Annotated in this window: 47 protein-coding genes and 1 pseudogene (1 of these 48 running past the window's edge); 29 read left to right on the top strand and 19 right to left on the bottom strand. The window is 73.7% G+C overall.

Annotation, left to right across the window (positions count from 1 at the left end):
* From A4V12_RS04075 to A4V12_RS04040, 8 genes are all read left to right on the top strand, one after another.
* Positions 1–682: the 3' portion of a GntR family transcriptional regulator gene (locus tag A4V12_RS04075; protein ID WP_064067781.1), read on the top strand. It extends 89 nt beyond the left edge of the window; the window shows 682 of its 771 coding nt (coding positions 90–771); its start codon lies off the left edge, out of view; it ends in the stop codon at positions 680–682.
* A gap of 42 nt (positions 683–724) precedes the next feature.
* The gene (locus A4V12_RS04070; protein ID WP_064067780.1) at positions 725–952 is read left to right on the top strand and encodes a 4Fe-4S dicluster domain-containing protein; all 228 of its coding nucleotides are present in this window, start codon (positions 725–727) and stop codon (positions 950–952) included.
* A gap of 13 nt (positions 953–965) precedes the next feature.
* Positions 966–2,327, top strand: coding sequence for an ABC transporter substrate-binding protein (locus A4V12_RS04065; RefSeq protein ID WP_064067779.1), 1,362 nt, complete (start codon positions 966–968; stop codon positions 2,325–2,327).
* On the top strand, positions 2,324–3,220 hold the full coding sequence (locus tag A4V12_RS04060) for an ABC transporter permease (RefSeq protein ID WP_064067778.1): 897 nt from the start codon (positions 2,324–2,326) through the stop codon (positions 3,218–3,220). Before A4V12_RS04065 ends, A4V12_RS04060 begins: the two co-directional genes overlap by 4 nt.
* A 266-nt stretch (positions 3,221–3,486) precedes the next feature.
* Positions 3,487–4,191 (top strand): ABC transporter ATP-binding protein, encoded by a 705-nt coding sequence (locus A4V12_RS04055; protein ID WP_064067828.1) that lies wholly within the window; start codon positions 3,487–3,489, stop codon positions 4,189–4,191.
* Between the two features lie 12 nt (positions 4,192–4,203).
* Entirely contained in the window at positions 4,204–6,927 is a 2,724-nt protein-coding gene (locus A4V12_RS04050) for a fumarate reductase/succinate dehydrogenase flavoprotein subunit (protein WP_064067777.1), read from the top strand.
* A gap of 423 nt (positions 6,928–7,350) precedes the next feature.
* A complete protein-coding gene (locus tag A4V12_RS04045; RefSeq protein WP_107415308.1) occupies positions 7,351–8,163 on the top strand; it encodes a DUF2637 domain-containing protein in 813 nt (270 codons plus the stop codon).
* Between the two features lie 81 nt (positions 8,164–8,244).
* On the top strand, positions 8,245–8,667 hold the full coding sequence (locus A4V12_RS04040) for an acyl-CoA thioesterase (protein WP_064067776.1): 423 nt from the start codon (positions 8,245–8,247) through the stop codon (positions 8,665–8,667).
* 84 nt (positions 8,668–8,751) lie between these two features.
* Here the strand turns inward: A4V12_RS04040 and A4V12_RS04035 are convergent, their stop codons facing one another.
* A complete protein-coding gene (locus tag A4V12_RS04035; protein ID WP_064067775.1) occupies positions 8,752–11,247 on the bottom strand; it encodes an ATP-binding protein in 2,496 nt (831 codons plus the stop codon).
* A gap of 187 nt (positions 11,248–11,434) precedes the next feature.
* On the opposite strand from A4V12_RS04035, the gene A4V12_RS04030 reads away from it, so the two are divergent.
* Entirely contained in the window at positions 11,435–11,890 is a 456-nt protein-coding gene (locus A4V12_RS04030) for a carboxymuconolactone decarboxylase family protein (protein ID WP_064067774.1), read from the top strand.
* 114 nt (positions 11,891–12,004) lie between these two features.
* The gene (locus tag A4V12_RS04025) at positions 12,005–12,463 is read left to right on the top strand and encodes an iron chaperone (RefSeq protein ID WP_064067773.1); all 459 of its coding nucleotides are present in this window, start codon (positions 12,005–12,007) and stop codon (positions 12,461–12,463) included.
* A gap of 339 nt (positions 12,464–12,802) precedes the next feature.
* Here A4V12_RS04025 and A4V12_RS04020 read toward each other — a convergent pair whose 3' ends face one another.
* Positions 12,803–13,417: a TetR/AcrR family transcriptional regulator gene (locus A4V12_RS04020; RefSeq protein ID WP_064067772.1), complete on the bottom strand. Its 615-nt coding sequence runs from the start codon at positions 13,415–13,417 to the stop codon at positions 12,803–12,805.
* A 70-nt stretch (positions 13,418–13,487) separates the two neighbouring features.
* Here A4V12_RS04020 and A4V12_RS04015 point away from each other — a divergent pair, with 70 nt between their 5' ends.
* The 6 genes from A4V12_RS04015 to A4V12_RS03990 all read left to right on the top strand — a co-directional run bounded on the left by A4V12_RS04015 (position 13,488) and on the right by A4V12_RS03990 (position 18,984).
* Positions 13,488–14,081 (top strand): peroxiredoxin-like family protein, encoded by a 594-nt coding sequence (locus tag A4V12_RS04015; RefSeq protein ID WP_064067771.1) that lies wholly within the window; start codon positions 13,488–13,490, stop codon positions 14,079–14,081.
* A gap of 133 nt (positions 14,082–14,214) precedes the next feature.
* Positions 14,215–14,700, top strand: a complete 486-nt coding sequence (locus tag A4V12_RS04010) for an ATP-binding protein (protein WP_079136790.1) — start codon at positions 14,215–14,217, stop codon at positions 14,698–14,700.
* An 87-nt stretch (positions 14,701–14,787) separates the two neighbouring features.
* The gene (locus tag A4V12_RS04005) at positions 14,788–15,141 is read left to right on the top strand and encodes an STAS domain-containing protein (protein WP_064067770.1); all 354 of its coding nucleotides are present in this window, start codon (positions 14,788–14,790) and stop codon (positions 15,139–15,141) included.
* 622 nt (positions 15,142–15,763) lie between these two features.
* Positions 15,764–16,975, top strand: coding sequence for a phospholipase D-like domain-containing protein (locus A4V12_RS04000; protein WP_064067769.1), 1,212 nt, complete (start codon positions 15,764–15,766; stop codon positions 16,973–16,975).
* A 119-nt stretch (positions 16,976–17,094) separates the two neighbouring features.
* On the top strand, positions 17,095–17,949 hold the full coding sequence (locus A4V12_RS03995; RefSeq protein ID WP_064067768.1) for an RNA polymerase sigma factor SigF: 855 nt from the start codon (positions 17,095–17,097) through the stop codon (positions 17,947–17,949).
* A gap of 69 nt (positions 17,950–18,018) precedes the next feature.
* Positions 18,019–18,984 (top strand): YihY/virulence factor BrkB family protein, encoded by a 966-nt coding sequence (locus A4V12_RS03990; RefSeq protein ID WP_064067767.1) that lies wholly within the window; start codon positions 18,019–18,021, stop codon positions 18,982–18,984.
* A 38-nt stretch (positions 18,985–19,022) separates the two neighbouring features.
* Here A4V12_RS03990 and A4V12_RS03985 read toward each other — a convergent pair whose 3' ends face one another.
* The 3 genes from A4V12_RS03985 to A4V12_RS03975 all read right to left on the bottom strand — a co-directional run bounded on the left by A4V12_RS03985 (position 19,023) and on the right by A4V12_RS03975 (position 26,980).
* Positions 19,023–19,535 carry a MarR family winged helix-turn-helix transcriptional regulator gene (locus A4V12_RS03985; protein WP_064067825.1) on the bottom strand — a complete coding sequence of 171 codons (513 nt, stop codon included), beginning with the start codon at positions 19,533–19,535 and terminating at the stop codon, positions 19,023–19,025.
* A 180-nt stretch (positions 19,536–19,715) separates the two neighbouring features.
* Complete coding sequence (locus A4V12_RS03980; protein ID WP_064067766.1) at positions 19,716–22,319, bottom strand: GAF domain-containing SpoIIE family protein phosphatase; 2,604 nt, start codon at positions 22,317–22,319, stop codon at positions 19,716–19,718.
* Positions 22,320–22,399: 80 nt separating this feature from the next.
* Positions 22,400–26,980: a HAMP domain-containing protein gene (locus tag A4V12_RS03975; protein WP_107415307.1), complete on the bottom strand. Its 4,581-nt coding sequence runs from the start codon at positions 26,978–26,980 to the stop codon at positions 22,400–22,402.
* 346 nt (positions 26,981–27,326) lie between these two features.
* On the opposite strand from A4V12_RS03975, the gene A4V12_RS03970 reads away from it, so the two are divergent.
* On the top strand, positions 27,327–27,677 hold the full coding sequence (locus A4V12_RS03970; protein WP_064067765.1) for a hypothetical protein: 351 nt from the start codon (positions 27,327–27,329) through the stop codon (positions 27,675–27,677).
* On the opposite strand, the gene A4V12_RS03965 is transcribed toward A4V12_RS03970, so the two are convergent.
* Positions 27,583–28,149 carry a MarR family winged helix-turn-helix transcriptional regulator gene (locus tag A4V12_RS03965; RefSeq protein WP_079136796.1) on the bottom strand — a complete coding sequence of 189 codons (567 nt, stop codon included), beginning with the start codon at positions 28,147–28,149 and terminating at the stop codon, positions 27,583–27,585. The genes A4V12_RS03970 and A4V12_RS03965 overlap by 95 nt on opposite strands.
* Before the next feature lie 137 nt (positions 28,150–28,286).
* Here A4V12_RS03965 and A4V12_RS03960 point away from each other — a divergent pair, with 137 nt between their 5' ends.
* Entirely contained in the window at positions 28,287–29,453 is a 1,167-nt protein-coding gene (locus A4V12_RS03960) for a PP2C family protein-serine/threonine phosphatase (RefSeq protein ID WP_064067763.1), read from the top strand.
* Positions 29,454–29,471: 18 nt separating this feature from the next.
* Here A4V12_RS03960 and A4V12_RS03955 read toward each other — a convergent pair whose 3' ends face one another.
* Positions 29,472–29,909: an ATP-binding protein gene (locus tag A4V12_RS03955; RefSeq protein ID WP_079136789.1), complete on the bottom strand. Its 438-nt coding sequence runs from the start codon at positions 29,907–29,909 to the stop codon at positions 29,472–29,474.
* Between the two features lie 253 nt (positions 29,910–30,162).
* On the opposite strand from A4V12_RS03955, the gene A4V12_RS03950 reads away from it, so the two are divergent.
* Positions 30,163–30,354: a hypothetical protein gene (locus A4V12_RS03950; protein WP_064067762.1), complete on the top strand. Its 192-nt coding sequence runs from the start codon at positions 30,163–30,165 to the stop codon at positions 30,352–30,354.
* A 26-nt stretch (positions 30,355–30,380) separates the two neighbouring features.
* On the opposite strand, the gene A4V12_RS03945 is transcribed toward A4V12_RS03950, so the two are convergent.
* The 4 genes from A4V12_RS03945 to A4V12_RS03930 all read right to left on the bottom strand — a co-directional run bounded on the left by A4V12_RS03945 (position 30,381) and on the right by A4V12_RS03930 (position 36,340).
* Positions 30,381–31,043 carry a DUF5825 family protein gene (locus A4V12_RS03945; protein WP_064067761.1) on the bottom strand — a complete coding sequence of 221 codons (663 nt, stop codon included), beginning with the start codon at positions 31,041–31,043 and terminating at the stop codon, positions 30,381–30,383.
* A 31-nt stretch (positions 31,044–31,074) separates the two neighbouring features.
* Positions 31,075–32,991 carry a RiPP maturation radical SAM C-methyltransferase gene (locus tag A4V12_RS03940; protein ID WP_064067760.1) on the bottom strand — a complete coding sequence of 639 codons (1,917 nt, stop codon included), beginning with the start codon at positions 32,989–32,991 and terminating at the stop codon, positions 31,075–31,077.
* Positions 32,992–33,134: 143 nt separating this feature from the next.
* The gene (locus tag A4V12_RS03935; protein WP_064067759.1) at positions 33,135–35,021 is read right to left on the bottom strand and encodes an alpha/beta hydrolase family protein; all 1,887 of its coding nucleotides are present in this window, start codon (positions 35,019–35,021) and stop codon (positions 33,135–33,137) included.
* The gene (locus tag A4V12_RS03930) at positions 35,018–36,340 is read right to left on the bottom strand and encodes an MFS transporter (protein WP_064067758.1); all 1,323 of its coding nucleotides are present in this window, start codon (positions 36,338–36,340) and stop codon (positions 35,018–35,020) included. Before A4V12_RS03930 ends, A4V12_RS03935 begins: the two co-directional genes overlap by 4 nt.
* An 898-nt stretch (positions 36,341–37,238) precedes the next feature.
* Between A4V12_RS03930 and A4V12_RS38290 the strand changes: the two are divergent.
* A pseudogene (locus A4V12_RS38290) lies at positions 37,239–37,340 on the top strand (IS5 family transposase); the annotation flags it as partial.
* A gap of 30 nt (positions 37,341–37,370) precedes the next feature.
* On the opposite strand, the gene A4V12_RS03925 reads toward A4V12_RS38290, so the two are convergent.
* The gene (locus tag A4V12_RS03925; protein WP_064067757.1) at positions 37,371–38,600 is read right to left on the bottom strand and encodes a serine hydrolase domain-containing protein; all 1,230 of its coding nucleotides are present in this window, start codon (positions 38,598–38,600) and stop codon (positions 37,371–37,373) included.
* 241 nt (positions 38,601–38,841) lie between these two features.
* Here A4V12_RS03925 and A4V12_RS03920 point away from each other — a divergent pair, with 241 nt between their 5' ends.
* Together A4V12_RS03920 and A4V12_RS03915 are read left to right on the top strand one after the other, a co-directional pair.
* Positions 38,842–39,753, top strand: coding sequence for a hypothetical protein (locus tag A4V12_RS03920; RefSeq protein ID WP_064067756.1), 912 nt, complete (start codon positions 38,842–38,844; stop codon positions 39,751–39,753).
* Positions 39,754–40,187: 434 nt separating this feature from the next.
* Positions 40,188–40,925: a S1 family peptidase gene (locus tag A4V12_RS03915; RefSeq protein WP_064067822.1), complete on the top strand. Its 738-nt coding sequence runs from the start codon at positions 40,188–40,190 to the stop codon at positions 40,923–40,925.
* A gap of 267 nt (positions 40,926–41,192) precedes the next feature.
* Here the strand turns inward: A4V12_RS03915 and A4V12_RS03910 are convergent, their stop codons facing one another.
* Together A4V12_RS03910 and A4V12_RS03905 are read right to left on the bottom strand one after the other, a co-directional pair.
* Positions 41,193–41,702: a hypothetical protein gene (locus tag A4V12_RS03910; RefSeq protein WP_107415305.1), complete on the bottom strand. Its 510-nt coding sequence runs from the start codon at positions 41,700–41,702 to the stop codon at positions 41,193–41,195.
* Positions 41,699–42,451: an alpha/beta fold hydrolase gene (locus tag A4V12_RS03905; protein WP_064067755.1), complete on the bottom strand. Its 753-nt coding sequence runs from the start codon at positions 42,449–42,451 to the stop codon at positions 41,699–41,701. The genes A4V12_RS03910 and A4V12_RS03905 overlap by 4 nt, the downstream gene beginning before the upstream one ends.
* 122 nt (positions 42,452–42,573) lie before the next feature.
* Here A4V12_RS03905 and A4V12_RS03900 point away from each other — a divergent pair, with 122 nt between their 5' ends.
* From A4V12_RS03900 to A4V12_RS03885, 4 genes are all read left to right on the top strand, one after another.
* The gene (locus A4V12_RS03900) at positions 42,574–42,942 is read left to right on the top strand and encodes a tetratricopeptide repeat protein (protein WP_079136788.1); all 369 of its coding nucleotides are present in this window, start codon (positions 42,574–42,576) and stop codon (positions 42,940–42,942) included.
* Between the two features lie 145 nt (positions 42,943–43,087).
* Positions 43,088–43,663, top strand: a complete 576-nt coding sequence (locus A4V12_RS03895) for a DUF664 domain-containing protein (protein ID WP_064067819.1) — start codon at positions 43,088–43,090, stop codon at positions 43,661–43,663.
* Positions 43,664–43,757: 94 nt separating this feature from the next.
* Positions 43,758–44,651, top strand: coding sequence for an alpha/beta hydrolase (locus A4V12_RS03890; protein WP_064067754.1), 894 nt, complete (start codon positions 43,758–43,760; stop codon positions 44,649–44,651).
* Positions 44,652–44,780: 129 nt separating this feature from the next.
* Positions 44,781–46,064, top strand: coding sequence for a serine hydrolase domain-containing protein (locus A4V12_RS03885; RefSeq protein ID WP_079136787.1), 1,284 nt, complete (start codon positions 44,781–44,783; stop codon positions 46,062–46,064).
* A gap of 167 nt (positions 46,065–46,231) precedes the next feature.
* On the opposite strand, the gene A4V12_RS03880 is transcribed toward A4V12_RS03885, so the two are convergent.
* A complete protein-coding gene (locus tag A4V12_RS03880; RefSeq protein ID WP_064067753.1) occupies positions 46,232–46,525 on the bottom strand; it encodes a hypothetical protein in 294 nt (97 codons plus the stop codon).
* Between the two features lie 319 nt (positions 46,526–46,844).
* Here A4V12_RS03880 and A4V12_RS03875 point away from each other — a divergent pair, with 319 nt between their 5' ends.
* Together A4V12_RS03875 and A4V12_RS03870 are read left to right on the top strand one after the other, a co-directional pair.
* The gene (locus tag A4V12_RS03875; RefSeq protein WP_234372068.1) at positions 46,845–48,254 is read left to right on the top strand and encodes a serine hydrolase domain-containing protein; all 1,410 of its coding nucleotides are present in this window, start codon (positions 46,845–46,847) and stop codon (positions 48,252–48,254) included.
* Between the two features lie 292 nt (positions 48,255–48,546).
* Complete coding sequence (locus tag A4V12_RS03870; protein ID WP_079136786.1) at positions 48,547–49,752, top strand: spore photoproduct lyase family protein; 1,206 nt, start codon at positions 48,547–48,549, stop codon at positions 49,750–49,752.
* Between the two features lie 107 nt (positions 49,753–49,859).
* On the opposite strand, the gene A4V12_RS03865 is transcribed toward A4V12_RS03870, so the two are convergent.
* The 4 genes from A4V12_RS03865 to A4V12_RS03850 form a co-directional block, all read right to left on the bottom strand.
* Positions 49,860–51,086, bottom strand: coding sequence for an alpha/beta hydrolase family protein (locus tag A4V12_RS03865; RefSeq protein ID WP_064067752.1), 1,227 nt, complete (start codon positions 51,084–51,086; stop codon positions 49,860–49,862).
* Positions 51,087–51,314: 228 nt separating this feature from the next.
* Positions 51,315–51,761 carry a peptidase M23 gene (locus tag A4V12_RS37345; RefSeq protein ID WP_159028813.1) on the bottom strand — a complete coding sequence of 149 codons (447 nt, stop codon included), beginning with the start codon at positions 51,759–51,761 and terminating at the stop codon, positions 51,315–51,317.
* 66 nt (positions 51,762–51,827) lie between these two features.
* Positions 51,828–52,286, bottom strand: coding sequence for a hypothetical protein (locus tag A4V12_RS03855; RefSeq protein ID WP_064067751.1), 459 nt, complete (start codon positions 52,284–52,286; stop codon positions 51,828–51,830).
* A gap of 177 nt (positions 52,287–52,463) precedes the next feature.
* Complete coding sequence (locus tag A4V12_RS03850; RefSeq protein WP_064067750.1) at positions 52,464–55,676, bottom strand: AfsR/SARP family transcriptional regulator; 3,213 nt, start codon at positions 55,674–55,676, stop codon at positions 52,464–52,466.
* A gap of 420 nt (positions 55,677–56,096) precedes the next feature.
* Between A4V12_RS03850 and A4V12_RS03845 the strand changes: the two genes are divergently transcribed.
* Entirely contained in the window at positions 56,097–56,756 is a 660-nt protein-coding gene (locus tag A4V12_RS03845) for a M15 family metallopeptidase (RefSeq protein ID WP_064067749.1), read from the top strand.
* The last annotated feature ends 67 nt before the right edge of the window (positions 56,757–56,823 follow it).

Genomic DNA, 56,823 nt, shown 5'->3' with positions numbered 1-56,823 from the left:
CGACCTGCTGCGGCACCAGGCGCGCACCACCGGCTTCCCCGGCGGCGTCCTGCCGCTGGAGGGCCGGATCGGAGCCGACTACGGCGTGTCCCGCAACACCGTGCGCCAGGCGCTCGACCTGCTCCGCACCGAAGGACTCGTCGAACGGCAGCCGGGCGTCGGGACCGTGCTGGTGGCCGAGAAGTACCCGCACGGTCTCGACCGGCTCCAGGGGCTCGCCGAGACCCTGCACGAGCACGGCGTGGTGACCAACGAGGTGCGGACGGCCGGACCGGTCCCGGCGCCCGTGCCGGTCGCCCGGCGGCTGGCCCTGCCCGAACGCTCCGAGGTCCTGTGCGTCGAGCGGCTGCGCAGGCTGAACGGACTGCCGCTGTCGCTCGACCTGACGTACATCCCGATGGACGTCGGCGCGGGCCTGCTCGACTGCGACCTGGAACACAACGACGTGTTCCGGCTCCTGGAACGACTCACCGGACAGGCCCTCGGATCGGCCGACATCACCCTTGAGGCCGTCAACGCCGACGCCCACTCCGCCGCCGTGCTGGAAGCCCCGCGCGGCGCCGCCGTCCTCATGCTGGAACGCCTCACCCACCTGTGCGACGGGCGGCCCGTGGACCTGGAGTTCATCCGGTTCCGCGGTGACCGCATCACCATGAGCGGGCTGCTGCACCGCTCCCGCTGAACCCTCCCCGCCTCCCCGACCCGCCCCTCCCTGGAGACAGCCATGCCCCTGGCGCCCCAGCGTGCCGACGTGCCCGTGACCATCGACGAGTCGAAGTGCATCGACGGCTGCACCCTCTGCGTCGACATGTGCCCGCTCGACTCGCTCGCGATCAACCCCGACAGCGGCAAGGCCTACATGCACGTCGACGAGTGCTGGTACTGCGGCCCGTGCGCCGCCCGGTGCCCCACCGGCGCCGTCGAGGTCAACATGCCCTACCTGCTCCGCTGAAAGGCCGTCCCCCATGAACCGCACAGGGCTTCCCACCGCCGCCCTCGCCACTCTCCTGACCGCCGCCCTCGTCACCGGATGCGGCGGCGACGCCGACGCCGGCGACTCCCGTACCGTCATCGTCACCGTCGGCTACCAGTCCCGGACCATCAACACCGTCACCGCCGGCACCCTGCTGCGCGAACTGGGCTACTTCGAGCAGGAACTCGCCAAGCGCGGCGCCCGGGACGGCGTCACGTACAAGGTGCGGTGGCAGGACTACGCCACCGGGGCGCCGATCACCGCCCAGATGACCGCCGGCCGGATCGACATCGGCTCCATGGGGGACTTCCCCCTGCTGATCAACGCGGCGCGCGGCGAACAGCTCGACCGGCCCACCCGGCTCGTCTCCGTCACCGGCTACAACCTCCGCGGCGGCCTCAACACCATCGTCACCGCACCGGACTCTCCCCTGCGCAGCCTGCGCGACCTGCGCGGCCGGAAGGTGTCGACGTCCGTGGGCTCGGCGGCCGACGGGACGCTCGTACGGGCCCTCCAGCGGGCCGGCATCGACCCGGAGAAGGACGTCCGCAAGCTCAACCAGCAGCCCTCCGTGGGCGCCTCGGCCCTCCAGGCCGGCAGCGCCGACGCGCTCTCGCAGTTCGTCGCCTGGCCCGGCCTCCTCGCCCACCAGGGCCGCGCGAAGGCCCTGTACGACGGCGCCGAGCTGAACCTGCCCACCTTCCACGGCGTCACCGTGCGCGAGGAGTTCGCCAAGGAGCGGCCCGCCGTGCTGGAGGCGTTCCTGCGGGCCCAGATCCGGGCCACCGACCACCTCCACGACAAGCCCTTGGCGGCGGCCGAATCGGTCGCCCGCGCCACCGGCCTGCCGCCCGAGGTCGTCTACCTCTACAACGGCGCCCACGGCATCGCCACCTTCGACCCCACCCTCAAGCCGGCCCTCGTGGACGCCCTGAAGAAGGACGTACCGGTGCTGAAGTCGGCGAAACTGGTCGGCGACGTCGACGTCGACGCGTTCGTCGACGACCGGTACGTCAAGAAGGCCTACGGCGACGCGTACGCAAAGGCCGTCGCCGCCAAGGCACCCGCCGCCCGCGCCGAGCTGTGGCTGAAGGACGGCGGCACCCGCTCGTTCCGCACCCCGGCCGAACTGCTGGCCGCCGTGAACGCCGCCGGCACCGCCGTGCGCGCCGCGTACGTCCCCGACACCTCGACCGGCACCCTGTGGTTCGCCGACAAGGCGGTGTGGGTGGCGGACGGGCCGCGGCTGCTGCCGTTCGTCACCGCCGCCGGGGCCGCCGCGTACACGGCCGCCCACCCCGGGGCGCGGACCGTTCCGTACGCCCAGGCGCTGGGCCGGCGGGGCGCGTCGTGACCGGGCGCCGTGCGCTGAGGGCGCTGTCCCTGGCCGGCGCGCTGGCCCTGTGGCAGGTGCTGACCACGTACGACGTCAACCTGTGGCTGCGGTTCGAGCAGTTCCCGACCGTGACCGACGTCGCCCGCACCTTCGCGCGGCGGGCCGCCGGCGACGCGTACTGGCAGGACCTCGCCGACAGCCTCACCCGCATCGTCACCGGCTTCCTCCTGGCGGCGGTCGCCGGTGTGGCCGTCGGCACGGCGATCGCCCGCTCCCGGCTCGTGGCCGACCTGGTGGGCCCGGTCCTCGAAGTCCTCCGGCCCATCCCGGCCATCGCCCTGGTGCCGGTGGCGATCCTGCTGTTCCCGAGCAACGAGCAGGGAATCGTCTTCATCACCTTCACGGCGGCGTTCTTCCCCGTCCTGGTGTCCACCCGGCACGCGGTGCGCGCGCTCCCGCCGGTCTGGGAGGAGGCGGTGCGCACCATGGGCGGCGGCCGGTGGCGCGTCCTCGGGTCGGTGGTGCTGCCCGGAGCGCTGCCGGGCGTGCTCGGCGGGCTGTCGGTCGGCATCGGCGTGTCCTGGATCTGCGTGATCTCCGCCGAGATGATCTCCGGCGAGTACGGGGTCGGGTACCGCACGTGGCAGGACTACACGGTCGTGGACTACCCCGGGGTGTTCGTCGGGATGGTGACCATCGGCCTGCTCGGTTGGCTGACCTCGACGGCCGTGGAGGTCCTCGGGCGCCGGCTGACCCGGTGGCTGCCGCGGTCCGCGGTCCACGAGCCGCCGCCCCCCGCCCGGCGGGCCCGCCGGGGCACCGCGCCGGGACCGGACGGCCCCGGACCGCGCGGACGAGCGGCCGGCCCCGCGCCGGCCCGTGTTCCCGTACGAGAGGAAACCGCGTCATGACCGGTACCACGGGCAGCACCGGCACCACGGACACCAACATCACGGGCACCAGCCCCACCGGCACCGGCACCGGCACCGACACCCCAGGCACCGACACCACGGACACCAGCCCCACCAGCACCAGCACCAGCACCAGCACCAACATCGCGGACACCAGCAACACCGGCACCACGGGTTCCGCCACCACCGGCACCACGGTCCCCGCCACCACCACCGGCGGCACCGGCCACCCACCGGCCCGCGGCACCCGCGGCGCCCGCCTCACGCTGCGCGGGGCGGTGCTCGGCCACGCCGGGGCCGCCGTCGTCGACGGCATCGACCTCGACGTCGAACCCGGTGAGATCCTCACCGTCGTCGGCCCCTCCGGATGCGGCAAGTCGACGCTGCTGCGCACGCTCGCCGGGCTGCTCCCCGTCCTGGGCGGCGACGTCACCCAGGACGGGACCCCCGTCACCGGCCCCGGCGCCGACCGGGCGCTGGTGTTCCAGGAGGACGCCCTGCTGCCCTGGCGCACCGTGCGCGCCAACGTCGAACTGCCCCTGGCCGTCCGGGGCGTACGGCGCGCCGAACGGCGGGCGGCCGCCGAGGAGTGGCTGGAGCGCGTCGGCCTCGCCGGGCACGCCCGCGCCCACCCCCACCGCATCTCCGGCGGCCAGCGCCAGCGCGTCCAGCTCGCCCGCGCCCTGGCCGGCGGTCCGCGCGCGGTGCTCATGGACGAGCCGTTCGGCGCCCTCGACGCCCGGACCCGGGCCGAGATGCAGCAGTTGCTCATCGACGTGCTGCGGGGCACCGGAGCGACCGTCGTCTTCGTCACGCACGACGTCGACGAGGCCGTCTTCCTCGGCGACCGGGTCGCGCTGCTCGGCACCGGCCGCGTCCTGCCCGTACCGCGCCCCCGCGAACGCCACGACCCCAGCGAGCCCGCCACCGGTGCCCTGCGCCGCGCGGTCCTCGCATCGCTCAGCACCTGAGAGGCACGCACCATGGACATCCCCTCCCTCACGGCCGCCGAGGAGCTCTCCTGCGACGTCCTCGTCATCGGAGGCGGTACGGCCGGGACGATGGCGGCGCTGACCGCCGCGGAGCACGGCGCGGACGTCCTGCTCCTGGAGAAGGCGCACGTCCGGCACTCCGGTGCGCTCGCCATGGGCATGGACGGTGTCAACAACGCCGTCATCCCGGGACGGGCCGAACCCGACGACTACGTCGCCGAGATCACCCGCGCCAACGACGGCGTCGTCGACCAGTCCACCGTCCGGCAGACCGCCACCCGCGGCTTCGCGATGGTGCGGCGACTGGAGTCGTACGGGGTGAAGTTCGAGAAGGACGAGCACGGCGACTACGCCGTCCGCCAGGTCCACCGCTCCGGCTCCTACGTCCTGCCCATGCCGGAGGGCAAGGACGTCAAGAAGGTCCTCTACCGGCGGCTGCGCCGCCGCGAGATGCGCGAACGCATCCGCATCGAGAACCGGGTGATGCCGGTGCGCGTCCTGACCGGCGACGACGGCCGGGCGATCGGCGCCGCCGGGTTCCACACCCGCACCGGCGCCTTCGTGACCGTACGGGCGGGCGCGGTGATCCTCGCCACCGGGGCGGCCGGCCGGCTCGGGCTGCCCGCGTCCGGCTACCTGTACGGCACGTACGAGAACCCCACCAACGCCGGCGACGGCTACGCCATGGCGTACCACGCGGGCGCCGAGCTCACCGGCATCGAGTGCTTCCAGATCAACCCGCTCATCAAGGACTACAACGGCCCCGCCTGCGCCTACGTCGCCAACCCGTTCGGCGGCTACCAGGTCAACCGGCACGGCGAGCGGTTCGTGGACTCGGACTACTGGTCGGGCGCGATGATGGCCGAGTTCGCCGAGGAGCTCGCCTCCGACCGCGGCCCGGTCTACCTCAAGCTCAGCCACCTCCCCGAGGAGTCGGTGGCCGCCCTCGAAGGCATCCTGCACACCACCGAACGCCCCACCCGGGGAACCTTCCACGCGAACCGCGGCCACGACTACCGCACCCACGACATCGAGATGCACATCTCCGAAATCGGCCTGTGCGGCGGCCACTCCGCCTCCGGCGTCCGCGTCGACGACCACGCCCGCACCACCGTCCCCCGGCTGTACGCCGCCGGGGACCTGGCCTGCGTCCCGCACAACTACATGATCGGCGCCTTCGTCTTCGGGGACCTGGCCGGCGAGGACGCCTCGCGGTACCGGGCGTACGAGGGCGAACTCCCGGCCGCGCAACTGCGCGAGGCCCACGAGCTGATCTACCGGCCGCTGCGCAACCCCGACGGCCCGCCGCAGCCTCAGGTCGAGTACAAGCTGCGCCGGTTCGTGAACGACTACGTGGCCCCGCCCAAGTCCGGGGCCCGGCTGTCGCTCGCCGTCGAGCACTTCGAGCGGATGCGCGGCGAGATCGCCGGCATGGGCGCGACCACCCCGCACGAGCTGATGCGCTGCGCCGAGGTGACCTTCATCCGGGACTGCGCCGAGATGGCGGCCCGCGCGTCGCTGGCCAGGACCGAGTCGCGCTGGGGCCTGTACCACGAGCGCACCGACCACCCCCGGCGCGACGACGAGACCTGGCTGCACCACCTGGACCTGCGCAAGTCGGCGTCCGGCGCCATGGAGTTCACCGCCCGGCCGGTCGCGCCCTACCTGGTGCCGGTCGACGAGTACGCCCCGGTCGGCGGGCCCTCCCGGCACTTGGGCGAGGTGGCGCTGGAACAGGTCGCGACCGCCGGGCCGCGCGAGGCCGCGCCGGCCGTCGCCCGGGGCGCCGCGCCCGTACGCGACCGTGCCCGGGCCGCGACCGCGTCCCCGCGCATCCTGGAGCTGCTGGCCCTGGCCGAGGACACCCCGGGCCTCGCCCCGCTCCTGCCCTACCTGGCGGACCCGGACCCGGCCGTGCGCCGTGCCGCCGTGGCCACGCTCACCGAGACCACGCCGGACGGTACGGGCGCCGCGCTCGCCCGGGCGCTCGCGGACGACGACGCGGGCGTCCGGGCCGCTGCCGCGGACTCGCTGCGCGAACTGGTCGAGACCCTGCCTCCTGACCCGGAGCTGCGCGACGGCCTGGTCGCCGCGCTCTCCTCGGCCGACCCCGTGGTCCGCGCGGCCGCACCGGCCCTCCTGCGCGCACTGCGCCTGGGCGACGCCGACCTGTTCGCCCCCCGGCTCGCCGACCCGGACCGGGCCGTACGCGTGGAGACGGTCCGTGCCCTGGTCTCGGTCGACGCCGTCGGGGCCCTGGCCACGGCCGCCCGCGACGCCGACCGCGAGGTGCGCGTCGCCACCGCGAAGGGCCTCGCCGCGGTGGCGGCACCCCCTGGGGACGGCGCCCTCCTGCTCGACACACTGGCACTGCTGGTGGCCGACGCCGACCCCCTCGTGCGGGGGGCCGCCTTCGAGGCGCTGGGCACGACCGGCTGCCCGGCCGGGCCGGCGCGGACGGCACTCGCCGCCCTCACCGACGGGGCCTGGCGCGCCCGGGCCGGCGCCGCGACCGCCCTCGGCGCGGCCGACCCCGCCGTGGCGGTCCCGGCCCTGGCCGAGGCGCTCGACGACACCCACGCCGATGTGCGCAAGGCCGCGGTCCTCGCCCTGCTGCGGCACCGTACGGACGAGCGGGCCCGCAGCGCACTGGCGGGTGCCACGGACGACACGGACGCCGACGTCCGCGCGTACGCGGCCCGCGGCGGCGCCTGAGCGGTTCCTTTCCTTTCTCCGCCGGAGTTCGGTATTTCCTCTTGCGCACGAGGGGAAAGGGAAGGAGTCACTGCGATGTCTCCTACACGCCATATGAGCGATAAACCGCCCGCGGGACACCCGAATGCCCCAGTGTTGTCACCCTGATGATGCGCATCTGGACCAAGATCCGTTGCGTTAAGGGGAATATGACCACCGTACAGGGGAGTGTCTCGCCGCCCCGTGATCCGGCCGGGCACGGCGGGTGCGACCCCGCCGGAACCGCCCGGCCGGGCACGCGGGCACGCACGCCCCGACATTCCGCCGCGGCCGTGGGGGAAAGCACCACACCGGGTCACGGCGGCATGAGCGGAATTCATGACGGATTCGACACCGCCGCACGGTCGGCGTCCCCTTCCGGAGAAGACGGCGAACGGGTCCGTGATGCGTGAGATGCCCGGCCCCCTGGTTCACGACCACGAGAACGAGGGGGCCGGCCTCTGGCCGACCCCCTCGTCCGACGCGCCGTCCCTCTCCTGGGACGAGGAACTGGCCACCCTCCTGGGCGAGTCCGCCCCGGCCCACGAGCCGTGGACCCCGCCCCCCGCCGTCCCCGGCGGCACCCCCGTCCCCGTCCCTGAAGCGCCCGCCCCGAAGTCGTCCGCCGAGGGCCCACCCGCAGAGGGCCCACCCGCGGCGGGACGCCACCACGGCACCGCCGGTGCCCCGCCGGCGCACCGGCCCCCGCGGAACCACCGCCGGGCCGCCCCGAGGAGGCGCGCCCTCTCCCTGCTGCGCACCGGCAGCCTCCTCATCGCCGCGCTCACCGCCGTCGTCGTCTCCATGGTCGGCGTGTACGGCGGCATGGTCGCCTACGCGCCCCTGCTGCGGAGCGCCGCCGGGTCCGGAACGCCCGCCGGGGTGGTCCGGTGGTGGCCCCTCCTGGTCTACGGACCCTGGCTGGTCGCGTCCCTGTCCATCATCAGAGCGGCGTTCCACCGCCGCCGCGCCCTTCACTCCTGGGCCGCCGTCCTGCTGTTCTCGGCGATCGCGACGGCGCTCTGCGTCGCCCAGGCGCCGCGCACCCCGCTCGACGCGGCGGCCGCGGCCCTGCCCGCCGTGGCCGCGCTGGCCTGCTTCCACCAGCTCGTACGGCAGATCACCCTGACCCGGCCGCCCCTGCGGAGCGCGCCCCGCCACCGCGACGCGCACCCCCGCCCTCCGGGCGGACGCCGATACTTTGCGGACACTCCCTAGGATCGATCACGCCCCGCCCCGGCGGGGCGGTCGTCCGGTGAGCGGGCGCGCGGTCGATGCGCCGGCGTCGAGAGGAGCAGCGTGGCAGAGCCCTTTTCCGTCCCCGTCGTGGTGCGCGGGTACGAGACCGACACCCAGGGACACCTCAACCAGGCCGTCTACCTCCAGTACGCGGAGCACGCCCGCTGGTCGATGCTGCAGAAGGCCGGCATCCGGCAGCAGGACCTGCTGGAGCGGAACCTCGGCCCCGTCGCCCTGGAGGTGACGGTCCGTTACCGCCGCGAGCTGCGCGCGGGCGACGAGGTGGAGGTGACCTGCGCCTTCCTCTGGGGAGAGGGCAAGACGTTCCGCATCGAGCAGACGATCCTGACGGCGGACGGGACGGTGGCCGCCGAAGTGTCCGGCGTCGGCGGCCTGATGGACCTGGAGCGGCGCCGGCTCGTCCCCGATCCGCGCGAGCGGTTCACGGCCCTGGCCGACGCCCCGGAGGTCTTCGGCCTCTGATCCGGCCACCACGCCCGGCACGCCGCGGACCCGGCCCCGCGCCGCCCCGTGCCCCCGTGTCCCGTGCCCCGTGTCCCGGGACGTTCAGCGGACGGGTGCGGCGACGGGTTCGGTGCGGGGCCCGGGGACGGGGCCGGAGTCGCGCAGGGCCTCGATCCTCCCGGCGGCCGCGCGGTGCTCGGCGGCCGCCACCGGATCGGTCGTGTCGAGCACGGCCGCGATCCCCTCGTGGGCCAGCCCCTCCTCGTGCCGGTGGCCCAGCTGCGGGGCCAGCTCGAGGGCTTCCCGGTGCAGCCGCAGGGCCTCCTCGGGCAGCCCCGCGAGCCGGCAGGTCTCCGCATACCCGTTGAGGAAGCGGATCTTCCAGTGCTCCTCGAACAGCTCGTCCAGGAGCGCGAAGGCCTCCCGGTGGCTGGCCAGCGCCTCCTCGTACCGCCCCATCCGCCGCAGCGCCACGCCCAGGCAGTTCAGCGTCCACGCCTGGTTGTTCAGGTGCCCGTCCTCACGGGCCAGCGCCAGCGCCCGGCGCAGGTGCTCCGTCGCCTCGTCGGGCTCGTCGGGGGCGAGGGCCACGCCGAGGGTGATCCTGGCGGTGAGGGCGGGCGGCCACGCGGGGTCGTCGTGCGGGACGGCCAGCACCTCCCGGGCCCGCCGCGCCGCCTCCTCGCGGTGCCCCAGCTGCAGCAGGGCCCACGCCTCCGCGACCGCCGCGTGGGCCGCCTCCATCGGGTGGCCGGCCTCCTCGTACCGCCGCACCGCGAGCCGGAACAGCGCCAGCGGCTCCTCCACGAGCCCCTCGTCCCACCGCAGGTAGCCGCGGCGCAGGGCCAGTTCCGCCCCGGCCCGTACGTCCCCGGTACCGGACACCCGCCGCCCGGCCTCCTCGTAGGCGGCGGCGGCCTCCGCCATCCGGCCCGCGTTGTAGCGCGCGAAGCCCAGGTCGCTGTGCGCCTCGGCCAGCCGGAGCGGATCACCCAGCCGCTCGGCGGCGGCGAGCGACCGCTCGAAGAGCACGTTCAGGTGCGTCGTGCCGCAGCGCCGTGCGAAGTACGCCCGCAGGAAGCGGGGCAGCTCGCACACGTGCACGTCCGCCCCGGTCGCCGCCGCCGTCTCGAAGGCGGCCATCAGGTTGCCGTACTCCGCGACGAGCCAGTCGAAGGCCGCGGCCTTGTCCGGGAAACGCGGCAGTTCGGCCGGGGGCCGGCCCGCGGAGGCCGCCCGCCCTGCCGAGGGGAACGGCATCGCGGCGTCGGCGGCGGCCGCCGCGTGGACGTAGTAGTCGAGCACCCGGCGCAGCGCCCGCTCCCGCTCGGCTGGCGGGTCCTGTTCGGCACCGGCCCGCCGGGCGTGCTGGTGCACCAGGTCGTGCAGCCGGTAACGGCCGGCCACCGGCTGCTGGACCAGGTGCGCGTCGTGCAGGTCCTCCAGCATCGCCCGTGCGCCGCGCAGCGGTACGCCCGCCAGCGCCGCGGCCACGTACACGTCGAAGGCCGCCCCCGGCAGCAGGCCCAGCATCCGGAACAGGCGGGCCTGGTCCCGGGGCAGCTGCCGCACGGACATGGCGAAGGCGGTGTCGAACTCGTCGGCGCCCTCGGCCATCCGCTCGACGAGGATGCCCACGGTCCACCCCGGCCGGTGCCTCAGCCGCGCCGCGGCCAGCCGCAGGGCCAGCGGCAGGTGGCCGCAGAGCCGCAGCACCTCGGCGGCCGCCCCGGGGTCCCGGGCGAGCCTGCCGTCCGGGCCGCCGGGGTCGCCGCTGGCCCGGGCCAGCAGCTCCGCGCTCTCCCGAGGGCTCAGCACGTCGAGCGAGACCGGCGGCACCTCCTCCAGGCCCAGCAGCCGGTTGCGGCTGGTGATCAGGGCGACGGAGGAGCCGGCACCGGGCAGCAGCGGGCGGACCTGTTCGGCGTCGGCGGCGTTGTCGAGGACCACGACGGCCCGGCGGCGGGCCAGTTCGGACCGCCAGCACGCGGCCAGCTGCTCGATGCCGTCCTGCGGCACCCGCTCGGACGGGACGCCCAGCGCGCCCAGCAGCATGCGCAGGGCGGAGTCCGGATCGAGCGGCGGCCGGCCCTCGGTGAACCCGTGCAGGTCCACGTAGAGCTGGGCGTCCGGGAAACGGCCCGTGAGCCGGTGGGCCGCGTGCACCGCCAGGCACGTCTTGCCGACGCCCGCCATCCCGTCGACGGCGACGATCCGGTGGCTGTCCACCGCGGCCAGCAGGGCGTCCAGTTGCTCCTGCCTCCCGGTGAAGTCCGGTACGTCGCGCGGCAGGTCGTTGCGGGGCCGCGGCTGCACCTGGCGGCCCGCCTTCGGCGGCGCCGGCAGCGGGTTCGACGACCGCTCCCACAAGGGGCGCAGGGGTCGCGGGTCGCGCTTCACACGGCGGCAGAGCGCGACCACCGCGGGCCACGGCGGCACGGTCCGGCCGTTCAGGTAGCGCGACAGCGACGAGGAGCTGAGGCCGGTGTCCTTCGCCAGCGCCCGCACGCCCAGCCCGGACAGCTCCTGGAGCCGCCGCAGCCGCGCCGCCAGCTCCTCCTGCGGATCGGCCGCGGCCGTCCTCTCCTGCACACCCATCGTTCCCCCGTTCCACGGACTCCCCGTCCCACTGCCGCTGCAGTCTGCTGGGCCAAGTCGTCCCTGGTCAAGGCTGGTTCAGGTGTCCCACGGTGTCCCACGGCCGTGGTGGTGGCGGGCCGTTCGGGCTGTGATGGAGCCACACCCCGCGAGGACGGGGCGACCACCGGAAGAAGGAGCGGAAACGATGCAGTCCCGAATGAAGAACCCCGCCATGGTGCTGCCCGACACCATGCAGCCCATCCAGCAGCTGCTCAAGGCTGCCCGGTCCGGGGGCGTGGAGGCACAGACGCTCGAACTGGTGCACCTGCGGGTCAGCCAGATCAACGGGTGCAGCGCCTGCGTCGACGGCGGCGCCAGGACCGCCCGCAAGGCCGGGGTGAGCGACGAGCGGCTGGCGACGGTCGCCGCGTGGCGCGAGACCCCCTACTTCACGGCCCCGGAGCGGGCCGCCCTGGCGCTGGCGGAGGCCGCGACGCGGCTGGCCGACCGGCCGGACGCGGTGGACGACGAGGTCTGGGACGCGGCCGCCACCCACTTCGACGAGAAGCAGCTGGCGTCGCTCGTGCTGATGGTCGGCGTCACCAACCTGTTCAACCGGCTCAACGCCACCACCCGCCAGATCGCCGGCGCCTGGGGCTGACGGCCCCCGGCCCCCGCCCCCCCGGGCCCCCACCCCGCCGCCACCCCCCGAATCCGCTTCCTGCGCCCCGAGCCCCGGGCCGGGAACCCACCACCCACAGCGAAGGAACCCGTCATGAAGGTCGCCCAGAAGCCCGCCGGGACGTCCGAGGTCCTCACCGACGAGGAGCGCGACGCCATCAAGGCACGCGCCCGGGAACTCAAGGCGTCCGCACGCCGCGGATCACGCGCCGACAAGGCGGCGGAGGACGAGGCCGCCGTACTGGCGAAGATCGCCGAGATGCAGGAGACCGACCGCGTCATGGCCGAGCGCCTGCACGCCGTGGTCAAGGAGAGCGCACCCGAACTCGCGCCCAAGCTCTGGTACGGGATGCCCGCCTACGCCAAGGGCGGCAAGGTCGTCTGCTTCTTCCAGAGCGCGCAGAAGTTCCGGACGCGGTACGCGACGTTCGGGTTCAGCGACCTGGCGGCCCTCGACGACGGTGCCATGTGGCCCGCCTCGTACGCCCTGAAGGAGCTGACCGCCGCCGACGAGGCGAGGATCGGCGCGCTCGTGCGGAGGGCGGTGGGCTGAGCCCCGTACGCGGGGGGCGGCACCGGAGAGCCGCCCCCGCGCCCGTCATGCGGCCGGTCCGGCCGGTCCGGGCGGGTAACCGTACGGAGTGGGCGATCGGGTCGCCGGGGTGCTGGAAGTGCGCCGCCATGGGCACGCCCCTGCGGTACGCGTCGAGTCCGGCGCGGCAGAAGGCCACCATGTCGTCCGGCAGCGCGGCGAGCGGGACCCAGGTCAACTCGCTGCACAGGTGCGGCTCGCGGATCGAGGGCGTGCCCCGCCGGCGCACGGCCTCCAGGAAGAAGCCGACCCGCGCACCGCCGCCGGGGCGCGGTGGTGGACGGGTGGTCATCCGGTGGGTCAGTCGCGCAGGCCGCGCAGCAGCAGGGCGAGTCCGCCGAAGAACTCCTGGTCCGGATCGACGTTCCGGGCGTGCCGGGCCGTCTCGGCCATGTGCGGGAACTCGTCCGGCGGCAGCTCCCCGATGGCGGTCGTGCCGTCGCCGGACAGCGGCCCGAGGTGTTCCAGCTGGATGGCGCCGATGACGTAACCGAGCAGCCCGCGCAGGGCGACGACGCGCCGCTCACCCGTGAGACCCGCCTCCGTGAGGATGCCGAGAACCGTCTCCGACCAGCGGAGCCCGCCGGGGGAGCGGTGCCGGTGGACCAGGGTCAGCGGGACGGTCGCCGGGTGGGCGCTCATGGTGTCGCGCAGGCGCCGCACCATGGTCTCGACCCGCTCGGGCCAGGGCGCGTGCGGTGGGGGAGGCGTGGGGTCGACGTCGTCCAGCACGAGGTCGACGACGAGGCGTTCGAGTTCCTCGCGGTCGTCGACGTAGCGGTAGAGCGCCATGGTGCTCAGGCCGAGCTCCTGCGCGACCGCGCGCATCGACAGTCCGGCGAGCCCTTCGCGGTCGATGACGGCGAGGGCCGCGGCGGCCAGTTGACGGGGCGTGAGGGAACGGGGACGTGGCATGACGGTTGACAGCGTACGACATACACCTACGCTGGTAGGCGTATGCCGTACGCCTACGAAGGGAACCCGCATGCGCACCTCCCGAAGGCAGTTGACCCCCGGCTCCGTCGTCGGCTCCCGCCCCCTCGCCCCCGTCTGCGGTCCGCCGGTCACCGTCCCCGCCGGTGACCGGCTGGTCCACCTCCAGTTCCGGCGCTTCGCCGGCTGCCCGGTCTGCAACCTGCACCTGCGGTCCGTGGTGCGCCGGCACGACGAGATCGAGGCGGCCGGCGTCCGCGAGGTCGTGGTCTTCCACTCACCGGCCGGTCAACTGCGCGAGTACGCGGCCGACCTGCCGTTCGCCGTCGTCGCCGATCCGGGCAAGCGCCTGTACGCGGAGTTCGGCGTCGGGTCCGCGCGCCGGGCGCTGCTCGACCCCCGCGTGTGGCCGCACGTGCTGCGGGCGCTCCTGCGCAGCACGGTGATGCTGGTGCGCGGGCGGGAAGGGCTGCCGTCCCCGCGTCAGCCCGAGGGCCGGCTGGGCCTCCCGGCGGACTTCCTCCTCGCCCCCGACGGCACCGTGCTGGCCGTCAAGTACGGCGAGCACGCGTACGACCAGTGGTCGGTCGACGAGCTGCTGGAGCTGGCGGCACGGACGCCGGGACCGTCGCCCGTGTCCGGCTGACCGCTCCGGCGGCCCCGGCGCCCGTGTCCCCGCGCGCAGGTGACCGTGCGCCGGTGTCCCGGCCGGATTCGGGACGGGCAAAGCGGGGAAAGGCAGCGGGAGGAAGACCGGAGCGGGTGAGGGGGGAGCGTGGATGAGCGGTGACAAGACGGCCTCCCTCGAGGCCGAGAGACCGGAGCGCGGAGCCGGACGGTCCTCCGGGCGGACGGGGTCCCCCGGGCCGGCCCCGGGCCGCTCCGCCTCGAAGACGTACACCGACCTCCAGGACGTCATCGGATCGGCCAGGGACTTCACCGCCGCCTTCCTGCTGGCGGAGGTCCGCCGCGGCAGGGGCGTCCGGCGGCGGGCCGTGGAGGACGCCCGGCTCGTGGTCAGCGAGTTGGTCACCAACGCCGTCAGGCACGCCGCCGGCCCCTGCCGGGTCGACCTCCGCCTGGCGGCCGGGACGCTGGAGATCTCCGTGTCCGACGGGGACGGGGAGGCCCCCGTGGCACACGCGCCGGACCCGGGAAGGGTGGGGCAGCACGGGCTGGAGATCGTCCTCGCGCTGTGCCGCAGCGTGCACGTGGAGCCGACATCCTCCGGGAAGCGTGTGCGGGCGTGCCTCGTGGTGGACTGAGGGCGATCATGTCGCCGGACGGTTGGAACGCGTCAGACCGGGTACCGCCGCGCGGGTACCGAGCACAGGCTTGAGGAGGAAGCGGGAATGGACCAGTCCGGGGTACGGGTGCGCGTCGAGGTTCGTCCGGCCGGCGTCGGTGTCGGCGTCGTGGCCATCGGCGGTGAGCTGGACCACGACGGCGTGGGCCTGCTGGAGGAAGCGGTCGGGTCCCTGCGCGAGCAGGACGTGCACCGCCTGCTGCTCGACCTGTCCGAGCTGACTTTCATGGACTCCTCCGGGGTCAACGCCTTCCTCCGCGCCCAGCGCGGCAGCCGGGCAGGCGGCGGATGGGTGCGGCTGGCCAACCCCCAGCCGTCGGTGCTCAGAGTCATCGAACTCGTCGGCCTCGGTGAGGCGATTCCCCTCTATCCCACGGTGGGCGACGCGCTGGCGGCCTGAACCGGGGCGGGGGAGCCACCCGCGGCCCCGCCCGTCGGCCCTCCGCCCAGCCCTGCCCGTCGGCCCTCGACGGTACGGCGCCGTGGTGACCGGCGCCGTCACCCCGGCCCCCGTGGCGTGCCGGTGTTCGCCTCGCCGTCGTACCGGCCCCCTGGCGAGGCGGTCACCCCGGGCAGCGTCCTCCTCCCGTACGGGGTGGTCGTGATGGTCCCCGGCGTCGCGCACGCGCCCACCCGGCCCGTCCCGCGCCGCGTGGTACGGCCCTGACGTGGCGATCCCATGCCGACCGCCGTGCGACAGCAACACCACGCCCGCCGGGCGAGGCCGGGACCATGTCCGCCCACCCGACCCGGCGGTGCCGGAAACCGCCGCGCCGGGCGGTGCGTCGCACCGGCACGCCCGCCACGGCTCCGCGCGGTGCCCGCCTGCCACCCGCCCGGAACCCGCCGCGCCGGGTGGCCGGGGACGGCACCGGCGCCCGGCATCCGCCGGCCGCGCCACGAGGCGCCGGTCACCTCCCGGCGTGGAACGGCCCGGCCAGGGAATGCGGAGCATCGTCCGCACCGACGCGGGCCCACGGCCGCCGGCGCGGCCGGGGACCCGGAGAACCCCAGGAGGCGTCATGACCGTCACCGACCCCGTAAGATCCGCCGACCCGGCCGCACCGGCGCACGGCGTCGAGGAGCAGAAGCAGCGGCTGCGCCGGCGTCTGGAACGCCTCATCGGAGCCGCCGCCACCGAGGGCAACCAGCTCCTGCGCCTCCGCAACGGCGACGAGATCTTCCCCGCCATGCTGGACGCCATCCGTGCCGCGGAGCACACCATCGACATGATGACCTTCGTCTACTGGCGCGGCGAGATAGCCCGGGAGTTCGCCGGGGCCCTCGCCGACCGGGCCCGCGCCGGAGTACGCGTACGGCTGCTGCTCGACGGCTTCGGCGCCCGGCGCATCGAGACCGGCCTGCTCGACGACATGGAGGCGGCCGGCGTCCACGTCGCCTGGTTCCGCAAGCCGCTGTGGCTCTCCCCCCTCAAGCAGAACCACCGCTGCCACCGCAAGGTCCTCGTCGTCGACGAGCACACCGCCTTCACGGGCGGCGTCGGCATCGCGGAGGAGTGGTGCGGCGACGCCCGCAACCCCGGCGAGTGGCGCGACACCCACGTCCAGGTGCGCGGTCCGGCCGTCGACGGCATAGCCGCGGCCTTCGCCCAGAACTGGGCGGAGTGCCACGCGGAGCTGTACGACGACCGGGACCGCTTCACCGAACACGCCCAGCACGGCGACGCGGTCGTGCAGGTGGTGCGCGGCTCCGCCAGCATCGGCTGGCAGGACATGCAGACGCTCATCCGCGTCATGCTCACCTCCGCCCAGCGGCGCTTCCGCCTGGCGACCGCCTACTTCGCCCCCGACCAGTACTTCGTCGACCTGCTCTGCGCCACCGCCAGGCGCGGGGTCTCGGTGCAGATCCTGCTGCCGGGCGAGCACACCGACCAGCGGGCCAGCCAGCTGGCCGGGCAGCGCCACTACAGCGCCCTGCTCGAAGCCGGCGTCGACATCCGCCAGTACCGGCCCACCATGATGCACGCCAAAATCATCACCGTGGACGGGGTGGCGTCCCTCATCGGGTCCACCAACTTCAACCGGCGCTCCATGGACCACGACGAGGAGGTGATGCTCGCCGTGCTCGACGAGTCGTTCACCGCCACCCTCGACACGGACTTCGACGCGGACCTCGCCGTCAGCGAGCCCCTCACCCCCGGCCGGTGGCGGAGGCGCCCCATGTTCCACCGCGCCCTGGAGGCGGCGGTCAGCCCCATCCGGCGGTTCCTCTGACGGCCGCCCGACCGAATGTGAAATTGGTGTGCATGAGCAGCGCGGATCGGGGTACGCGCTGATCACCGGCTTGCCGGATGATCAATGAGATGTGTACGCACATGGGAGGGGACAGGGCGATGACGACTGCTGTGGCCACGGAGGCGGAGACCGGGACCCGGACCGGAGTCACGGACCTTCCGGAGGTGAACGCCCCGGAGAGTCTCGCCCCCAAGGACGCGCGTGCCCTGTCGAGATTGTTCTTCGACAAGCTGGCCGTCCTGGAGGAGGGCACCCCGGAGCACCAGTACGCCCGGAACACCCTCATCGAGATGAACATGTCGCTCGTCCGCTACGCCGCCGGCCGGTTCCGCGGCCGCGGCGACCAGATGGAGGACATCGTCCAGGTCGGCATGATCGGCCTGATCAAGGCCATCGACCGGTTCGAGCTCTCCCGCGAGGTCGAGTTCCCGACGTTCGCCGTGCCGTACATCGTCGGCGAGATCAAGCGCTTCTTCCGCGACACCTCGTGGGCCGTCCACGTGCCGCGACGCCTCCAGGAGGCGCGCGTCGAGCTGGCGAAGGCGACCGAGGAACTGAGCACCCGGCTCGGCCGCGCTCCCAAGGTCAGCGAACTCGCCACCCTGATGAGCCTCTCCGAGGACGAGGTCATCGAGGCCCGCCTGGCCTCCAACGGCTACAACTCCACCTCCCTCGACGCCGCGATCACCAACGCCGACGACGACGAGACCGCGCTGGCCGACTTCCTGGGCGCCGAGGACCCGGGCATGGAACTCGTCGAGAACTTCCAGTCCCTCGCCCCCCTCATCGGCCGGCTCGACGACCGTGACCGCCGCATCCTGCACCTCCGCTTCGTCGAGGAGCTGACCCAGGCGGAGATCGGCGAGCAGCTCGGCGTCTCCCAGATGCACGTCTCGCGGCTGCTCACCCGCATGCTGGCGCGGCTGCGCGAGGGCATGCTCGCCACCGACTGAGGCGCGTCGCGGGCCGGCACCCCACCGGTGCCGGCCCGCCCGTGCGACGGAGGCCAGCGGAAGGGCGCCATGGGAACGGCCGTACACGTACCACAGACCCGGGACATGCTCGGCGAGGAGCTCTCGGGCGACGAGGCGTTCACCGCCCTGCGCCGCTACGGCGGCCGCAAACTGCTCGTCGACTCCTTCACCCGCTTCCGGTACGCGGACGGGTTCAGCTTCGCCCGGAGCCTCGGGTACCAGGTGGTCCTCGGCATAGTGCCGTTCACCATCGCCCTCGTCGGCATCACCACCACCATGCACACCGAGGGCTTCGGGCGGGCCATCGAGTCGGCACTGTCCCGGATCGTGCCCGGCATCAGCGGGAACGTGGTGCGCCAGGTGCTCGCCGACACCCGGCGCAGCGCCGGCGGCGACCTGGCCGGCGCCGTGGCCATGTGGCTGGGCCTGGGCTTCGCGGTCGTCAACCTGGCGTCGGCGATGGGCCAGATCGAGCGCGGCTGCAACCGGATCTACGGCATCGAGCGCGACCGCCCCTTCCTCGTGAAGTACGGCAGGGGAGTGGTCCTCGCCCTGTGCGCGGGACTCCCGCTCGGCGGCGGGTTCCTCGCCATCGTCGCCGGGGAGGAGATCGGCCGGGCCGTGGTCGGCGAACTGCACTGGCCGGCCTCGCTGATCACCTGGTGGGACCGGATCCACCTGCCCGTCGGGATCGTCCTCGCGGCGCTGGCGTCGGCCGTCATCTTCCGCTGGGCCCCGCGCCGCGACCAGCCGGGGTACACCTGGCTCATCTTCGGATCGGGTGTCCACCTGACGCTCTGGGTCGGCGCGACCGGACTGCTGGCCCTCTACATCAACGGCAGCGGCTCGTTCGGCGCCGTGTACGGGCCCCTGAGCGCGTTCGTCGCCCTGCTGCTGTGGGCGAACGTCACCGGCGCCGCGCTGTTCCTGGGCATCGCGTTCGCCGCCCAGCTCGAAGCGGCCCGGGCGGGTGCCACGGAGCCCGTCCACCCGGACCCCGGGCCCGGGAGCTGACGGAGGCGGCGGCGGAGGCGGAGGACGACGGGGCGCGGTCAGGCGGTCTCGGCGGAGCTCTTCCCCGCACCGTCCGGCTCGGCGGCGGCGCTCACCTCGACCGCACGGCGGAAGCCGCTCAGGCCCGCGGCGAGCGCGGCGCGCTGGGCGGGCGGCATCGCGTCGATGACCTCGACGAGCGCGGTCTCCCGCCGGGCGCGCAGGTCCTCGAGGTACTTGCGGCCGCGGGAGGAGAGCCGCAGGTCGAGCTCCCGGCGGCTGGCGGTGCTCGGGGAGCGTTCCACGTAGCCGAGCGCGTCGAGACGGTCGCACATCCGGCTGACGGACGACGGCGCCATGCCCAGCTCGTCGCCGAGGGTGCGCAGATTGATGGGCCGGTCGCGGTCGAGGATGTAGAGCACGCGCAGCTGCGAGGACGACACCGGCGCCGGTGACGTCAGGTCGCGGCCCTTGTTCCAGAGCACTTCGAGCAGCTCTATCACCTCGCGGGCGGCATGCGCGGCGGCGCTCCGGTCGGCACCCGCGGGCGTCCCCACACGTGCGTCATTCATCGTGAGACCCTGCAACGGCCTGGTACGGCGCTGAGACACGGGCCCTCCTCGACACTGCTGACCAACAACTTCATACCGTCGACCTCCCCGCCGCGGGCGGGGACGTCACGAGCACCGGGCCACCCTATGCCCATGCCCGTACGGCTCCGCGCGGCCGCACGGGCCGCGCGGAGCCGTCCGTCATCCCACGCGGACACCGATGAGACAGGTGTCGTCGTCGGTGTCCGACTTGCTGTGCGTGAGCAGACCGTCGAGCCGCTGCTCGAGCGTGGCGGTCGGAATACGGGCGTTGGTGAGCAGCTGCGCCAGGGAGTCCTGGACCGACTCGTCGCGGCGCTCCACCAGGCCGTCCGTATACATCAACAGAGTGTCGCCCGGAGCCATCTGCAGCTCCTCCTCCTCGTAGGAGGTCTCCGACACCGCGCCCAGCAGGATGCCGCTGACGGTGCGGAGCGTGGTCGCCTTCTGACCGCGGATCAGCACGGGCGGCAGGTGGCCCGCCCGCGCCCACCGGAGGGTGCCCTTCTCCGGGTCGTACAGGCCGCAGACGGCCGTGGCCGTGACGGGCTCGGTCAGGTAGTGCGCCACCAGGTTCAGCCAGGACAGCAACTGGCCCGGGCCCGCGCCGGTGACCGCCAGCCCGCGCATCGCGTTGCGCAGCACCACCATGCTCGTCGCGGCCTCGATGCCGTGTCCGGCCACGTCGCCCACGCACAGCAGGACCTGCTTGGACGGCAGGACGACGGCGTCGTACCAGTCGCCGCCCACCATGGACTCCGACTCCGCCGGCCGGTACCGCACGGCGATCTGCAACCCCGGGCTGTCCAGCGGCGCCTGGGTCGGCGGCATGATCGCGTGCTGCAGCTGGAGGGTCATCCGGTTGCGCTCGGCGGCCTGCTGCTCGGTCTGGGCGAGCTGGTCGCGGGTCGCCGCCAGCGCCACCTCGGTCCAGTGCTGCGCCGAGATGTCCTGGTACGCGCCGCGCACCGCGAGCAGCCGCTGGTCGGCGTCGAGCACCGGCTCGGCGATGACGCGGATGTGGCGGGTGACGCCGTCGGAGCGCTGCAGCCGGAACGCGGCCGACGCCGCCCGCCGGTGGTGCAGCACCGAGCGGAGGAAGCGGCCGATGGCCACGGCGTCGTCCGGGTGCGCGTGGGCGGCAAGCTCCTCCAGGGGCACGGGCCGTTCGGTGTACGCGCGGCCGTAGAGGTCGTACAGCTGGTCGTTCCAGACGATCTGGCCCGTGGCGACGTTCTCCTCGAAGCCGCCGATCCTGCCGAGGCGCTGGGCGTGCTGGAGGAGGTTCGCCAGGCGCGCCGCCTCGTCCTCGACGCGCCAGATGAGCAGCACGCTGCTGCCGTGCCGGCTGACGCTGATGTCGGCCACGGCGTCGAGCGGCACCTGGTCGACCAGGGCGGTCAGGGTCATGCGCCGGGAGCGGAACGGTTCGCCGGTCGCGTAGACGCGCTCGATCTTCTCGAACAGCTCGCTGACCCCCATCGCCATGGGATAGGCCTCCAGCAGCAGCGCCCCGTTCACGGCGCTGCGCGGCCGGCCGGCCGGGTCGACGAAGTGGCTGTTGACGTGGTGGATGCGGAAGTCGGCGAGCCGGCCGTCGGGCCCCAGGAACGGGGTGAGGACCAGCGCCGGGTCGTACAGGCCCTCCGCCAGGTCGACCAGCTCGGACAGGTCCGGTGTGGTCGCCAGGGCGTCCGCCGAGGGGGAGAGGGCGGAACCCGGCCGGCCCTCCAGGGTGTGGGCGCACAGCTCGGCCAGCGCCTCGATCTGCCGCTCGATCTGCGGCGGCTGGGGCTCCAGGGGCCCGGGCCAGCAGATCTCCAGGATGCCGTGCACGCGGCCCCCGGTGCCCGCGGGGACGGCGACCCGGCCGCCGCCCGGGTGGAGGGCCCAGCCGATGGAGGGCAGCCCCAGCGTGGACTGCGACGTCGCCCGCACGGCCTGCCGTTCGGTCAGCGCCTGACGGGCCAGGGTGGACACGCCCGGCGGTACGTAGCGCCAGCGGACGGCCTCGTCGGCGGGGAATCCGGCGTGCCCGGCGAGCGTCAGCGACGCGTCGGAACCCGCCGTCCACACGGCGACGGCGACGGCCCCCAGCGGGGTCAGGGCGTGCTCGAAGAGGGACTCGGCGACCGCCTGGGTGTCTCCCGCCGCCGCCAGCGCGCCGCTCTCGGCCGTGCGCAGGCGCACGCCGACCGACGCGCCGTCCGCGGTGTCGTCGTCCCCGGCGGCGGGTTCCTCGCCCGCGGCCCGGCGGACGAAGCCGGTGGCGACCTCGGTGACGTGGTCCCGCGCCGCCTGGTTGACGATGTCCGCCGCCAGTTCCAGCTGCGAGACGCCCGACTCGTCGGCGAGCGCGGCCAGTTGCTGGGCGGCCACCGTGGGGCCGCACCGCAGCCGCTCGATCAGGACGCCCTTGGCCAGCTCGATCAGCGCGCGACCGTCGGCGGCGGCCTGCGCGGCCCGGATCTCGCTGCGCAGCCGCTCCACGGTCGCGGCCAGCCGGCCGACCCCGGTCGTCTCCGGCGAGGAGGACGACGAGGCCGCCGCCACCGCCCCGTCGGCGTCGTCACCGGCCGGGAGCAGGGCGCCGTCGGCCGGCTCCCGCCCGGCGGGGACGGCCACGGCGGACCCCGGCGCGCCGGTGGGGGCCACCGGGTCCGCGGCCGCGTCGGCGGCTCCGGACAGGGACCCGGACACGGCGGCCCCGGGCGTCGGCGCCCCGCCCTCCTGGGCGGGCGGCCCGAGATCTTCCGGAGTGCTCATTGTGGTGCTGACTCCTCGTTCGGAGGCGGACGGCTGGGACTCGTGAGGAGCCGCGGGCCGGGCGGGCCCGCGGGCGGGCCTCACGCGGGCAGCCAGCGCCCGATGCAGGCGATGAGGTCGTTGGCGTCCACCGGCTTGGTGACGTAGTCGCTCGCCCCCGACGCCAGGCTCTTCTCCCGGTCGCCCGGCATGGCCTTCGCCGTCACCGCGATGATCGGCAGCTGGGCGTAGGCCGGGTCCTCCCTGATCGCGGAGGTCGCGGCGTAACCGTCCATCTCGGGCATCATCACGTCCATCAGGATCAGGTCGATCTCCGGGTGCTCGCGCAGCGCCTCGATCCCCTTGCGCCCGTCCTCGGCGTGCAGGACCTCGATGCCGTGGAGCTCCAGGATGCCACTGATGGCGTACAGGTTGCGGGCGTCGTCGTCCACCACCAGCACGGTACGCCCGGAAAGGGTGCCGTCGACGGGCTGGGAGGACTGCTGGCGCGATTCCTCGGCACGCACCAGCGGCAGCACGTCACCCGGCTCCTCGGCCGACAAGTGCAGGGCGATCCGCTCGCGCAGCTCGTCCAGGCTGGAGATCAGCTCCAGCGGGCGGGTCGTCGAACGGGACTGCAGGTTCTCCTCCTGCGCCCGCTCCAGCCGCCGGCTGTTGTGCGCCAGGACCGGCACGGTCGTCACCGCCGCGTCCCCGTCCATGGCGTCCAGGAACTGCAGCGCCGCGTCCTTGGGCATGTCCAGCTCCAGCACGACGCAGTGGAACGGCCCCGCCGCCAGGCTCTCGGCCGCCTCCTGCGCGCCCACCGCCGTGATGACCTCGATGTCCGCCGTACGCTTCGGCAGATCGCCGTTGCCGGACAGATCGGCCACCGCGCTCTCGGCGACCAGCGACAGCAGGCCTCTGCTGCGTTCCTCGACGACCAGCAGCCGCCGCTTCTGCCGGGGCGCCGGCGCGGGCCGGGCCGCCGGGCCGCTGCCCGCCGCGGGGTCGAGGGCGTGGTCCAGCGCGGTCCGCGACGGACCGACCGGCACGGTGCCGACCTCCCAGTCGGCCCGGGTCACCGGCAGGTAGAGCGTGAACGTGCTGCCGCGGCCCTGGGTGCTCTCGGCGGTGACCGCACCGCCGAGCAGGTGGGCGATCTCCCGGCTGATCGACAGGCCCAGGCCGGTGCCGCCGTACTTGCGGCTGGTGGTGCCGTCGGCCTGCTGGAAGGCGCCGAAGATGGCCTCCAGGTGCTGCTCGGGGATCCCGATGCCGGTGTCCTTCACGCGGAAGGCCACGACCGGCCAGCCCCGGTGCACCGAGGGCGGCAGCTCGTTCTCCACGGCCATCTCGATGCGCAGCTCGACGCTGCCCCGTTCGGTGAACTTGACGGCGTTGGACAGCAGGTTGCGCAGGACCTGCCGCAGTCGCGAGTCGTCGGTCAGCACGTCGGTGGCGACGCCCGGGGCGGTGCTGATGGTGAAGTCGAGGTTCTTCTGCGTGGTCATCGGCCGGAAGGTGGCCTCGACGTAGTCGAGGAGCTGCTGGAGCGCCACGACCTCCGGGTTGATGTCCATCTTGCCGGCCTCGACCTTGGACAGGTCGAGGATGTCGTTGATGAGCTGGAGCAGGTCGGACCCGGCCGAGTGGATGATGCCCGCGTACTCGACCTGCTTCGGGGTCAGGTTGCGGGTGGGGTTCTGCGCCAGCAGCTGGGCGAGGATGAGCAGGCTGTTCAGCGGGGTGCGCAGCTCGTGGCTCATGTTGGCCAGGAACTCCGACTTGTACTTCGAGGCGAGCGACAACTGCTGTGCGCGCGTCTCCAGTTCCTGCCGTGCCTGCTCGATCTCCAGGTTCTTCGTCTCGATGTCGCGGTTCTGGGCGGCCAGCAGCGCGGCCTTCTCCTCCAGCTCCGCGTTGGAACGCTGCAGCTCGTCCTGCTGCACCTGGAGCTCCTCGGAACGCGCCTGGAGCTCCGCCGTCAGCCGCTGCGACTCGTCGAGCAGCTCGTCGGTACGGGCGTTGGCGACGATCGTGTTCACGTTGACGCCCAGCGTCTCCATCAGCTGCTCCAGGAAGTCCCGGTGCACGGCGGTGAACGACGTGAACGACGCCAGTTCGATCACGCCGAGGATCTGGTCCTCGACGACGATCGGCAGCACGATCAGGCTGGCCGGGGCGGCCTCGCCGAGCCCGGAGGAGATGCTGACGTAGTCCCCGGGAAGCTGCTCGACGGCGATCGTCCGCCGGCTGCGGGCGGCCTGTCCGACCAGGGACTCACCCAGCTTGAAGCGGGCGTGGTCGATGAAGTCGGAGGGACGGCCGTACGAGCCGACCAGCGTCAGCTCGGTACCGCTCCCGGACTCCTCGGCCAGGTAGAAGGCGCCGTACTGGGCCGACACCAGCGGCGTCAGTTCGTCCATCACCAGCTCCGCGACCACGGCCAGGTCCCGGTGGCCCTGCATCAGGCTGGAGATGCGGGCGAGGTTCGACTTGAGCCAGTCCTGCTCCTGGTTGGCCATGGTCGTCTCACGCAGGGACTCCACCATGGAGTTGATGTTGTCCTTGAGCTCGGCGACCTCGCCGGAGGCGTCGACGGTGATGGAGCGGGTGAGGTCGCCCTCGGCCACCGCGCTGGCGACCTCGGCGATGGCCCGGACCTGCCGGGTCAGGTTGCCCGCGAGTTCGTTGACGTTCTCGGTCAGGCGCTTCCACGTGCCCGACACGCCCTCGACCTCGGCCTGTCCGCCGAGGCGTCCCTCGCTGCCCACTTCCCGGGCCACGCGGGTGACCTCGGCGGCGAACGCGGAGAGCTGGTCGACCATCGTGTTGATGGTCGTCTTCAGCTCCAGGATCTCGCCGCGGGCGTCGACGTCGATCTTCTTCGACAGGTCGCCGTTGGCGACGGCGGTGGTGACGAGGGCGATGTTGCGCACCTGGTTCGTCAGGTTGTTCGCCATCGAGTTGACGTTGTCGGTGAGGTCCTTCCAGGTGCCCGCCACGTTGGGGACGCGCGCCTGGCCGCCGAGCATGCCCTCGGTGCCGACCTCGCGGGCGACGCGGGTGACCTCGTCGGCGAAGGCGGAGAGGGTGTCGACCATCGTGTTGATCACGCCGGCGAGCGCGGCGACCTCGCCCTTCGCCTCGACCGTGATCTTCTGCGACAGGTCGCCGCGGGCCACCGCGGTGGCCACCTGGGCGATGGAACGCACCTGTCCCGTCAGGTTGGAGGCCATGACATTGACGTTGTCGGTGAGGTCCTTCCAGGTGCCGGACACGCCCCGGACGGTCGCCTGGCCGCCGAGGTTGCCCTCGGTGCCGACCTCGCGGGCGACGCGGGTGACCTCGTCCGCGAACGCGGAGAGCTGGTCGACCATCGTGTTGATGGTCTCCTTCAGCTCCAGGATCTCGCCCCGCGCGTCGACGCGGATCTTCTGCGACAGGTCGCCCTGGGCGACGGCGGTGGTCACCTCGGCGATGGACCGCACCTGTGCCGTCAGGTTGTCGGCCATGACGTTCACCGACTCGGTGAGGTCCTTCCACGTGCCCGAGACGCCCTTGACGTCGGCCTGACCGCCCAGCCGGCCCTCGGTGCCGACCTCGCGGGCGACGCGGGTGACCTCGTCCGCGAATGCGGAGAGCTGGTCGACCATGGTGTTGATGGTGTTCTTGAGCTCCAGGATCTCGCCCCGGGCCGTGACCGTGATCTTCTGCGAGAGGTCGCCCTTGGCCACTGCCGTGGCGACCTGGGCGATGGACCGTACCTGGGCCGTCAGATTGCCGGCCATGAAGTTCACCGAGTCCGTGAGGTCCCGCCAGGTGCCGGAGACCCCCTTCACATCCGCCTGGCCGCCGAGGATTCCCTCGGTGCCCACTTCTCTCGCCATACGTGTGACCTCGTCGGCGAACGAGGACAGCTGGTCGACCATCGTGTTGATGGTGTTCTTGAGCTCCAGGATCTCGCCGCGCGCGTTCACGGTGATCTTCTGCGAGAGGTCGCCCTTGGCCACGGCGGTCGTGACCTGCGCGATGTTACGGACCTGGTCGGTCAGGTTGCCGGCCATGAAGTTCACCGAGTCCGTCAGGTCGCGCCAGACGCCACCGACCCCCGGCACCTCGGCCTGACCGCCCAGCCGGCCCTCGCTGCCGACCTCACGGGCGACGCGGGTGACCTCGTCCGCGAACGCGGAGAGCTGGTCGACCATGGTGTTGACGGTGTCCTTCAGCTCCAGGATCTCGCCCCGGGCGTCCACGTCGATCTTCTGCGAGAGATCGCCCTTGGCCACCGCGGTGGCCACCTGCGCGATGTCACGGACCTGCGTGGTCAGGTTGCCGGCCATGGCGTTCACCGAGTCGGTGAGGTCGGCCCAGGTGCCCGAAACCCCGGGGACCACGGCCTGGCCGCCGAGCGTGCCCTCGGTGCCGACCTCGCGGGCGACACGGGTCACCTCGGAGGTGAACAGCGACAGCTGGTCCACCATGCCGTTGAAGACGGTGGCGATCTCACCGATCAGCCCGTCTTCCTCGTCAGGGAGCCTGGTGCCGAAATCCCCGTCACGGACGGCCGTCAGGCCGGCCAGCAACTGCCGGAGCTCGGACTCGCCCACCTTGCCGCCCCCGCGAGAGGGCCGTGACCGCGGCACGGCACGCGCACCTTCGACCGCCGTCTCAGCCATGACCAACCTCGTTCCGCTCAGATGCCGCGACGAAAAGACCGAACAGACGCACGCCCGGAGGACCGGGTGGCCCCATGCCATTCTTTCGACACTTAAACCATTGCCGTACGACAAATACGCCGCAGGCTAACTCACGCGGCATCAGGAGGGCAATTGCACCCAACGCGCACCCCGCGCCGGCCGTGGCCGGATCGTGCCCTCCCACCCGCCCGCGAGCGCCGTACGACGGCCGCCGTGCCGGGACCACCACCATGCATGAGCGGGCGATGCCCGGGAACAAGCGCGGCCAGGAAAGCAACCCTACTGATGAGGTCCCCCCGGGGGGGGACCGGACCGAGGATGCCTCATGGCCGGAAATCTGTGGGAGTACCCGTCCGTCGTCGACCGGATCGACGAAGCCCAGCTCGTGGGCTACGACGTCGAGGCGACCGACGGCCGCATCGGCAAGGTCGACGAGCACACCGTCGAGGCCGGGTCCGCCCACCTCGTGGTGGACACCGGACCGTGGATCCTCGGCAGGCGCGTACTGCTGCCGGCCGGCACCGTGACGGAGATCGACCTCGAGACGTTCACGGTCCGGGTGGACCGCACGCGCGACGAGATCAAGAACGCTCCCGAGTACCGGCCGGACGAGCACCGGGGAGACCCGGACTACCGCCGGCGGATCGGTGGCTACTACGGCGGCCCCGCCATCTGAGGCACTCCTCCTCCGCCGCGCTCGCTTCCACGGCCCGGCGGAAGCCGCCGAGGCCCGCGGCGAGTGCGGCGCGTTGTGCGGGCGGCATGGCGTCGATAACGTCGAGGAGTGCGGCCTCGCGCCGGGCACGCAGATCCTCCAGGTGTTCGCGGCCGCGGGCGGACAGGCGCAGCTCCCGTTCCCTGCGGCCGGCGGTGCCGGCGGGGCGTTCGATGTACCCGAGCGCGTCGAGCCGGTCGCACATCCGGCTGGCGGAGGAGGGCGCCGATCCCAGCTCCTCACCGAGAGCGCGCAGGTTGACGGGCCGGTCACGGTCGAGGATGTAGAGCACCCGGAGCTGCGAGGACGACACCGGGGCCGGTGAGGTCAGCTCACGGCCCGTGTTCCAGAGCACTTCGAGCAGTTCGATCACCTCGCGGGCGGCGGGCGCGGCGGCGTCCCGGCCGGGCCCCGCGCACGTCTCGTCACCCATGGTGTCCACTGTGACACCCGGTACCCGTCCTGTCAGTGACGGCGACGGAGGAAAAAAGGGGAGGCACCCCCCGGTCCTCCCCCCGCCCCCTCTCCCCCTTCTCCTCCGAACCGAACCGACCAGGTGGTGAGTGATCGATGGACAGATTCCTGGCCGTGGAGCGCGCAGTGCGCGACGCCCCGCCCCACGCCCTCCTCGAAGCGGTGCGGGACGTGCTCGCCGGCCACTACACGGCCGTCTCCGCCGACCTGCTCATGGCCGACTACGCGATGACCACGCTCCAGCCCGTCAGCGCCCTCCCGTACACCACCGAGCCCGTCCCGGTGCACGGCAGCGCCCCCGGACGGGCTTTCGGGTCCCAGCAGCCGCACGTCGAGAAGCACACCCCGGGCACCGACGTCACCGCCCACTTCCCCGTCAGCGTCCGGGGCGACCGCATTGGCGTCCTCTCCGTGCGCCTGCCCGGCGACCGCTCCACCCGGCGGGTCCGTGAGGAGCTGCAGGCCGTCGCCCAGCTCCTCGGCCGGGAGATCGTCGTCGCCGAGCGTGAGACCGACCTGTACCTCCAGGCCCGCAGGACCGGCAGGCTGACCCTGGCCGCCGAGATGCAGTGGCAGCTGCTGCCCGGCTTCTCCACCTCGCGCCCCGAATACGAGATCGGCGCACAGCTCGAACCGGCCTACGCGATCCACGGCGACAACTACGACTGGTCGTCCTCCGCCGACCACCTCACGCTGACCGTCACCAACGGCATGGGGGAGGGCGTCGAGGCCGCCCTGCTGACCAGCCTGGCGATCAACGCGCTGCGCAACGCCCGCCGGGCCGGCCTGTCGCTCGCCGACCAGGCGTGCCTCGCCGATCAGGCCGTCCACGGCCACTACCACGGGGTGTCGCACCTCTCCGTCCTCCTGCTGCGGTTCGCCCTCGCGACCGGGGAGGTCGAGGTGGTGGACGCCGGGTCGCCGAGGATGTGGCGCCTGAGGCACGGCCGGGCGGAACCCGTCGGCTTCGAGGCCCAGCTCCCGCTCGGCATGTTCGAGGACACCCTGTACACGGCCCAGCGCTTCCGGGTGGAGCCCGGTGACCGCCTGTTCTTCCTCAGCGACGGTGTGTACGACGTGGCGTCCCCGGCCGGTGAGCCCTACGGCGAGAAGGCGCTCAGCCGGGCGATGACCGCGACCCGGCTCCTGCCGCCCTCCCAGGTCCCGCACGCGGTGCTGCGGGAGCTCGCCGGACACCGCGGGGACGCGGACGTGGACGACGACGCCCTGGTCGTCTGCCTCGACTGGCGCGGCCGCCAGTAGCCCCGCGGGCCGGCCGGCTCACCAGGGCAGGAACACGTGCACCTCCTTGCCGTCGGGCTGGGTCAGCACGTTGACCGTGCCGAGGGCCTGGACGATGTGCCACCCCAGCCCTCCGGGCTTCCCGGCCCTCCTGGAGGGCACCGGTTTCGGCGGTGCCGGATTGGTGTCCCGCACCATCACGTGCACCCCGTCGAAGGTGCGGCGCGCCCGCAGCGTGAACGGGCCGGGGGCGTACTGGATGGCGTTGGCCGCCAGTTCCGTCACCACCAGCAGGATGTCGTCCCTGCTGTCGGCCTCCGCCGGTGGATCGCAGGCCGCGACGGTGTCGAGGAACAGCCCCGCGGCCAGCCGTGCGTCCGTGACGTTGCCGAGATCACCGTCGAAGTGCGCGTTCAGGCCTTCGGCGACCTCTCCCTGAATTCCGTTCCAGTCGTCCTTGAGCGGTCCCGAGACCATGCTCGACCTCCCACCTGTCCGTCTGGCGTGAATTGTCCGCCTTCCCGGTCGCCGGTCGTCTACTCGCACCGGCTGCCCGTCTCACGCGACTGGCAGATGGCCCGCCCTCTCCGCCACCGTCCCGGACCCCGCGGTACCGGGTCCCTTTCGGCTCCGGAGGCGGACGGGCGCGCACCGGCATGCTTCCGGGTCGACGTCACGGGTATCCGCGCAGGCAGCCAGTCAATCGACCGATTTTCCCGGAGCGGAGCCCATGGACGTCGCCCGTGCCCTTCCCACGCTGACCCTCGCCGCGGCCTTCCTCGTGCTGGCCGTCATCGTCGCCCGCCTCAGCGCGGCGGGTGACGCGCGCGGGAGCGGCACGGCCGGGCCCCGGCCGGCCGCACGGCGCGGGGGCGCCCCCGCACCGGGCCGGCCGTACCCGCGGGGACGGCAGCCGGTGTGAGGGCGCCCACGCGCTCACCGTACGGATCAGATCGTCATCGACTCCTGAAGCCACCGGCTGATCCGGTACGGCAGCCACCAGGCGAGCGGGCCGACGTCGAGGACCAGGTCCTCGCCACGGAAGTCGTCCAGGACGGCCCGCGGCACCTCGCCCGCCGGCGCCCCGTACGCCAGGGCCTCGATGGCCCGCGCGTACTCCGGCTCGTCGGCGGTGAAGCGGCGCAGCTCGCCCCAGCGCCGGTCGCGGATCTGTACGAATCCGGGGCCCTTGCGCCACAGGCACTTGCACAGGTAGTGGCCGCGCCGCCACTCGCGCAGCGCCTCGCCGGCCCCGGCCGGCCCCTCGATGCGCCGGGGCGGCTGGAGGTGGCTGAGGACCCGCCAGCGCTCGCCCGCCCCGGGGTCGAGGCGCAGGTCCCACTCGACCAGCACGGCCCGGGCGGTCAGGTCGCGCACCAGCCCCAGTGCGTCCACGGCGATGGCGGCCCGGGCGGCGTCCGGGGTGCCCGAGAGGTCGACGGTGCCCGGCAGCCGCACGCGGCGGGCGCCGAGCTGCCACAGCCGCTCGCTCTCGCCTTCCGGCGGGCCGGGCAGGGCGAGTTCGCCGAGGAACATCCCGGGCAGCTCGCAGGCTTCGGGGTCGTAGTCCCGCCAGGCCAGGACGGCGGACGGACCGACGGCGGTGCTCATGGGCGGTGTTCCTCCTCGGATCGCGGTCGGGTCATACGCGGGCGGGTTCGGCGGGCGTGCCGGCCGACGCGTACGTGTGGCGCATGAAGTCCAGCCGCAGCAGGTCCTCGTTGACGGCGGCGGGGGCGATGTGGACGTACTGCCCGCCGTCGGTGAAGACCAGCCCGAGGGCCAGCCAGGTGTCGAGGAGCCGCTGGACACCGGCCTCGTCGGGCGCGGCCGTGCCGGGCGCCTTGCGCGCGGCCTTCCTGGTGAGGGCGGCGGGGGTGTGCGGCTGGTCGAGGAGCCGGAAGACGGCCCGCTCGAACGGGTCGGTGAGCTCCATCGTCCGCCAGTCGAAGGCACGCCGCCGGGAGACCAGGACGATCCGGTCGCCCAGGTCGGCGTGGGTGAGCCGGGCGTCGGCGTGGTGCTTCTTCCAGGCGGCGAGCGCGTCGTTGAGCGCGGTGACGGTGGGCTCGCCGATGCCGCGGGGCGGCGCCTCGAAGACGTACGCCAGGTCGTACAGCTCCTCCTCCGGCAGGTCGTAGGTGAAGCGGTAGTGCTCCTCCGGGCGCAGGCCGGTGAAACCGAGTTCGGGACGCTCGAAGTAGGGGCTGAAGCGCTCGATCGCGATCCGCGCGGACAGGTCGACCGGCGGGTCGAGGTGTTCCAGCGCCGGGATCTGGCCGATCACCGGTTCGTAGTCCCGCGCGGTCTCGCCGGGGAAGCCGTGGAGGTAGTTCCAGGCGACGGACAGGCCCGTCTCCGCGCCGTCCCGGAGCATCCGGACGTTCTGGCAGCCGCTGACGCCCTTGTCCATCAGGTCCAGCACCCGGTGGTTCAGCGACTCGATGCCGGGCTGAACGTAGATCATGCCCGCCTCGGCGAGCGTCCGGAGCTGCGGGCGGCGCATGTTGGCCTTGATCTCGATGTGCAGCCGCAGGTCGTACTCGCTCTCGATGATCCTGGGCAGGACGGTTGTCAGGTACCCCATGTCGAGGATGTTGTCGACGACGTACATGTCCAGGACCCGGTGGCGGCGGGCCAGTTCCATGATCTCGTCGTAGAAGGTGTCCGGGCTCTTGGAACGGAACTGCATGAACGAGCCGTTGAGGCCGCAGAAGGTGCAGTGGTGCTTCTCGCCCCACCAGCAGCCGCGGGCGCCCTCGACCACCAGCTTGGGCTCGACCCAGTTGCGGGCGACGGAGGCGGCCAGCCGCTCGAAGTAGCCGCTGTAGTCGGGCGGCAGGATCGCGGCCGGCGGGAGCGGGCGGGTGGCCATGGGATTGGCGCGGCTCTCCCCGTCCGGGCCGCGGTGGCACAGCCCCGGCACCTCCGAGAGGGCGGAGCCCGCGGCCAGAGCGGTGAGCAGCTGCGGGAACGCGGCCTCGCCCTCCCCGCGGACGACGTGGTCGACGAAGGGGAAGTTGCGGTGCACGGCGGCACCCTGGGCGCCGTCGCAGTTGGCCCCGCCCATGACGGTGACGATGTGCGGGGCGAGCTGCTTGACCCGGCGGGCGGCCGCGAGCGCCGCGGTGTTCTGCTGGAAGGTGGAGGTGAACCCGACGACGTCGGGCGCGTACTCCACGATCCGGGCGGCGATCTCGTCGACGAACTCGGGAACCACCCGGTGCAGCGCGCGGGTCATGGCCATGCGCGACTTCTTGAGTTTCCCGCGCATCACCGCGGTGAACTCCTCCTCGCGCCAGTGGGGATCGTCGTAGAGGGCGGAGGAGAAGACCCAGTCGCCGCAGCCCATGAAATAGGACGACAGGGCGTAGTACTCGTAGTCGTCGCCGCTGAATTCGGTACGGGCGGTGATCCAGTCGGTGAATTCGAGATTGGCGTGCAGAACCTCGGCCTCGGCACCGGGCACGCGCTCGTCCACGCTCCGTTTGAGTATTCCCAGCGCGAGGGACGGAAGGTCGATGGGCGACCAGGGCATGTTGACCAGCAGGACACGCATGTCGGCTCCTCGGGAATGGGGACCGGCCGGCCCGGCGGTGCACCGCCGGGCCGGCCGGCGGGGGTCAGTCCTCTTCCGCGTCCTCGGCGTTGCGGAACGGGACGGTGACGGTGATGCCGACGCTCGGCTTGCGGTTCTCCTCGTCACCCGCGAGCGGGTCGTTGTGGATGATGTCCTTCTGCATGGGACCTTCTCCTCTCCGTGAGTCGTTCTGCGGTGCGGTGCTCCCCGCTCCGGGCGGAGCGGGGCGTCTGTGGGCGGCGTGCCGGGCCGCGCAGTTCCCGGTCGAGGAAGACCACGGCACGGCGCAGTACGGCGACGTGGTCGCCGCCGTCGTAGCCGTCGTGACCGGAGTCGAGCCACATCGCCTCGTGGCGGACCCCGGCGGCGCGCAGCGCGGCGAGGTAGCCGCGGACCTGGCCGGGCGGGCATTTGGCGTCCCGGGTCGCGGCGGCCACCAGCAGCGGGGCGCGGACCGCCGCCGCGTACCGGATCGGCGAGCTGCGCGCGTACCGCTCGGGCACCTCGTCGGGCGTGCCGCCGAAGAGCCGTTCGTCCAGGGCGCGCAGGGCGGGGGTCGTCGTGCGGTGGGCGGCGGCGCAGTCGGCGACCGGCTTGACGGCCACCCCCGCCTGCCACAGGTCCGGGCGGGTGCCCAGGGCGAGCAGGACCAGGTAGCCGCCCCAGGAGGTGCCCCACAGCCCCACGGCGCCGGGGCGGATCAGCCGGCGGGCGATCAGGTCGGCCCGTACCGAGGCGAGGTCGTCGACCTGGGCGAGGCCGACGCCCCGCCCCTGCGCGCGCCGCCAGCGGGGCCCGTACCCGGTGGAGCCGCGGTAGTTGACGCGCGCGACCGCGAAACCGGAGGCGACCAGGGAGTGGACGACCCCGTCGTAGGCGTCGCGGTCGTGGTCGGCGGGCCCCCCGTGGACGAGGAACACCGCGGGGGCGGCGGGCGGCTCGGCGCCGGTGGGGGAGCCGGGCGGTGCGGCGGGCGCCGTGGGGGGCACGGGCAGGCTGAGCAGGGTGTGCACCGGGCCGTCGGGGCCGGGGGTCCACAGGTCGTGGTGCGTGCCGGGGACGGGCCCGGCGACGGTGGGAAGCGGGGGGAGCGGCGTCCCGCGCGAGGAGCGCAGCCTCGGCGGATGTCCGGTGTCCGTCCACAGGTAGTGCAGGTCGCCGCCGCGCCGGGTGGCGGCGTCCAGCAGGGTGCCCGCCGGGGTGGGGACCGGGGTGAGGGTCCGGTCGTCGAGGCGGGCCCGGTGCAGGGCCGAACGGCCGTGGCGGTCCTGCCGGACCAGTACGGAACGGCCGTCGGCGTCCCAGCGGGCGGTGATCTCGGTGTCGAAGGCGCACCAGTCGTGGGTGACGGTCCCGGTGCCGGGCCGCCAGCTCTCGACGACGTACCGGTCGTGGCGCTCACGGACGAGGAGCAGTTCGTCGTCCGGCCCGGCCGGGGCGAACCCCAGCGGCCAGAGGCGCCCGGAGCGTTCGCCGCCGGGCAGGACGGCGCGCACGGTGCCCTCGGAGGTGAGTACGGTGACCCCGTCGGCGCCGCCGAGGGCGAGCAGCCCTCCGCCGGGCGTGATGCCGGTGAGCGTGGCGTGGCCGCCGGTGCGGACGACCGTGCGGGCGGCGCCGCCGCGCGGACCCACGTGGACGGTGGTGGCGCCGCCGTCGCCGACGGCCAGGGCGACCGTGCCGTGGTCGCTCACCGCGAGGCCGCGGGGGAGCCCGGCGGGGACGCCGGTCAGCCCGGGCAGGTCCGTACCGCCGCCGAAGGGCTGGAAACGCCACTGTCCGTGCCCGTGTTCGTCCTCGTCGAACCACCACACGTACGCGTCGCGGTCGATGGCGCCGTGCAGGGTGCCGCGCGGCCGCCGGGTGACCTGCCGGGCGCGGCGGGAGACGGCGTCCCAGGTGAACACCTCGCATCGGCCGTCGGCATCGGCCGTGAAGACCATCCGGGCCGGGTCGGCGGCGCACACCTCGGGCAGGGCCGCCCGGTACACCTGGTAGCCGCCGGTCATCCGGCCACCTCCGCGGCTCGCCCGTCGCGCAGCGGGCGCCGGGAGGTGTGCACCGCGAGCAGGGTGAGCGTCACCCCGCAGGCGACCGCGGGCGCGGCGGGGGAGACCCGGTCGGCGAGGACCCCGGCGAGCACGGGCGCCAGGGACGCGCCGCCGGTCGTGGCGGTGGCCAGGACGGCACCGGTACGCGCCTGCAACGCCGGTGCGGTCACCTGGAGGGCACGGGCCTGGAGCACCACGGAGGCCATCGGCATCAGCAGGCAGACCAGGCCGAACAGCGCTCCGTACGCCCACGCCCCCGCCACCGGGGCGAGCGCGGCCGGCGCGGCGGTGAGCGGCACCAGGAGCCAGGTCGTACCCGTCACCGTCCGGGAGGCGCCGAAACGTTTCGCCACCCGGGGCGCGGCAAGCGCGCCGGCCAGCCCCGCCGCACCCGACACGGCCAGGACCGCACCGAGGGCGGCGCCGCCGTGACCACCCCTCTGGAGGGCGAACACGGCGCCGAAGTAGAGCGTCACCACGACGACGTTCACCGTGGCGCTCCACACCAGGACCAGCCGCAGCGGCGCGGAGGAGCGCACCAGCCGCAGCCCGGCCGCGCCCTCGCGCAGCACCTCCCCGAGGCGTACGCGGAGTTCGGCCCGCGCGGTCGGCGCGGTGGGGGAGGCCGGTGCGGCCGGTGCCGCCGCGGTGGGGGAGGCCGGTGCGGCCGGCGCCGCGAGGTCCGCCCGCATCGCCCGTACGCACAGGGCGCTGACGAGGTAGGACAGGGCGTCGGCGAGGAACGGGAGCGCACGGGCCACCTGGTAGAGCACGCCGCCGAGCGCGGGGCCGACGATCAGGGCTCCCTGGTCGGCCGCCGCCAGCCGCGCGATCGCCCGCGGCTGTTCCGGTGCCGGGCAGACGAGGGCGACCGTGCCGCGGGCGGCCGCCTCGAAGCAGGCGGTCGCCGAGCGTTCGACCAGGACGGCGGTGAGGACCAGCCCGAGGGGCGGGTGGCCGGTGGTCAGGGCCAGGCTCACGCCCCCCATGGCGAGCGCGGAGACGGTGGCGGACCCGAGCATCACCCGCCTGCGTGCGCCCCGGTCGACCGGCACGGCGACGAAGGGCCCGATGAGGAGCCCGATGGCGGTGGAGACGCCGGCGACCAGGCCGACCACCTGGGGCGGGTGACCCAGTCCGAGGAGGAGCAGGGGGAGGACGGCTCCCGAGGCCTGGGTGCCCACGGCGTCGGCGGCGTTGGCCCACCACAGGAGCGTGAAGTCGCGTGTTCCCGGCCGTGGGTGGGACGGTGGTGCGGTTGACGCGGACCGTTCCACGGGAGCACCTCACCGATTTGGCGAAATCGTGCAGGAAGTGTGGGGGAAGCGAAACGAGCGGGATCCTAATCACGCCCGGAGGAGCGCCACAAGATGTCGTTGCGCGTGGCCGAATTCCCGCACGGCGGCGGCCGGGAAGGCCTGCTCGGCGGTGCGCGGAAATGAGGGGAGATCATTCCGTCGGTTGGCGGGAATGTGTTCCCGCCCTCCAGGCGAAACGCCCGGCGCCCTCCGGGGCCCGGCCGGAAACAGCGGTCCGGGACGCGCCAGGGAGGCGCGAACCCGGCCGGTGGGCGGGGTGCGCGAACGGGCCGCTTTCGGCTGGGAACGTTCGCCCCGGCGGGGTGTGTGAATCCGTGCCGTGTACCCCATGTGCGGTCGGGGATGGTCCCCTTCGTCCGGACGCTCGGCACGTGCCGGGAGCCGTCACCGACGACGGCACCCTGTCCAGCCGTCCACCCGCAAGGGGACCGGTACGCGGTGGTGGCCGTACCACGCGGCCCCCCACGACCTGGTGGACGTCACCGCCGACCCATGCCTCGGCGTCAGCGGCGACGCGCCGGCCGACGGCATCGGGACGCGGCCGGAGCCGCGCCCGCGAGGTGCATCAGAAGGGTCCCTCACCCCGTCCTCCTGGCGCGTCCGCCGCGGCTGCCAGCGATCCGGCGGCGTTGTGAGCAGCGCCGGCGGGGCCGACCGTCACCCCCGATGTGGAGTGGAAGTTCCTCCGTCCGCTGTTGCCCGAGTCCTTGCGTGGGCGGAAGCGGTTGGACGATCGAGCCGTACTCAACGGGATCGGGATCGTGTGAAGTCCCGGACGGGTACCCGGCCTGGCGGGACGTGCCCGAGCGGTACGGCCCCTGGCGCACGCTGCACACTCGCTTTCGCCGGTGACTTCAACCGCCTCAAGCAGTGGCGCGGCATCGCGACCCGCTACGACAAGACCGCCGAGTCCTACCAGGCAGCTGTCACACTCGCCTCACTCCTGATGTGGGCGTGACATTCGAAGACAACTCCCCGTACGCCCAGGTCAGTCCTGCGGCGTGAGTTGGTCGATGATCTGCTTCGTGAGTTCGATGGCGGGTGCCGTGCCGTCGGGTGACTGGTTGAGGTTGGTGAGCACCACGATGGTGGTGCGGGTGGCCGGGTCGTAGCCCATGAAGCTGTTGTAGCCCGGGATCTCACCGTCGTGGCCGATGTATCCCAGGATGTTCGCGACGGCCAGGCCGTAAGTCGGTGCCCCGGGGAGGTCGGAGGTCGGCACGAAGGTCAGTCTCTCGCGTTGCACTGCGGGGCTGAGCAGGCTTCCCGTGGCGAGGGCCTTCGCCCAGCGACGCAGGTCGTCCACCGTGGAGACGGCCGCTCCAGCGGACCACGCCAATGAGGCGTTGTCGTGCGTGGCGTTTCTGGGGTTGCCAGCCGACCAGTCCGCCCAGGCCGCGTCCTTGCCGGTCAGGACCGGGGCGGTCAGGCTGTCCACGTTGTCGATGAACATGTAGCCCTGAGCGTGTGGACGGGGGATCGACCGACCGTTGGCGAAACTGGTCTCCTCAAGTCCGGCCGGTTCGAAGACGCGTTCTCGGAGAAGGCGGGCGAGCGGTCGGCCGGTGACCTGCTCGGCGATGAGGCCGAGCAGCACGTAGTTGGTGTTGGAGTAGTGGTATCCGGTGCCCGGGGGGAAGTAGACGGGGTGGCGGAAGGCGATGTCGAGGAGTTCCTGCGGGGACCAGTAGCGCTCCGGGTGCTGGTCGAGTTGCCGGTTGAAGCGGGGGTCCTCGGCGTAGTTGTACAGGCCGCTGGTCATCTGCAGGAGCTGGCGGATGGTGATGCGCCTGCCGTTCGGTACGCCTTGACGGTATGCCGCCACGGGTTTGTCCAGGGCGAGTCTGCCCTCCTGGACGAGTTGCAGGATCACCGTTCCGGTGAAGGTCTTGGTGATGCTGCCGACCCGCATGTGGTCGCGGGTAGTGATCGGCGTCCCGGTCGCCAGGTCCGCGGTGCCCAGCGCTGTGGTCCAGGTGCCTCGCGCGGGTGTGGACACGGACACGATCGCGCCGGGAACGCGCAGCCGCTGCATGTGGGCCAGCAGATCCGCTGTCAGTTTCCGCGTGAAAGGTGTGTCCCGGGTCTCCCGGGTCTCCCGGGCGTCCTGGGAAGCGCGGGCGCCGGCGGACGCGACGGTGGTCGGGTCCCTGGGAACCCCGGGGGCGGGGGCGGCCATGGCGACGGCGATCGCACCGGCCGTCAGCACAGCGGCCATGGGGCGCGGTCTCAGGGCACGGGCGCCGAGTACGCGCGTTCCCGGCGCGCCGGGACGGGCTTGTGATCTTCGCCTGGAGTGCATCCGTGAGCCTCGATCCGCAGCAAGGGATGTGACCCCGCTTGATTTAGCACCCGCTCGTCACTCCCGCCCCGGTTCAGCCACCGGTGGGCGTGGTGCGAGGTTTCCCTTCGGGCGGGCGGTGGGGCGGGCCGCGGGTGGAGCCGGAGGCACCGCGCCCGTGGACGCCGGACACCGGGTGCTGCTGCGCGGCCTGTTGTCGCACGGCGGCATGGACGACGCCACCATGGACGTCTGGGACGGATGGGCCCCGGTCCTGTCGGCGCTGCTGTCCGAGGGTGCGGTCGCCCCCGGCGAACTGCTCACCCTGACCGCCGCGCCCGCCGGGAGCGGGCGGGTGGCGCTCGCGGAGGCTGCTGCGGGCCGGCTGAGGCTGCTGCGCGGGACGGGCGCGGGCGCCCTCCTCACCGGGGCGGACGACGCGGCGAAGTCCGGTTCCCCGGGCGGGGACGCCGGCGCCGTGGTCGCCGTGGAGGACGTCATCTCCTGGCTGGACCGCTTCGCGCGGCGCTACCGGGGCATGCGGCAGCCGGTGGAGGGCCTGCCCGGACTGCTCGCGGGCATCGGGGCGCGGCTGCGCGCCGAGGGCGTCCCCTACCGGGCGCTGCCCGCCCTGCGGATGCCCGACGCCCAGGCGTCGTCGCGTGACCGCTGCCTGGGCTCGGCACCGTCGTCGCGGCCTGGGCGCTCACCGGCAACGGTGTGTTCGGCCTCCGCCGGGGACGGCGGGCCGCCGGCCCCCCCGTTCACCCAGCCCCCGAACTGGTGGCACCTGATGCGCCCGCGCGACGAGGCGGGCTCCGCCCGGCTGCGCGGGGTCGACACCGCCACGGCGGAGGACCTGCTGGCCGCAGTGGGCCCGGAGACACGGGCCGACGTGGGCTGGTCGGCCGATGCGCGCGCGAGTACGAGAGGCGTCCACGACACCACCGAGCGCGTGGCCGGAGGTGACGGACGACCGCCTGGTCGACGGTCTCGCCGGGGTGCTCCGGTCGGCCGTCGAGTGCCAGGAGACGCGCGCACGGCTGGGCGGAGGCTGACGGACATTCAGGGCTCGGGCGCCCGTGGGTGACGAACCGGTGATTTTCGGTTTCCGGGCGCCACGGCCACAGGATTTCGCTTGCACATGTCTCTCGCCACATATCTACGCGGATAGTTGTGTGGTTGACCAAGGGGAAAAGCGGGTGGGAGGGCGGGGTGGGCGGCCCTGCGGTCGGCGGCCGCACCCACGCCTCGGCCGACTGTGCCCGCCGGAGCCGTTTCGGCATGAGAAGCGACGCCGAGCAGGAGGGATCCCTCTGAATCGACGCCCTGCGCGGTCTACCGGCAAACTTTCGCAACCCGGCCCCTTGCGGCGGCGACGGACCGTCTGTCACATTCGCCACAGCCGAAATGGCATGCACGCGACAGGCTTACCCCGGCCTTCCCGTGCGCCCGTGCCGCATACCTATGCGGCGCTGTGGTCCTCACCGAGGACGTTCACACCCCCACACAATGGAGACGAACGTGCGAATAGCCAGACTGGCCCCTGCCCTCGCGATCGCGGCCCTGACCCTCTTAGGAACGGCCCCCACCGCCGCTGCCCAGGCGTCACCTGCGCCCAGTGCCCCCGCGATCGCTCCCGGCACCGACGTCCAGCCGATCATCGGCGGCGGCTACGCCAACAACGCTCCCTGGGCGGCCCGGTTGTTCTCGAACGGCCGGCAGACCTGCAGCGCCTCCATCATCGCCCCCACCTGGATCCTCACCGCCAAGCACTGCGTCGGGGGCGGCGGCCTGTCGTTCCGCATCGGCAGCCTCGACCAGACCACCGGCGGCACCGTGGCCAACGGGGTCAGCGTCCACAGCCACCCGTCCTCCGACCTGTCGCTGGTCCGCCTCGACCGGTCCGTGTCCGGCACCTACGCCCGCCTCGGCCAGCCGGGCTCCGTGTCGGTGAACCAGACCGTGCAGGTCTACGGCTGGGGCGCCACCTACCAGTGCGGCTCGGAGGCGAACTGCCAGTCCCAGTACCTCAAGGTCGCCGATGTCGTCGTGACCGGCGGCTGCCGCGACGCGTACAACGGCTCGGCCATCTGCGCCCGCCGCGGCAACGGCATCACGGCGGGCGGCGACTCGGGCGGCCCCATGATGGCCAACGGCGTACAGGTGGGCGTCGCCTCCACCAGCGACCGGCAGACCACCACCGCGTACACGAACGTGACGGCGTACCGCTCCTGGATCCAGGGCATCGCCGGCGTCTGACGCCGCACATCCCACCCGCGCCACGCCACGCGGCCCGCGCAACGCAACACAACGCGGCACGGCGCGGTGCAAGCAACGCAACCCAACGCGCCCGGCGCAAGCAACGGAAGCAACGCAAGGCAGTGCACTGTCATGCGGAGCAGCGCTGCGCGGGCGACGCACCCTCCCCGGTGCGACGTGACACGGCCCTCCACCGCTCCGCGGTGGAGGGCCCCCGGCGCTTCCGCGGCCGCTCGGCCGGCGGCCTTCGGCACCGTCCGGTGCCGGTCACCCGTGGTCGTCGCCGTTCCCGGTGCCGCGCCGCCGCGCGCGGGTCACCGCGAGGACGGCGCCCGCGACAGCGATCACCGCGATGGCCAGGGCGATGCTGACGCCGCCCTCGGTGTCCCAGTACACGTCCTCCAGGCTGATCAGCAGAGCCGCCTCGTCCACCACCAGCGCCAGCCCCACCCCGTAGGCGAGTCCCATCCACGCACGGGCCCGTGCCGAACGCTCCACCAGCCCGGCCGCGCCCACCGCCACCAACAGCAGGATGCCCCACACGTAATGGTGGAGGTGGACACCGCCCGCCTGGACGTCACCCACCCCCGCCACGTCGATGTGGATGAGCCACGTCAGCAGCCGCATCCCGCCGAACGTGAGGGCGAACCCCCACCAGGCCAGCACGAATCCGCGCCGCTCGGGGGAGATACCCGGCAGGACGCGCAGCCAGGGCGACGGACGCTCCGTGTTCGTCCCCGGCGATTGCGAACCGTCGGACGTCCTGCTCGGTCTCACGTCTGCCCTCCTGCGGTGAACTGCTGGATCAGCGCGGCCACGGCGCCGGGCGCGCTGTAGTGCGCCGCGTGCGCGGCGCCCTGGACCTCGGCCGCGCGCCCGTCGCCGACCGCACGTGCCACACGCCGGGTCCACTCCCGGGAGGCGATGGTGTCACCCGCCCCGCGCACCACGAGGGTCGGCGCGACGACCCGGGCCAAATGCCCCTCGAACGACTCGGCCGCGTCGCGCAGCGCGTGCCGGAAGGACGCGGCGAACCGGACGGGGCCGGTCACCAGATAGTCGCCCGCCGCGACCGCGAGCAGGGAGAGCGGTTCGCGGGGCGCGTCGGCCAGGAGCCGCCCGCACTGCCGCAGGCCGCCGGCACCCGGTTCGAGCGCCGGCCCCACCATCACGACGCGGCGCACCAGGCGCGGGTGCCGGGCGGCGAACGCCGCGACCACCTGGCAGCCGACCGAATTGGCCACCAGCAGGCTCGGTCCCAGGGCGAGGCCCCGGTGCCAGCGCTCCAGGGCGCCGGCGAGCTCACCGACGCGCGGGGCGCGGCGCACGACGGCCCGCGACCGTGCGTTGCCGGGCAGGTCCGGGACGAACACGGTCGTCCCGCCCGCGGCCAGCCGTCGCGCGAGCGGAACGAAGTACCGCCCCGAGAGTCCCAGCCCGTGCACCAGCACGACATTGGGGGCGCCGTCGCGCGGCGGAGGACCGAACCTGCGGGTGAAGAGCCCGGCGTGTGTCGACTGTTCCATCCTTCCACCCTCCCCCGTCCGGGCCCGTTCACCGCCCGGGCGGCGCATTCGGCGCAGGGTCCGCCTTCCCGGTGGAATACGCGGCCCCGGGTCGTGGTTGTCGGCGGCGGAGGAGGTCACCCATGGACATGACCTACGGCGTCACCGACAACACGTACTACACCCACGGGACGCCGGCGGAGCGCTGGGAGCGGGCACGGCTGTTCTTCGACGCCAAGGACTACACGGCCGCCGCACGCGTGCTGGGCGGGTTGGTCGAGGAGGTGCCCGAGCAGACGGGTCCGCGGCTGCTGCTGGCGCGCGCCTACTACCACTCGGCTCAGCTGCGCCGGGCGGAGGCGGAGCTGCGGTTCATCGTGGAGCACGACCCGGTCGAGCACTACGCCCGGATGATGCTGGGCCGCACCCTGGAGCGCCAGGGGCGCACCGAGGAGGCCCGGCCCCACGTTCGTATCGCGTCGGCGCTCGCCGGGGACTTCCCCGACGACTGACGCGTAAGGCCGCCCGGACACCCCGTCCGGCTCCGGAACAGGAGCCGGACGGGTCGACGTCGCCGGCCGGGTCCCAGGAGGTGGACCGACCGGCACCGGTCCGGGGCGACAACCCACTGGCGGGCGGGTGGTGCCGGAGGTGATCATGCAACGCATGACCGACGAACCCGCGCGATGGACCGAGGCGACCGTTCACCCCGACATGTGGGCGGACCCCGACGACGACCCCCGCAACAACGACAAGCCCGCGCCGGACGGCGAGCGCGCGACGCTGCACGACTTCCTGACGAACTACCGCCTGACCCTGCGGATGAAGTGCGAGGGCCTGGACCCGGAGCAACTGGCCCGCCGGTCGGTCCCGCCGTCGACGATGTCCCTGCTCGGCCTTGTGCGGCATCTCGCGGAGGTCGAACGGGACTGGCGCAACTGGGTCACCGACGCGGACGCCGAGGCACTCCCGAAGCTCTACGGCAGGCGGGACGCGGACTTCGACGAGGCCGTCGCCGAACAGTCCGCGGTCGAGGCCGCGTACGCCGACCTGGAGCGCGAACAGGCGGCCACCGACGCCGCGCTGGCCGCGTTCCCGGACCTGGGAGCGTCCGTGGGGAAGGAGCGGATCGTGCTCCGGGAGCTGTTGGTGCACCGGGTCGAGGAGTACGCGCGTCACTGCGGCCACGCCGACCTGCTGCGCGAGTGCGTCGACGGAAGGGTGGGCCAGTGACGGGGGCGGACGCGCCGATCGGTGCGTGACCCGGGTGCGATGCCCGACAGTTGGCGGATGATCCGGTACGGGGACGGCCGACAGGATGGGCGTCATGGATCCCGAACTCGAAGCGTTCGTACCGCTGTTCCCCGTCACCGGGCTGACCGACCCTCTCGACGTGCGCGCGAGCTTCGCCGCACTGGCCGCCCGGCTGCCGCCGCCGGACACCTCGCGGCTCGTCGTGGAGGACCGCACCGTACCCGCCGATCCCGACGTGGCGGTGCGCGTCTACCGCCCGCGGCAGGCGCGTGGGGCCGTCGTGTGGCTGCACGGCGGCGGGTTCGTCATGGGGGACCTGGACACCGAGCACCCCTGGGCCGGCCGGATAGCCGACGCCTCCGGCGCGGTGGTGGTCTCCGTGGCGTACCGGCTGGCCCCGGAGAACCGGTACCCGGCCGCACTGGAGGACGCCTGGGCCGCTCTCATCTGGACGGTGGAACACGCCGCCGAGCTGGGCGTCGACCCGGAGCGGATCGCGGTCGGGGGCCACAGCGCGGGCGGCGGCCTCGCGGCGGCCCTGGCGCTGTACGCGCGTGACCACCAGGGGCCGCCGATCCGGTACCAGCTGCTCAACCAGCCCGGTCTCGACGACCGGCAGGAGAGCTGGTCGCGGCGGCACTTCACGGACACCCCCTGGATGGACCGCGACAAGGTCGCCGCCGGATGGCGCCACTACCTGGGCGAGGGGCCCGTCACGCAGTACGCCGCACCCGCACGGGCCACCGACCTGTCCGGTCTGCCGCCCGCGTACATCGCCACGGCGGAGCTGTGCCCCAACCGGGACGAGGACATCGACTACGCGCTGCGCCTGCTGCGCGCGGGCGTGTCGGTGGAACTGCACCAGTGGCCCGGCACCTTCCACGGATCGCAGGCGATCCTGTCCGCCGAGGTGTCGCAGCGGCAGATCGCCGAACTCGCCGCCGCGCTGCGCCGTGCCCTGGCCTGACGGCGGCCGGCCGTGCCGTCGACGCACGGGGAGGACCCCCGTACCCATCGATCGGAACCAGCACCAGAAGCAGAACCAGCACCAGCACCAGAACCAGGATCAGGATCAGGATCAGGAAGGACGGATGCGATGAGGATGCGACTGGCCCTGTGCGCGAGCGTGGCCGCGCTGAGCGTGTGCGCGGGAACGGTGACGGCCGTGGCCGCCCCCGACGGCGGGGGAGCGGCCGGGGCGATACCGGCCGGTGGTGCGAGCCCGTCGGCCGGTGTCGACCCCGGGGTGCTGAGATCCGCCGTCGACGGCGTCCACCGGGCGGGCATACCGGGCGTGTTCGCCGAGGTGCGCGACGGCGACCGGGTCTGGCGCGGTGCCTCGGGCGTCGCCGACCTCCGTACCGGACGCCCCGTCACCGCCGACATGCGGCAGCGCGTCGGCAGCGTCACCAAGACCTTCACCGCCGCCGCGATCATGCAGCAGGCCGAGCGCGGCCGGATCCGGCTCGACGCGCCGATCGGCGGGTACCTGCCGGACCTGGTACCGGGGGAGCGCGGCAGAAGGATCACGGTCCGGATGCTGCTCAACCACACCAGCGGCATCCCCGACTACATCCCTTACGTGTTCCCGTCGATCCAGGGGTTCCCCTCCCTGCCGGACGTGTCGTCCAAGAGCCTGGACGACAACCGGTTCAAGCGGTTCCGCCCGGCCGAGCTGATCGCCCTGGGTCTCGCGGCGCCACCCGTGGGCGAGCCCGGAGCCGCCACCGGCGTCTACTCCAACACCAACTACGCGCTCCTCGGCGAGCTGCTGGAGCGGGTGACCGGCACCCCGGCAGAGGAGTACATCACCCGGAACGTCATCCGACGAGCCGGGCTCCGGCACACCGCGTTCCCGGCCGGGCCGCACATCAAGGGGCCGCACTCACGGATGTACGAGGCATTGTGGGGCGTCCTGGACCCGCCCCGCGACTACAGCGTCTACGACATGTCCTGGGTGATGCTGGGGGCCGGTCTGGTCTCGACCATGGAGGACCTCAACCGCTTCTACGCGAAGCTGCTCGACGGCGCGATCGTCGGCCGGGAGTCGCTGGCGCAGATGCAGCGTACGATCCCGGTCCGCGCCCTGGACGGGACGACGGTCCACTACGGCCTCGGCCTGCACCGGGTCGACGTGCCGGGATGCGGAACCTTCTGGGGTCACGACGGCACGGCGTGGGGGGCCGGTACGGTCTCCTTCACCAGGGCGGACGGCGGGCGACAGATGTCGGTCGCGATCAACCTGATGCGATGGGCCGGACCGGACGCGCCGGCGACGGCGGGACAGCACCCCATCGACGCCGCCCTTCTGACGTTCCAGCAGCAGGCGCTGTGCGGTGAGGCGGACGCGGACGCGGTCCGGGAACCCCGGGAGCGCTGACCCGGGCGGTGGCGGCGAGCCGGGCGAGGACGGACGTGTTCGGACGTGACGTACCGGCGCGGCGCCCGCGCCGGCACGTCAACCCCGCCGGCCCGTCGCTCCCCGGCCGGAGAGTCGCCCCCGCCCGCGCGGCCCACCTGGCGACCGCCCGTGCGCCGTGCGGGCCGTCACGCTCCGAACGCCCAGAGCAGGGTGAGGGTTCCGGTGAGGCCGCTCGCGCCGAGGACGGTCCCGGCGGTGGCGGTCCAGAGGCGTCCGCCGACACCACGGCGCGCGCAGTGGATGCCCGCCGCTCCGAAGGTGACGGCCAGGGCTCCGGCGATCGTCGCCCACGGCAGCGTGACGAAGGCGAGAGGAGGCACCCACGCACCCAGGGCGGAGAAGGCCCCGAGGACGAGCGAGGTAGGACCCAGGGCGACCGCGGGTGAGTCGGATCCGGCGGGCGTGTTCGGCACGGACATGGGGGACTCCCTGTTTGAACGGGTTCAAATTCTGCTCCGATCGTACCGGCCGGGTGGTGGCCGGCCGGGCGGGGGGTGCCGTTGGGCGGGTGGTTCGGCGCGCCGGCGGCGGTACCGGAGCCCGCGGCGGTCCCGAGCGGGCCACGGACCGTCAACTGCGCGACGGTGGCGCACGGTTCGGGGGCCCGCGCACCTGACAAACGTCATGGAAATCCGTGCACATCATCGGCCCGCAGGTGGAGGATCCGGCGCCCGTCACGCGGTGAGGATGACCTGACGAGCGCACGCCCGTGCGCCGCCGACCGCGCAGGGAGACACCGTGGACCCGACCATCCATCCCGCCCGCCCCGCCGCACGCCGCACCGCGCTGCGCCCCGTCGCCCTGACGTCGAGTGCCGTCCTGCTCTCGCTCGTCACCGGCGTACTGCCCGCGCACGCCGCCACCGCCGGCCCCTCCACGGCGCCGCCGCCCGCGGTGCTGTCCGCCACCACCGGTCCCGGCCACCACCAGGGCACCGGCCTCGACCGCGGCGCGTTGCGCGAAGCCCTCGGAGCCATCCAGCAGGCCGGCATGTACGGAACCTACTCGGCCGTCCGCAACGGCTCGGCACACTGGCGAGGCGCCGCCGGAGTCGCCGACCTGGAGACCGGGCGCCCCGTCCGGCCGCAGCTGCAGCACCGGGTCGGCAGCATCACCAAGACCTTCACCGCCGTCGCCGTGCTCCAGCAGGTCGAGCGGGGACGCATAGACCTGGACGCGCCCATCGGCCGCTACCTGCCCGCGCTCATACCGGGCGAGCGCGGCCGCACCATCACCGTCCGGATGCTGCTCAACCACACCAGCGGCCTGGGCGACCACGTACTGGCGGCCTTCCCCGGCCTGCTGGAGGACCCGGGCAAGGCCCTGGACGCCAGGCGGTTCCACCGGTTCCCGCCGGAGGAGCTCGTACGCCTGGGACTCGCCGCCCCCGCCCCGGTGCCGCCGGGGACGTACTCGTACTCCAACACCAACTACGTCATCGCCGGACTGCTGCTGCGCGAGGTGACCGGGCAGGAGCCCGAGCAGTACATCACCCGGAACGTCGTCCGCAGGGCCGGACTGCGGCACACCTACTTCCCCCGCACCCCGTACCTGACCGGACCTCACTCCAAGATGTACGAGTCGATGTACGGCACGATCGAGCCCGCCCGCGACTACAGCGTCTACGACATGTCCTGGTGCGGCGTCGCCGGGTCCCTGGTGTCGACCGTCGAGGACCTCAACACGTTCTACCGCCGGCTGCTCCGCGGCGAACTGCTCGGCCCGGCGGGGCTGAAGGCCATGAAGACCACGGTCCCCACGTACGAGGCACCGCCCGGCGAGGAGGCCGCCATGCGCTACGGCCTGGGCCTCTACACCATGAGGCTGCCCGACGGGCGGTGGTACTGGGGTCACGACGGCGGCGTCTTCGGTGCCGGTACCTGGGCCCTGTCGTCCGAGGACGGGCGCCGCCAGGTCGCCATCGGCTACAACCTGATGAAGTACCAGCGCTTCGACGACCAGGGCAGGCCGCTGGACCACCCGATCGACGAGGCGCTGTTCCGGTACGTGACGACCGCCCTCGGCGGCGCCGCGAAGCCCGCACGGAGCTCCGCCCCGTCCCGGCCGCACGGGCAGGTGCTGCCCCCGTCCTCCGCCGCGCCCGACGCGCTGCGCCACTCCGCCCCCGGGACCCCGGCGGGCCGATGACCCGCCGGTGACCCGGGACGGCGCGCCCCGTCCGTCGCGACACCCGCCACGTGCGCTCGCCACAATGCCGCGCGATCCGGCGACCGCCGCGCGACCCGCCAGCGGGCGCCGCGACGGGCGGTCCCCTCCGGTCACACGTCCCCCCCGCGCCCGGCCGTGCCGGTGGCGGTCACCGACCGCTCCCGTCCGTTCACCGGCCGTCCGGGCGGGGGCGGGCGGTGTGCCGTGGCGCCACGCGAGGAGGGGCGCCACCTCTCGTAGGGTGGAGAGGTAGCGAAAGACCGGAGCGCCCATGCCCACCTCCCGGCCCCTCGGCGGCCCCACGGACGACGAACCCGACGGACTGTTCGACCTCGCCGAACTGCGGACCGGGCCGACGCCCCCCTCCTCGGCAGCCCCGCGGACCTCGGGGAAGCCGCTGTTCCGGGACTCGGCGGAGGCCCGCCGGATGCTGGCCGTCCGGGAGATCCACGCGGAGCCCGGAGCCGCCGCGTCCCCGCGCGGCAGGCAGATCCTCGCCGCGTTCCCCGACGCGGAGGTCGTCCCCGTCGACTCGCACTGGCGCATCCCGGACCTGCACGGCAACAAGGGGAACGCCGAGCGCTGGGTCCGGATCAAGAGCACGGTCCTGGTGCTGGGCGAGAAGAAGACCCTCACGGTGAGACCCAACGGCAGGTCCGCGGACTGGATCGCCCCGGGCGCCGCGAACGGCTGCGCCATGGCCTGTGCCTACTGCTACGTGCCGCGGCGCAAGGGCTACGCCAACCCGATCACCGTCTTCACCAACGTCGACCGCATCATCGCCCGGCTGCGGCGCCACGTCACCGAGCTGGGGCCCAAGCGGGAGCCGAACCAGTGCGACCCGGCCGCGTGGGTCTACGACGTCGGCGAGAACAACGACTGCTCGGTCGACGCGCTGATCAGCGAGAACACCGCGGACCTGGTGCACGCCTTCGCCCGCTGGCCGACCGCCAAGGCGTCGTTCGCCACCAAGTTCGTCAACCCCGACCTCCTGCTGCTCGACCCCCGGGGCCGGACGCGCATCCGGTTCTCCGTGATGCCACCGGACGACTCACGGCTCCTGGACATCCGCACCAGCCCGGTCGAGCAGCGGATCGCCGCCGCCGGCGACTTCCTGGAGGCCGGGTACGAGGTCCACTTCAACCTGTCGCCCGTCGTCATCAGGCCCGGCTGGGAGACGGCCTGGGCCGACCTGCTCCGGCACATGGACGACGTGCTGCCCGCCGCGGTGAAGGAGCAGGCGGCGGCCGAGGTCATCATGCTGACCCACAACCGGGAGCTGCACGACGTCAACATGGAGTGGCATCCCCGCGCCGAGGACGCCATCTGGCGCCCGGAACTGCAACAGGCCAAGCGCTCCGAGAACGGCAGCCTGAACGTGCGCTACCGCAACGCGATCAAGGCCGAGGCGGTGGAGACCGTACGCCGTCTGGTCACGGCCCACGCGCCCTGGCTGACCGTCCGCTACGCCTTCTGACCCCCGCGAACCGCGGACCGGCGCAACCGCCAGGCCACCGCAACCGCCGGAACCGGCGCACACGGTGGTCCGGCGACCCCGCAGGGCCGCCGCACCACCGTATGACCTCACTGCCCGTGGTGGTTGAACCGCACCTCCGGGTTCTGGGCCGTCGGACCGTCCAGGAGCGGCTGTGGCCGGCCCCGGAGGTGCTGGTCGAAGAAGGCGCCCGTGTAGGTGCGCACCACGTCGATCGCCCGCGCGGCCGGGATCGTCGGCTGGACGTCGGGGTACGGCACGCGCAGCTGGTCGAAGAGGACGGGCATGTCCGAGAAGGTGAAGTGGTGCGCTCCCGTCACGGCGAGCCACCGCTTCCACCCGTCCAGGTTCCGCCACGCGGCGTCCCAGGTGACGTCCTCGCCACCCGGCTGGTGGGCGGCGTCACCCGTGCCGAGCATCAGGAACGGCCGCCCTCCGAGCCCCTGCTCCGGTACGGGGTCCCCGAAGGCGCCGTCCATGTTGACGCCCGCCCGGAAGCGGTCGTCGTTCGCCATGACGGAGGCCGCCGCGGCACCGCCCAGCGAATGGCCGGCGGCCCCGACGCGCCCCTGGTCGATGAGGCCGGCGTGCCGCCACGCCGGGCGCGGGCCGGTCAGCCGGTCGAGGACGAACGACAGGTCGCGTCCGCGGTTGACGGTCGCCTTACGCATGTCCTCCTGCGTCTCGGCCTTCCGGCACGCCACGCAGGTGAGCACGCGTCCGCCGGGGAACACCGTCCCCGACGACTCGTAGGCGTGGTCCACCGTGGCGACCACGTAGCCGCGGCTCGCGAGGTCCTCGGCGAGCGTGGTCAGGGTGAACCGGGGCGCCCCGAAGCCGGGGGAGAGGAGCACCAGCGGATGCTTCCCGGGCCGCGGGCGGGCGTGGACGGCGCTGTGGGAACGCGTGGCGCCGAGCGTCTCCACGACCGACTCGTCCCGCACGCCGACCTCCGCGAGGAGCAGCCGTGCCTCGCGGAGGTCGGCGTAGCGGGAGGGCGCGCCCGCCGTGGAGCGCGCGGGGTAGTACAGGTCCACCATCAGCTCGCGCTGCCGCTCGGGCACCCAGAGGTCCTGCCGCGAGGGGTCCACGAGGTGGAGGGTCGACCGGCCCACCTCCGCCCGGCCGGTGGGCTCGGGCAGCAGCACACCGGTGGCCGCCGGCCGGGCGGGACCGGACGCGGGAGCGGCGGTGCCCACGGCGGGGGGTGCCGGGACGGAGGGAGCCTGTGCGTGCACCGCCGGGGCGGCCGTGGCCAGGGCGACGAGGGCGATGACCGCGGCGGTCGCCGGGCGCAGTGTGCGTAACGTGTTCATGGACACCGACGGTAGGAGCGGGCGGGCCCCGCCGTCATCGGTCGCAGGTCTCGCGCGCGTACGACCAGAGGGTGATCCACGGCCCGTGGCCCGTAGGGGTGCTGACGCACCGTCGGAGGCCGGCGGCGGCCCGGCCTCGGGCTCCTGGCCGGTGTGCCCGGGCTGACGACCGGTGCCGGGGACGCCGCCACGGACGGCCCCGGCACCCGGTGCGCACCCGGCGACCGCCTACCAGCCGCAGTCGGGCACTCCGGCGATCTTCTCGCCGCCCTGGATGTAGATGTTGTTGACCCAGCCGATCGTGCCGTCGGGCAGCTTGAGCAGCGTCCACCAGCGGTTGCGGTAGCCGCTGTCGACGATCTCCTCGCCGGGGTGCTGGCACATGCCCTCGGCCGTCGTGCGCGACACCGTGGCGACGATCTTCACGCACGAGCCGCGGGAGGGGTAGTGGACGCAGTCGGCGTCGGCCCCGTCATAGCGGACGTTCACATTGGTCGCCCATATGTAGACCGATGTCGCCGCCGCGGACGCGGTCGAGGCGGACGAGGCGGTGGTCGTCGGGGGGCCGGCCTGGGCGGCCGCGGGCGAGGCGACGGCCGCGGGCGACCCCAGGGTCAGGGCCGCGGCGGCGGCGGCCGCGGCGGTCGTGGCCTTGAGAAGACGTCGAGTGTTCACGGGTTCCTCGGGTGTCGTGGGGTGTGTTGGGGCGAACGGCGGTGACGGGTGCCGTCAGGGGCGGAACTAGATGAACTCGCAGTCCACGGTGGCGTCACCGGGGTGGTCGACCGGTGCGCCGGGGACCGGGGAGTTGTTCGAACCACCGCTGGCGTACACCGCGGAGATCCAGCCCAGCGTCCGGCCCGGAGTGATGATCTGGACCCAGTACGTGTTGGTGTACGCGCCGTCCGTCACGCGTCCGGCCTCGCCCCCGTCCATCTGGCAGTACGCCTGGACCCGGACGTTGGTCAGCCGCTCCGTGGTCGCCAGGGAGCAGGAGGTGCTCTGGCAGGTGCGCACCCGGACGTCGGAGGCCCACACGTGCACGGATCCGCTCGGCGGGTGCGCGGCCGCCGGCTGCGCACCCGCCATCAGGATCGACGCGACGGCCAGGAGCAGCCCCGCGAGTGACCGCAGGCCGGCGGTGCCGAAGCGTCCGCGCCGGCGCGGTGCGTGAGTCGGTGTCGGTGACGAGTGCGTCATCGTGCGTTCCCTTTCCCCGGGTGTGCCGCGGGCGGCGGGTGCCGCGCGCTTCCGACCTCCTGACGGGAACCGGTCACGTCCCGTATGAGCGCCGCGCCGGCGAAAACCGGCCCGCCGCCGCACGACCGTCACGAGCCGTTCGCGACCCGGCGGCCGCGGCCGGTCCCTGCGCCCCCGTCACTCCCGGGCCTCGCGGCTGCCCAGGGCGCCGAACACCCGCCGCGCCTCCTCCCGCAGCTCCCCGCCCGTCCGCTCGTCCCCGGCGCCGAGTGCCGCGGAGCCCAGGTCCCGCAGGGTGCGGGCGCGCCACAGCGGCAGGTCCAACCGCTCCCACAGGCCGAGGGCCCGGCGCAGGTACCCGGTCGCGGCGTCCCACTCGGAGGCGGCGAGACACCACTCCCCGAGGGTGCGCAGGACCAGGGCCTCGCCGAACACGTCCTGCCGCTCCCGCGTGATCTCCAGGCACCGGTCCAGGCGCCGCCGGGCGTCGGCCATGCGGCCCCGGCGCAGCTCCACCTTGGCCAGGGACTGGCTCGCGTACATCACACCGAACGCGTCACCCGTCTCCTCGAAGATGCCGAGCGACCGCCGCAGCAGGTCCTCCGCCTCCACCAGCTCTCCCCGCGCCCGGTGGTACAGGCCCAGCGCGCGCAGCGCGAGCGCCTCCCCGTGCCGGTCCCCGGCCGCCACGTACAACCGCTGCGTACGGGTCAGCGCGGTCCACGCCGCCTCGAGGTCGCCCCGGTCCCGGTGCACGCACCCGACGCCGTACAGCGCGTGCGCCATGGGCACCGCGTCCGCCGGTTCCCGGTAGTGGGTGAGCGCCGCCGTCAGCAGGGTCAGCGCCTCGTCGAAGCGCGCCTGCTCGCGGCGGGCCGTGCCCATCCCGGTCAGCGCCTCCGCGCGGCCGCGCCGCACGTCCCGCTCCTCGAAGATGCGCAGCGCCCCCTCGAAGAAGGCGTACGCCTCTTCGAACCGGTCCTGCTCCAGACGGAGCTGACCGAGCCCGTGCAGCAGCCACGCCTCGCCCTCCACGTCCCCGCCCCTGCGGACCGCCTCCAGGGCGACGTCGTGGGACCGGGACCAGGCGTCGAACTGGTTGTACAGCGCCGCCGACGCGGCCATCAGGGCCGCGGCCAGCTCCCGCGCGGCCCCGGTCATCCCCTGCTCCGCGCAGTGCGTCACCGCGGCGAGCAGGCACCGCTGTTCGGCCGCGAACCAGGCGGTGGGCTCGTCCTCCAGCGGTGCCGGCGCGTCCGTCGCGGCCGCCGAGAACAGCCGCGCCGCGCCGCCCGGGCCGCGGGCCGCCGCGCCGCGTGCCAGCTCCAGCCAGCGGTTCACCAGCCGGAGTATCGCCGCCTCCCGGTCCTGCCGGTCCTCGTCGGCCAGGCACCGCTCACGGGCGTGCTCACGCGCCAGGTCGTGGATGCGGTACCGCGTCCGGCCCGTCTCGTCGGTACGGACCACCTCCACGAAGTGGCAATCCACGAGCCGCTCCACGGCGTCCTCCGCCTCGTCGGCGGTCACGTCGAGGAGCGGGGCCGCGACCCATGCGGCGAAGTCCGGCAGGTCCATCAGGGCCAGCCGCCGCAGCGCCCGCTGCTCCTGGGCGCCCAGGTCCGCGTACCCCAGCCCGAGACCGGCGCGCACCTCCAGGTCGCCCGCCTGCAGTTCGTCCAGGCGGCGGCGCTCGTCGCGCAGGCGGGACGCGAGCCGCGCGGGCGTCCAGTGCGGCCGGGCGGCGAGCCGGGCGCCGGCGATGCGCACCGCGAGGGGGAGCCGTCCGCACAGCGCGACGATCTCCGCGGCCTGCCCGGGCTCCATGACCGGCCGCGCCGGGCCGGCCACGCGGGCCAGCAGCTCCAGCGCCTGCGACTCGGGAGGGACACCGAGGTCCAGGTGGGCGGCGCCTTCGAGCGCGACCAGCCGGCGACGGCTGGTGACCAGGACGGCCGACCCGCCTCCCGGGGGCAGGAGCGGCCGCAACAGCGCCTCGCTGACAGCGTTATCAAGGATGAGCAGCACTCTGCGGCGTGCGATGTGCGTGCGGTACAGACCGAGCAGGTCCTCCTCGTCGCGGGCCGGCGTCTCCGGGTCCACCCCGAGGGCACGCAGCAACCGGGCGAGGGCGTCCACGGTGCGTACCGGTTCCAGGTCCGAGGCCCGCAGGTCGACGAAGAGCCGGCCGTCCGGGAACAGCCCGGCGGTCCGGTGGCCCACGTGCACCGCCAGCGCGGTCTTGCCGGTGCCCGACCGCCCGGAGATCACGCCGATGGGCGGCGCGGTCCGCAGGGGGTCCCCGACCTGCTCCAGCAGGGCGGTGGCCCAGGCGATCTGCTCGTTGCGCCCGACGAAATCAGCGACGTCGGGGGGAAGTTGGGAGGGTGCGGGGCCCTGCCCGGCGCGGTCGGCGTCCTGGCGGGGGCGGGGGAGCGGCACCTCCCGCGAGGCGGCCGTCCGCGCCGGGGCCGGGGCGGCCGGTTCCGCGAGGCCGGTCCGGGCGGCCGCGCCGGTGGGCGCCTCGCGGGCGGGGGCAGGGGCGGAGACGGGCTCGTGCGGGTGCTGGGCGCGGACACCGGCGGCGTGGTGGGCGTGCGCGTGAGCGCGTGCGTGGCCCCGGGCGGGGGCCGGGGCACCCAGCACGGACGTGTCGCCCCGGAGCAGCGCCTGGTGCAGGGCGCGCAGGTCGGGGCCCGGGTCGATGCCCAGTTCCGTACGGAGGAGGCGGCGCCCCTCCTCGTACGACCGCAGCGCCTCGGCCACCCGGCCAGCCCGGAACAGCGCGGTCATCAGCTGCCCGCGAGGGCGCTCCCGGAGGGGGTTGGCGGCGACGTGCGCCACCAGCTCGGCGACGAGGTCCGTGCGGCGGTTCAGGTCGAGCTCCGCGGCGAAGCGGAACTCCGCCGCCTCCAGACGCAGTTCGGTGAGGCGCACCGCCTCCACGCGGGCGAAGGACTGGCCGAGCCCCTCCAGGGCGTCCTTCCCGCGCCACAACCGCAGCGCCGCCCCCAGGACGTCGGCGGCCTCCTCGGCACGTCCGGCGAGGGCCGCCTCCCGCCCCTCGGTGAACGCGTCCTCGAAGCGCCGCGCGTCGACGGCGGAGCGCGGCAGGTCCGCGACGTACCCCGGCGAACGCGTACGGATGGCGCCGCTGCCCTCCGTGCCCGCCAGGGCGCGGCGCAGCCCGGAGACGTGCGAGGCGACGAGCGCCCGTGCCGTGGCGGGGGGCTCCTCCTCCCACACCAGGTCCACCAGCCGCTCCACGGACAGCACCTCGCCGAGGTGAACGACGAGTGCCGCGAGAATGGACGTCGGTTTGGAGCCGTTGAGCGCGACGCGCGCCCCTTCGCTCAACACCTCGACAGGTCCCAGAAGGCGAACGTCCACCATGTCCCCCGGATGATGCGTCCTCGCAGGTCGGGGACCAACATACCGGCGCCCACCGACAGGCACGCCGCTTACCGGACCGCCCTTTTCGCGCGGCGGACCGGTGACCTGTCGAGCTGGCTGGAAAGCGATGGGTGTTGGGTGGGATTTCCCTCCAATACGACGCGGAATCTGTCCGAGTTCCGTCCCGGGGACGGCAGCGCGGCATCCCCCGTATGAGTGCCGGCTCCCGCTCCGGTCCGTCCGCTTCCCGAACGGGTGACGGGGTGACGGACGATGAGCGGCGGACGGCCGGAGCGGCGTCATCCTGCCGCACCCGCGACACCGGGCGCGCGCCGCGGTCGGGGCCCTGCAGAACCGCTGCATCCCGTCGTGCAGAGGATCTGCATCGCTCCTGCAGAGCACCCCCCGACGCTGTGGAGCGTGACGGACATCATCCTGCTTTCGGACCGGCGCGTCGCCGCGACGCCGGTGGCGGAGAACGGCGAACCCCTGGTCGACGCCCGGCGGACCGCCGCACTGCGCGTCGACGCCCGCAAGGCCGACGGCGACGGCTCCTACGCACACGTCCGGTCGGACGTCCTGCGCCGGCTCCTGCTGGCCCAGGGCGCCCTGCCCGGGGGGCTGCGCCTCCTGGTGGTCGAGGGGTTCCGCCCGCCCGCCCTCCAGCGCGACTACTTCGACGCCTACACGGCCACGCTGCGCGCGGCGCACCCGGACGCCCCGCCGAGCCGCATCCGCGAGCTGGCCAGCGCGTACATCTCGCCCCCCGAGGTCGCCCCGCACGTCAGCGGCGGCGCGGTGGACCTGACCCTGTGCACCGAGGACGGGGAGGAACTGCCCCTCGGCACCGAGGTCAACGCCACCCCCGAGGAGAGCGAGGGCGGCTGCCGCACCGCCGCGGCCAACATCGGTGCCGAGGCCCGGGCCAACCGGGAGCTGATGTGCCGCGCCATGACGGTCGGAGGGTTCGTCAACTACCCGACCGAGTGGTGGCACTGGTCCTACGGGGACCGGTACTGGGCGCTGGTCACCGGAGCGGATGCGGCCAAGTACGGCCCCGCCGCGCGGCCCGGCTCCTAGGGCGTTTCTTTCGGATCTTGCCGGGCTCGCCCTAGCGCCCGCGGCAGCGGACGGACCACCGGCCGAA

The organism is Streptomyces noursei (genome assembly GCF_001646665.1).
Taxonomy (GTDB): domain Bacteria; phylum Actinomycetota; class Actinomycetes; order Streptomycetales; family Streptomycetaceae; genus Streptomyces; species Streptomyces lavendulocolor.
This window is presented reverse-complemented; position numbering and strand designations above follow the sequence as displayed.

Excerpts from the sequence above, each read along its gene's own strand:
- A4V12_RS04070 (WP_064067780.1), top strand. The coding sequence starts at position 725 with ATGCCCCTGGCGCCCCAGCGTGCCGACGTGCCCGTGACCATCGACGAG.
- A4V12_RS04065 (WP_064067779.1), top strand. The coding sequence starts at position 966 with ATGAACCGCACAGGGCTTCCCACCGCCGCCCTCGCCACTCTCCTGACC.
- A4V12_RS04050 (WP_064067777.1), top strand. The coding sequence starts at position 4,204 with ATGGACATCCCCTCCCTCACGGCCGCCGAGGAGCTCTCCTGCGACGTC.
- A4V12_RS04045 (WP_107415308.1), top strand. The coding sequence starts at position 7,351 with ATGCGTGAGATGCCCGGCCCCCTGGTTCACGACCACGAGAACGAGGGG.
- A4V12_RS04035 (WP_064067775.1), bottom strand. The coding sequence starts at position 11,247 with ATGGGTGTGCAGGAGAGGACGGCCGCGGCCGATCCGCAGGAGGAGCTG.
- A4V12_RS04030 (WP_064067774.1), top strand. The coding sequence starts at position 11,435 with ATGCAGTCCCGAATGAAGAACCCCGCCATGGTGCTGCCCGACACCATG.
- A4V12_RS04025 (WP_064067773.1), top strand. The coding sequence starts at position 12,005 with ATGAAGGTCGCCCAGAAGCCCGCCGGGACGTCCGAGGTCCTCACCGAC.
- A4V12_RS04020 (WP_064067772.1), bottom strand. The coding sequence starts at position 13,417 with ATGCCACGTCCCCGTTCCCTCACGCCCCGTCAACTGGCCGCCGCGGCC.
- A4V12_RS04015 (WP_064067771.1), top strand. The coding sequence starts at position 13,488 with ATGCGCACCTCCCGAAGGCAGTTGACCCCCGGCTCCGTCGTCGGCTCC.
- A4V12_RS04010 (WP_079136790.1), top strand. The coding sequence starts at position 14,215 with ATGAGCGGTGACAAGACGGCCTCCCTCGAGGCCGAGAGACCGGAGCGC.
- A4V12_RS04005 (WP_064067770.1), top strand. The coding sequence starts at position 14,788 with ATGGACCAGTCCGGGGTACGGGTGCGCGTCGAGGTTCGTCCGGCCGGC.
- A4V12_RS04000 (WP_064067769.1), top strand. The coding sequence starts at position 15,764 with ATGACCGTCACCGACCCCGTAAGATCCGCCGACCCGGCCGCACCGGCG.
- A4V12_RS03995 (WP_064067768.1), top strand. The coding sequence starts at position 17,095 with ATGACGACTGCTGTGGCCACGGAGGCGGAGACCGGGACCCGGACCGGA.
- A4V12_RS03990 (WP_064067767.1), top strand. The coding sequence starts at position 18,019 with ATGGGAACGGCCGTACACGTACCACAGACCCGGGACATGCTCGGCGAG.
- A4V12_RS03985 (WP_064067825.1), bottom strand. The coding sequence starts at position 19,535 with ATGAATGACGCACGTGTGGGGACGCCCGCGGGTGCCGACCGGAGCGCC.
- A4V12_RS03980 (WP_064067766.1), bottom strand. The coding sequence starts at position 22,319 with ATGAGCACTCCGGAAGATCTCGGGCCGCCCGCCCAGGAGGGCGGGGCG.
- A4V12_RS03975 (WP_107415307.1), bottom strand. The coding sequence starts at position 26,980 with ATGGCTGAGACGGCGGTCGAAGGTGCGCGTGCCGTGCCGCGGTCACGG.
- A4V12_RS03970 (WP_064067765.1), top strand. The coding sequence starts at position 27,327 with ATGGCCGGAAATCTGTGGGAGTACCCGTCCGTCGTCGACCGGATCGAC.
- A4V12_RS03965 (WP_079136796.1), bottom strand. The coding sequence starts at position 28,149 with ATGGGTGACGAGACGTGCGCGGGGCCCGGCCGGGACGCCGCCGCGCCC.
- A4V12_RS03960 (WP_064067763.1), top strand. The coding sequence starts at position 28,287 with ATGGACAGATTCCTGGCCGTGGAGCGCGCAGTGCGCGACGCCCCGCCC.
- A4V12_RS03955 (WP_079136789.1), bottom strand. The coding sequence starts at position 29,909 with ATGGTCTCGGGACCGCTCAAGGACGACTGGAACGGAATTCAGGGAGAG.
- A4V12_RS03950 (WP_064067762.1), top strand. The coding sequence starts at position 30,163 with ATGGACGTCGCCCGTGCCCTTCCCACGCTGACCCTCGCCGCGGCCTTC.
- A4V12_RS03945 (WP_064067761.1), bottom strand. The coding sequence starts at position 31,043 with ATGAGCACCGCCGTCGGTCCGTCCGCCGTCCTGGCCTGGCGGGACTAC.
- A4V12_RS03940 (WP_064067760.1), bottom strand. The coding sequence starts at position 32,991 with ATGCGTGTCCTGCTGGTCAACATGCCCTGGTCGCCCATCGACCTTCCG.
- A4V12_RS03935 (WP_064067759.1), bottom strand. The coding sequence starts at position 35,021 with ATGACCGGCGGCTACCAGGTGTACCGGGCGGCCCTGCCCGAGGTGTGC.
- A4V12_RS03925 (WP_064067757.1), bottom strand. The coding sequence starts at position 38,600 with ATGGCCGCTGTGCTGACGGCCGGTGCGATCGCCGTCGCCATGGCCGCC.
- A4V12_RS03905 (WP_064067755.1), bottom strand. The coding sequence starts at position 42,451 with ATGGAACAGTCGACACACGCCGGGCTCTTCACCCGCAGGTTCGGTCCT.
- A4V12_RS03900 (WP_079136788.1), top strand. The coding sequence starts at position 42,574 with ATGGACATGACCTACGGCGTCACCGACAACACGTACTACACCCACGGG.
- A4V12_RS03895 (WP_064067819.1), top strand. The coding sequence starts at position 43,088 with ATGCAACGCATGACCGACGAACCCGCGCGATGGACCGAGGCGACCGTT.
- A4V12_RS03890 (WP_064067754.1), top strand. The coding sequence starts at position 43,758 with ATGGATCCCGAACTCGAAGCGTTCGTACCGCTGTTCCCCGTCACCGGG.
- A4V12_RS03885 (WP_079136787.1), top strand. The coding sequence starts at position 44,781 with ATGAGGATGCGACTGGCCCTGTGCGCGAGCGTGGCCGCGCTGAGCGTG.
- A4V12_RS03880 (WP_064067753.1), bottom strand. The coding sequence starts at position 46,525 with ATGTCCGTGCCGAACACGCCCGCCGGATCCGACTCACCCGCGGTCGCC.
- A4V12_RS03870 (WP_079136786.1), top strand. The coding sequence starts at position 48,547 with ATGCCCACCTCCCGGCCCCTCGGCGGCCCCACGGACGACGAACCCGAC.
- A4V12_RS03865 (WP_064067752.1), bottom strand. The coding sequence starts at position 51,086 with ATGAACACGTTACGCACACTGCGCCCGGCGACCGCCGCGGTCATCGCC.
- A4V12_RS03855 (WP_064067751.1), bottom strand. The coding sequence starts at position 52,286 with ATGACGCACTCGTCACCGACACCGACTCACGCACCGCGCCGGCGCGGA.
- A4V12_RS03850 (WP_064067750.1), bottom strand. The coding sequence starts at position 55,676 with ATGGTGGACGTTCGCCTTCTGGGACCTGTCGAGGTGTTGAGCGAAGGG.